Origin of the sequence: Corynebacterium sp. HMSC056F09 (assembly GCF_001815785.1) — a bacterium.
Lineage (GTDB): Bacteria > Actinomycetota > Actinomycetes > Mycobacteriales > Mycobacteriaceae > Corynebacterium > Corynebacterium hiratae.
Map to the genome: position 1 here is coordinate 111,222 of NZ_KV821945.1, position 40,469 is coordinate 151,690.

General features: G+C 60.1%; 38 protein-coding genes (1 of these 38 only partly in view). 15 read left to right on the forward strand and 23 right to left on the reverse strand.

Annotated features, from left to right (window positions below; translation table 11 throughout):
* On the reverse strand, positions 1-1,657 hold the 5' portion of the coding sequence (locus tag HMPREF3056_RS08660; RefSeq protein WP_083317801.1) for an acyltransferase family protein. 599 nt of this gene lie to the left of the window's left edge; only the first 1,657 of its 2,256 coding nucleotides appear in the window; the start codon lies at positions 1,655-1,657; its stop codon lies off the left edge, out of view.
* Positions 1,658-1,851: 194 nt separating this feature from the next.
* A complete protein-coding gene (locus tag HMPREF3056_RS08665) occupies positions 1,852-2,649 on the reverse strand; it encodes an HAD-IIB family hydrolase (RefSeq protein ID WP_246819158.1) in 798 nt (265 codons plus the stop codon).
* A gap of 97 nt (positions 2,650-2,746) precedes the next feature.
* On the opposite strand from HMPREF3056_RS08665, the gene HMPREF3056_RS08670 reads away from it, so the two are divergent.
* Complete coding sequence (locus HMPREF3056_RS08670) at positions 2,747-3,781, forward strand: enoyl-CoA hydratase/isomerase family protein (protein WP_070510383.1); 1,035 nt, start codon at positions 2,747-2,749, stop codon at positions 3,779-3,781.
* Positions 3,782-3,820: 39 nt separating this feature from the next.
* Here the strand turns inward: HMPREF3056_RS08670 and HMPREF3056_RS08675 are convergent, their stop codons facing one another.
* Genes HMPREF3056_RS08675 through HMPREF3056_RS08685 form a run of 3 tightly spaced genes read right to left on the reverse strand, consistent with a single transcriptional unit; the run spans position 3,821 to position 7,369 of the window.
* A complete protein-coding gene (locus HMPREF3056_RS08675; RefSeq protein ID WP_070681872.1) occupies positions 3,821-4,981 on the reverse strand; it encodes a DUF6882 domain-containing protein in 1,161 nt (386 codons plus the stop codon).
* A 12-nt stretch (positions 4,982-4,993) separates the two neighbouring features.
* Entirely contained in the window at positions 4,994-6,142 is a 1,149-nt protein-coding gene (locus tag HMPREF3056_RS08680; RefSeq protein WP_070546183.1) for a glycosyltransferase family 4 protein, read from the reverse strand.
* Positions 6,143-6,148: 6 nt separating this feature from the next.
* Positions 6,149-7,369, reverse strand: a complete 1,221-nt coding sequence (locus HMPREF3056_RS08685) for an NAD-dependent epimerase/dehydratase family protein (protein ID WP_070754567.1) — start codon at positions 7,367-7,369, stop codon at positions 6,149-6,151.
* A 195-nt stretch (positions 7,370-7,564) separates the two neighbouring features.
* Here HMPREF3056_RS08685 and HMPREF3056_RS08690 point away from each other — a divergent pair, with 195 nt between their 5' ends.
* Entirely contained in the window at positions 7,565-8,221 is a 657-nt protein-coding gene (locus HMPREF3056_RS08690) for a sulfite exporter TauE/SafE family protein (RefSeq protein WP_070754568.1), read from the forward strand.
* 109 nt (positions 8,222-8,330) lie between these two features.
* Here the strand turns inward: HMPREF3056_RS08690 and HMPREF3056_RS08695 are convergent, their stop codons facing one another.
* Positions 8,331-8,876, reverse strand: coding sequence for a gamma carbonic anhydrase family protein (locus HMPREF3056_RS08695; RefSeq protein ID WP_070754569.1), 546 nt, complete (start codon positions 8,874-8,876; stop codon positions 8,331-8,333).
* Between the two features lie 6 nt (positions 8,877-8,882).
* Positions 8,883-9,290 (reverse strand): hypothetical protein, encoded by a 408-nt coding sequence (locus HMPREF3056_RS08700; RefSeq protein WP_070754570.1) that lies wholly within the window; start codon positions 9,288-9,290, stop codon positions 8,883-8,885.
* A gap of 35 nt (positions 9,291-9,325) precedes the next feature.
* Here HMPREF3056_RS08700 and HMPREF3056_RS08705 point away from each other — a divergent pair, with 35 nt between their 5' ends.
* Complete coding sequence (locus HMPREF3056_RS08705; RefSeq protein ID WP_070754571.1) at positions 9,326-10,195, forward strand: patatin-like phospholipase family protein; 870 nt, start codon at positions 9,326-9,328, stop codon at positions 10,193-10,195.
* A 14-nt stretch (positions 10,196-10,209) separates the two neighbouring features.
* Here HMPREF3056_RS08705 and HMPREF3056_RS08710 read toward each other — a convergent pair whose 3' ends face one another.
* From HMPREF3056_RS08710 to pth (HMPREF3056_RS08720), 3 genes are read right to left on the reverse strand one after another with little or no spacing between them, the layout of a single operon-like run.
* Positions 10,210-11,841: a peptide chain release factor 3 gene (locus HMPREF3056_RS08710; RefSeq protein WP_070754572.1), complete on the reverse strand. Its 1,632-nt coding sequence runs from the start codon at positions 11,839-11,841 to the stop codon at positions 10,210-10,212.
* Between the two features lie 24 nt (positions 11,842-11,865).
* Positions 11,866-12,723, reverse strand: a complete 858-nt coding sequence (locus tag HMPREF3056_RS08715; RefSeq protein ID WP_070754573.1) for an SDR family NAD(P)-dependent oxidoreductase — start codon at positions 12,721-12,723, stop codon at positions 11,866-11,868.
* A gap of 41 nt (positions 12,724-12,764) precedes the next feature.
* Positions 12,765-13,445, reverse strand: a complete 681-nt coding sequence (gene pth / locus HMPREF3056_RS08720; RefSeq protein ID WP_049154256.1) for an aminoacyl-tRNA hydrolase — start codon at positions 13,443-13,445, stop codon at positions 12,765-12,767.
* 38 nt (positions 13,446-13,483) lie between these two features.
* On the opposite strand from pth (HMPREF3056_RS08720), the gene HMPREF3056_RS08725 reads away from it, so the two are divergent.
* Positions 13,484-14,467, forward strand: coding sequence for a nitronate monooxygenase (locus tag HMPREF3056_RS08725; protein WP_070754574.1), 984 nt, complete (start codon positions 13,484-13,486; stop codon positions 14,465-14,467).
* A 64-nt stretch (positions 14,468-14,531) separates the two neighbouring features.
* Complete coding sequence (locus HMPREF3056_RS08730; protein ID WP_049154261.1) at positions 14,532-15,986, forward strand: glyceraldehyde-3-phosphate dehydrogenase; 1,455 nt, start codon at positions 14,532-14,534, stop codon at positions 15,984-15,986.
* Positions 15,987-16,163: 177 nt separating this feature from the next.
* On the opposite strand, the gene HMPREF3056_RS08735 is transcribed toward HMPREF3056_RS08730, so the two are convergent.
* The 12 genes from HMPREF3056_RS08735 to HMPREF3056_RS08790 all read right to left on the reverse strand — a co-directional run bounded on the left by HMPREF3056_RS08735 (position 16,164) and on the right by HMPREF3056_RS08790 (position 28,159).
* Entirely contained in the window at positions 16,164-17,501 is a 1,338-nt protein-coding gene (locus HMPREF3056_RS08735; RefSeq protein ID WP_246822495.1) for an ABC-2 family transporter permease, read from the reverse strand.
* 187 nt (positions 17,502-17,688) lie between these two features.
* A complete protein-coding gene (locus tag HMPREF3056_RS08740; protein WP_049154265.1) occupies positions 17,689-18,432 on the reverse strand; it encodes an ATP-binding cassette domain-containing protein in 744 nt (247 codons plus the stop codon).
* A gap of 86 nt (positions 18,433-18,518) precedes the next feature.
* Positions 18,519-19,190, reverse strand: a complete 672-nt coding sequence (locus HMPREF3056_RS08745) for a response regulator (RefSeq protein WP_070546173.1) — start codon at positions 19,188-19,190, stop codon at positions 18,519-18,521.
* Positions 19,171-20,376, reverse strand: coding sequence for a sensor histidine kinase (locus tag HMPREF3056_RS08750; RefSeq protein WP_070681839.1), 1,206 nt, complete (start codon positions 20,374-20,376; stop codon positions 19,171-19,173). Before HMPREF3056_RS08750 ends, HMPREF3056_RS08745 begins: the two co-directional genes overlap by 20 nt.
* Before the next feature lie 30 nt (positions 20,377-20,406).
* Positions 20,407-21,297, reverse strand: coding sequence for a polyphosphate kinase 2 (gene ppk2 / locus HMPREF3056_RS08755; RefSeq protein WP_070754575.1), 891 nt, complete (start codon positions 21,295-21,297; stop codon positions 20,407-20,409).
* 88 nt (positions 21,298-21,385) lie between these two features.
* Entirely contained in the window at positions 21,386-21,841 is a 456-nt protein-coding gene (locus HMPREF3056_RS08760; RefSeq protein WP_232745225.1) for a PepSY domain-containing protein, read from the reverse strand.
* Between the two features lie 96 nt (positions 21,842-21,937).
* Positions 21,938-22,816 (reverse strand): fumarylacetoacetate hydrolase family protein, encoded by an 879-nt coding sequence (locus HMPREF3056_RS08765; protein ID WP_049154273.1) that lies wholly within the window; start codon positions 22,814-22,816, stop codon positions 21,938-21,940.
* A 5-nt stretch (positions 22,817-22,821) separates the two neighbouring features.
* Entirely contained in the window at positions 22,822-23,361 is a 540-nt protein-coding gene (pth, locus tag HMPREF3056_RS08770; RefSeq protein ID WP_070510332.1) for an aminoacyl-tRNA hydrolase, read from the reverse strand.
* A gap of 144 nt (positions 23,362-23,505) precedes the next feature.
* The gene (locus tag HMPREF3056_RS08775) at positions 23,506-24,162 is read right to left on the reverse strand and encodes a 50S ribosomal protein L25/general stress protein Ctc (RefSeq protein ID WP_049154276.1); all 657 of its coding nucleotides are present in this window, start codon (positions 24,160-24,162) and stop codon (positions 23,506-23,508) included.
* Positions 24,163-24,371: 209 nt separating this feature from the next.
* Entirely contained in the window at positions 24,372-25,346 is a 975-nt protein-coding gene (locus HMPREF3056_RS08780; RefSeq protein ID WP_070754576.1) for a ribose-phosphate diphosphokinase, read from the reverse strand.
* Between the two features lie 24 nt (positions 25,347-25,370).
* Positions 25,371-26,834: a bifunctional UDP-N-acetylglucosamine diphosphorylase/glucosamine-1-phosphate N-acetyltransferase GlmU gene (gene glmU / locus HMPREF3056_RS08785; RefSeq protein ID WP_049154281.1), complete on the reverse strand. Its 1,464-nt coding sequence runs from the start codon at positions 26,832-26,834 to the stop codon at positions 25,371-25,373.
* A 65-nt stretch (positions 26,835-26,899) separates the two neighbouring features.
* Positions 26,900-28,159: an MFS transporter gene (locus HMPREF3056_RS08790; RefSeq protein ID WP_070681825.1), complete on the reverse strand. Its 1,260-nt coding sequence runs from the start codon at positions 28,157-28,159 to the stop codon at positions 26,900-26,902.
* Between the two features lie 70 nt (positions 28,160-28,229).
* On the opposite strand from HMPREF3056_RS08790, the gene HMPREF3056_RS08795 reads away from it, so the two are divergent.
* The gene (locus HMPREF3056_RS08795; RefSeq protein WP_070754585.1) at positions 28,230-29,864 is read left to right on the forward strand and encodes a multicopper oxidase family protein; all 1,635 of its coding nucleotides are present in this window, start codon (positions 28,230-28,232) and stop codon (positions 29,862-29,864) included.
* Here HMPREF3056_RS08795 and HMPREF3056_RS13765 read toward each other — a convergent pair.
* On the reverse strand, positions 29,861-30,976 hold the full coding sequence (locus tag HMPREF3056_RS13765) for a GIY-YIG nuclease family protein (protein WP_246822496.1): 1,116 nt from the start codon (positions 30,974-30,976) through the stop codon (positions 29,861-29,863). The two genes, HMPREF3056_RS08795 and HMPREF3056_RS13765, sit on opposite strands and share 4 nt — an antisense overlap.
* A gap of 303 nt (positions 30,977-31,279) precedes the next feature.
* Between HMPREF3056_RS13765 and cas3 the strand changes: the two genes are divergently transcribed.
* From cas3 to cas2e, 9 genes are all read left to right on the forward strand, one after another.
* A complete protein-coding gene (gene cas3 / locus HMPREF3056_RS08810) occupies positions 31,280-33,226 on the forward strand; it encodes a CRISPR-associated helicase Cas3' (RefSeq protein ID WP_246822497.1) in 1,947 nt (648 codons plus the stop codon).
* The gene (locus HMPREF3056_RS13770) at positions 33,127-33,945 is read left to right on the forward strand and encodes a hypothetical protein (RefSeq protein ID WP_371441528.1); all 819 of its coding nucleotides are present in this window, start codon (positions 33,127-33,129) and stop codon (positions 33,943-33,945) included. The genes cas3 and HMPREF3056_RS13770 overlap by 100 nt, the downstream gene beginning before the upstream one ends.
* Positions 33,946-34,045: 100 nt before the next feature.
* The gene (casA, locus tag HMPREF3056_RS08815; RefSeq protein ID WP_070754577.1) at positions 34,046-35,791 is read left to right on the forward strand and encodes a type I-E CRISPR-associated protein Cse1/CasA; all 1,746 of its coding nucleotides are present in this window, start codon (positions 34,046-34,048) and stop codon (positions 35,789-35,791) included.
* Positions 35,784-36,452, forward strand: coding sequence for a type I-E CRISPR-associated protein Cse2/CasB (gene casB / locus HMPREF3056_RS13075; protein WP_083317802.1), 669 nt, complete (start codon positions 35,784-35,786; stop codon positions 36,450-36,452). The genes casA and casB overlap by 8 nt, the downstream gene beginning before the upstream one ends.
* 32 nt (positions 36,453-36,484) lie before the next feature.
* Positions 36,485-37,639 (forward strand): type I-E CRISPR-associated protein Cas7/Cse4/CasC, encoded by a 1,155-nt coding sequence (gene cas7e, locus HMPREF3056_RS08820; protein ID WP_070754578.1) that lies wholly within the window; start codon positions 36,485-36,487, stop codon positions 37,637-37,639.
* Positions 37,640-37,655: 16 nt separating this feature from the next.
* Positions 37,656-38,372 (forward strand): type I-E CRISPR-associated protein Cas5/CasD, encoded by a 717-nt coding sequence (gene cas5e, locus HMPREF3056_RS08825; protein ID WP_070754579.1) that lies wholly within the window; start codon positions 37,656-37,658, stop codon positions 38,370-38,372.
* Positions 38,369-39,061: a type I-E CRISPR-associated protein Cas6/Cse3/CasE gene (gene cas6e, locus HMPREF3056_RS08830; protein ID WP_070754580.1), complete on the forward strand. Its 693-nt coding sequence runs from the start codon at positions 38,369-38,371 to the stop codon at positions 39,059-39,061. The genes cas5e and cas6e overlap by 4 nt, the downstream gene beginning before the upstream one ends.
* Positions 39,061-39,999 carry a type I-E CRISPR-associated endonuclease Cas1e gene (gene cas1e / locus HMPREF3056_RS08835; RefSeq protein WP_070754581.1) on the forward strand — a complete coding sequence of 313 codons (939 nt, stop codon included), beginning with the start codon at positions 39,061-39,063 and terminating at the stop codon, positions 39,997-39,999. The genes cas6e and cas1e overlap by 1 nt, the downstream gene beginning before the upstream one ends.
* Positions 39,996-40,352, forward strand: a complete 357-nt coding sequence (cas2e, locus tag HMPREF3056_RS13080; protein WP_083317803.1) for a type I-E CRISPR-associated endoribonuclease Cas2e — start codon at positions 39,996-39,998, stop codon at positions 40,350-40,352. The genes cas1e and cas2e overlap by 4 nt, the downstream gene beginning before the upstream one ends.
* The last annotated feature ends 117 nt before the right edge of the window (positions 40,353-40,469 follow it).

The following is a 40,469-nucleotide window of genomic DNA, read 5'->3' on the forward strand; positions in this document are numbered from 1 at the left end:
GCTCCAATTCTCGCTCGAGCTCGGTCTGGTCCTGTGACGTGACCAGCCCATAGGCCACGCCCAGCGCCGAGAGGATCACCATGGCGGGCACGGCAGGCCACATGGCCTTGCCGAAACCGTCTTTCATCTCGGCCACCGTGGGGCGCGAAGCCCAATAGGTGCGCCACGTGGCGACATATCCGGCGCGGCGGAAGGGGTTTTCCACGAACTGATACGTCACCTCAGCCAACAGGCAGGACACGGGAAGCGCGAGTAGTCCCAGCAGCCACGCCGGGGCATCAGACAGCTCGCGGAGGATCATCACCACCGGCCAATGCCACAGGTACAGCGAGAAGGAACGCTGGCCCAGCCACCGCATCACCCGGGTGCGGAAGAGCCATGTGAGCGGTCCGGTCTCACGCACCACGCCCCAGATCATTGCCGCGCCGAGGAGGCTGGTGAGGACCAGGCCGCCGCGGTAGGTGAACTCAAGGTCCGCGCCCATCCACACCAGCTGCGCCAGGTATCCGATTAAGGCAAAGGACCCGATGGTGCCGGCGATAACGCCTGTGCTTGTCGACGCCCACGAATCCGCCTTTGCCTCCTTCGACGTCGAGGTGAGTAGAAGGGATAAAAGCGCACCGATGAGGAGGCCGAAGGCATGGGTATCGGTGCCGTAATAAACACGTGTGGGGTCTTCGCCCGGAGTGAACAGCAGCGCCATCGCGGCAGCGGAGGCGGCGGCGAGGACAAGAGAAAGCGCGATGGGCAGGCGCTTGGGCTGGCGCCGCGACAGAGCAAAAGCTCCAAACATCAGTAGGGGCCACAGGAGGTAGAATTGCTCCTCAACCGCTAGGGACCAGTAGTGGGCAAAGACTTGCACCTCATTGGGTGCAAAGTAGGTCTGGCTGGTGGCGATCTGGGTCCAGTTGTTGACGAAGAAGAAGGTCCCCAAGAATTGTTCCCGGATCCCCACGGCGAGGTCCCCGCCAATCATGGCGACGAGGGCCGTGCACAGGCATAAGACGACGAGCGCAGCCGGAAGGATACGCCGGAAGCGCCGGACCCAGAAGTCGGTGAGGCTGATGCGCCCGCTCACGGCGAATTCGCGCACGAGCAGCGAGGTAATGAGGAAGCCGGAGAGGACAAAGAACATATCCACGCCGAGGTATCCGCCGGGGAGCAGATCCCCGAAGAAGTGGTAGAGCACGACCGCCAAGACCGCGAGACCGCGCAGCCCATCCAAGCCCGGTACCGGGCGCAGGCGCGCGCGACGCTGGCGCGTGACGGTGGCAGATTCCTTTGGCACCGCTGGAGTGTCAGCGCCCTTCGTGTTGTCCTGTCGCGCGGCTTGGCGCTGTTCCCGGGAGGGGCGTGGTGTTTTGAGCTGCTTGCTCGTCGGTGTGCCGACGGGCTGCGAGCGCCGCGCCAAGGCGCGCGATATCTCATTCTCAGGCCGTGGTTCGGGGGAACTCTCGGCGGGTGTGGGCTGAGCTGGGGGCTGCGAAGCGGCCTTGGCGATCCGCTCGACAGGCTGAGCCGGACGGGGCTGTTCGTCGCACTGCGGCCGGGTAGATTGAATACGCTGTGGCCGCGTAGCGCGCGGGAGCGGGCGGCGGCGCGGCGAGGGGGTTTCCTCGGCGGCCTCGCGGGCTTTGTGCAGCTTGGCCTTGCGCACAGCGGATGCCTTGGGGAGGGACCCCGGGTCCAGCTCAAGGGAGGTGTCCGTGGCCCGACGAGGGACACGGGGCCCAGGGGATCGCAGGAACTTCTTCACTGAACACTCCACACGTAAGGGATCGGGGGTCTAGGGAACCGGGGTAATCCTACTCGGGTGGTGGCAGAGAATCGGGAAGGTTTCCTGGGAGCGTGTTAGGTGCGCAGAAGCTGGCGCAGCACCGTGCTCACACCATTGTCGGTATTGGCAGGCGCGATAATATCCGCTATTTCCTTCAGCTTCGGATGCGCGTTGTCCATGGCGATAGCCGTCCCAGCGGCACGCAGCATTTCGAGGTCATTGAGGTAGTCACCGAAGGCCACGGTGGCGGTGATTGGAACGTTGGCAAGTTCAGCGAGCTTGAGCAAGGCTGCGCCTTTATCCACGCCGCGGGCCATGACATCGAGCCAGACCTTGCCCGATACCGCCACGTTGTCCTCCGGTACGGCGCGACGAATCGGCTCGTAGAGGTGAGCCTCGGAACCGGATTCGCAGAAGATGGCGATCTTGATGATGTCGCTATTGGGGACGTCGTCCAAGTCGTCGACCCACGTGACCGCCTTGTAATACTTGGAAATCTCCGCGCGTGCTGCCTGCGTGACATCCCGCGCCACGTAGGCGGTCTCCGGAGAACATAGAACGACGGTGTGCGCCTCGCTGATGGCGGCTGCGGCCTCGCGCGCTGCGCGCACGGTTTCTTCCTGCAGCGGGAAGGTGGCGATGATCTCGCTGCTGCGCAAAATCACCGAGCCGTTCTCGGCAATGAATGTGCCACCCTTTGGGAACATGTCTTGTAGGGTGGCCAGCTGGCGTCCCGAGGCCGGAACCAGCTCGCAGCCGCGGGCAGTGGCGAGCTCCTCAAGCTCTGAAAAGTCTGCGGGCAGCTGACCGTGGGCATCGAGGAGGGTGCCGTCCATGTCAAGAGCAACAAGCTGTGGGAGCAAGAAATTCACACCAATCTGAAGGTTGGGTTTAGAAGCAGGGGTCGATGTTAAAACCAGCCTCAAAAACAGGTGGCTGAAACATGTGTGATATGGAACACTGGTGCGCATGACTACGACTGATCCAGTACTCGTTTCCGTCCGCAACCATACCGGAGTCCTCGAACTCAATCGGCCGAAGGCCCTGAACTCGTTGACCCCGGACATGATCGATATCATCCGCCGCTCCCTCGAAACGTGGGCGCAGGACGATGAGATTGAGCAGGTCCTGATTTACTCCAATAGCCCTAAGGCATTTTGCGCGGGCGGCGATGTGCGCCACGCGCGGGAGGGAATCGCGGAAGGCAAGCTGGAGGAGGTCGATGCCTTCTTCGCCAGCGAGTACCTCACTAACGGTGATATCGCAGAGTTCCCGAAGCCCTATATCGCCGTCATCGACGGTGTTGTCATGGGCGGTGGATTGGGCATTTCTCTGCACGGCTCGCACCGCGTGGTGACGGAAAAGGCCTTCGCCTCGATGCCGGAGATGAACATCGGCTATGTCACCGACGTCGGTGTGGCCTATGCGGCCCAGCGCATGGTGGGCACCCGCGGTATCGCCTCACCGGGCTTGGCCAAGTTCTGGGGTCTTAGTGGATACCGCATGTATGCCGCAGACATGTTGTGGACTGGCGTGGCAACCCACGTTGTCAAGGATGCACACGAGCTGATTGAGGCCGCCATTGAGCGCGGTATTGATGCCGCGCTGGAGGACCTCGCCCTGCCCGCACCCGAAGAGCCCGCCCCGCTGGAGCAGGTGGCCAAGGACCTGGAGGAGACGTTTGCCCTGCCAACGTGGGAGGAAATCTCCGCGGAGCTGGACAAGCGCCCGCTCATTGCCGGTGAGGTCCGCCGCCTTATGGCAGGGGCGTGCCCAGCTGCCATTATCGCGGCTAACGAGCTTTATGAGGCAGAGGCCGGTGTCGACGACATTCGCGAGGCCCTCCTTTTGGAACTCAAGCTGGGCATGCACATGTACCGCCGTCCCGACTTTTCTGAGGGCGTGCGCGCGGTACTAGTGGACAAGACCCAGGACGCAGCGTTTAACCCGGCCACCACAGAGGAGGTTGACGTCGAGGAGTTCCGCGCCGTGCTGAACTCCTAACGCTCCCAGCCGCTCACGCACTCAGCGCTGTCCGAGCACTTATAGGGGGCGCGCCCGGTGGTAGGCAGCGCGCGCCCGCTGCTCGTCCACGCCTGCCGGCACCGCAACGTTGAGGGTGGCTTGCGTGGCCGCCGGAGTCGGTGCGGGGAGGTGGAACGCGGGGGCATCGGACAGCGCGAGGCCTTGGCGGCCGTCGGGAAGCTGCACTGGCAGCAAGGTCCACAGGCCCAGAACTGGCATGGCCAGCTGTGGCAAGCGTGCAGAGCGTGCCTCAGTGATGGACACGCGGGCCCGAATCAACTCGGGGATAGCCTGGTCATATCCGAAGCGGCGCAGGTTCGCCGCTGCTTGGGCGGACATGGAGCTGGACAGCTCATCTGCCCAGGCCCAGGTGAAGGCGTTCGTGGAGGCGTCGATCGTCGCGATGAGGTGCGCGGGCACCGTGAGCGAGCCGTAATCGGAGTTCACCACGGTCCGCGACGTAACAGGATCAAGGTCCGCCCACAGGTTGGGGAAGCGGGCCTCCAAGAAGAAGTTGTGCTCGGTGGCGAGGAAGTGGGCGTCGGCCAACACCTCGCGCGCGCTGAGCCCAACGCGGCCCGGGGCCTGGGGGAGACCTACGATCCGGGAGCCGTGGAAAAGCGCGAGATTTTCCGCGTGGCTCTGCAGAATGCCCAGGTAGGAGGACAACTCGGCGGTGGCTAGGCGCTCGTCGACCCCACCGGCGACGTCCCCTGAGTGCTCAATTCCGGCCAGGATGCTCACCCGAGGATCCGGGTTAATCTCCGCGAAATCGACGGCGACCAATGCTTCGCCATCGCCCTGTGGGACGCGGACAACAGGCCGGTCGCCCACCAGCCGTCGTGCCAAGCCGCGCAGCAGGGCAGAGTCAGGTTGTGGCCCGTGGAATTCCGGCTGCGGTGCGTGCTCTGCCATGCCGGTGGCCCAGCGAAGCTCCCCGTTGTGGATGGTGGCAAGACGCAGTCCATCGAAATCATAGACCCCGGAATCAGTGCTAAAACGCACGACGGCGCGCTGATCCAGGTCTGGCTGCCCTTCCTCCGAGGCTGCTGATACGGAATCGGTGGGAATGAAATTCACCTCGACGTCGCGAACGACGCCTAGGCGTGAGGCAAACGTGGCGTCGATGCCGGCTTGGATAAAGGCGCCAGCGGAGTACAGGTTCTGGGCTGAATCCATGGGTCTCCTTGACTAGTTTGTATTCCTGCGGAAGGGGTGCTCGATGGCCTCCTCGTAGGCCTGAAGGAGGGCTTGGGTGGATTCTACCCAGGAATGTTTTTCAGCTTCGCGGCGGGCGGCCTGTCCCATCTGCGCCCGGCGGGAGGAATCACGCAGGAGGCCGAGAGCGGCGCTGGCCCACGCGGTGTCGTCAGCGTCGGGCTCGATGAGATGTCCTGTGACGCCTTCTTCGATAACGAAGGGGATGCCGCCGGCATTCGTGCCGATGACCGGAACCCCAGAGGCGAAGGACTCGAGAGCCACGAGTCCCAAGGTCTCTGTGGCGGAGGGGAAGAGGAAGACATCCCCCACGGCGAAGGCGGCGGCGAGCTCCTCGCCGGAGAGGTAGCCCGTGAATACGGTGTGCGCAGGATCGAAGTTGGACTTGAGCTCCTCCAAGGCGGGGCCATCGCCGACGATGGCCAGGCGGGCGTCGCTAAGCTGTGCCCTCACCAGTTCCATCACGTGATCGAGGCGTTCCAAGTCCTTCTCCTTGGAGACGCGGCCGATATAGGTCACCAACGGGGAATCCGGGTTACCGTCGGTCAGGCGCTCGCGCATCTGTTCCGTGGCGCGACTGGGGTGATAGGTCTGCGTATCAACAGCCTTGGGCCACAGCTGCACGTTGCGGATCCCCATCATCCGAGCCTTATCCACCATGGGGCCGGAGGTGCACAGGTTCACCGCAGCCTGGTTGTGCAGATACTTCAGCGCGGCTTCGGTCAGCGGCCTAGTCCACCCAATCCCCAGCGCTTCAACGTACTCGGGGACATTGGTGTGGAAGCTGGCTACCAGCGGTACGGCATCGCGCTGCGCGGCAAAGACGCCGAGGGCCGCGGTCCAAATGGGATTGACCGCGTGGATGACATCGGGATCGAAATCCCGGATTTCCTTGAAGAATTTCCACGAGGGCAAACCGAATTTAATCTCCGGGTAGACCCACAGCGACAAACTGGGGATGCGGGTGACCTCGAAGCCGGCATAGGTGTCAGGGGCCTTGCCTGTGGCAAAAATCCGCACCTCATGGCCCATCGCGGCCAGCTGGTCCAGCGTGCGCGTCAGGCGGGTGACCACGCCGTCGATCTTGGGCAGGAAGACCTCGGTAACGATAGCGATGCGCACGAAGGTTTAAGCCTCCGCAGCGTCCGCGCCGTTGGCCAAGGCTTCGGGAACACCAGCGTGCTGCTGGCGCGTCCACAGCGACTGGGCTGGAATCTTGGAGCGGTCAACACGGTCGGCGTACTTACGCGCGACTTCCTCCACCTCGTGGAGCAACCCCTCCGACAAAGTGGTCGGCTCCAGGCCGAGCTCGAGGAACGTGTCGTTGGTGACGTGGAGTTCATTCTCTGCGGATTCCTTGCGCGGGTTCGGCACATAAGCCACTTCCGCACCAGAGATCTTCGCCAGTAGTTCTGCCAGGTCACGCACGCGGTGGGTTTCGGTCATCTGGTTGATGATCTTGACGCGCTCCCCGCGTGCCGGCGGATTCTGCAGGGCTAGCTCGATGCAGCGCACCATGTCACGAATGTGAATAAAGGCGCGGGTCTGTCCGCCGGTGCCGTGGACGGTCAGCGGATAACCAATGCCGGCCTGAATGAGGAAGCGGTTGAGCACCGTTCCGTAGTCACCGTCATAATCAAAGCGGTTAATGAGGCGCTCGTCCTTCTGGGTCTGCTCAGTGTGCGTGCCCCAGATGATGCCCTGGTGTAGGTCGGTGATGCGCAGCTCATCATTCTTGGCGTAGTAGGCAAACAGGTGCTGGTCCAGGACCTTCGTCATGTGGTAGACCGAGCCCGGGTTGGAGGGGTAGAGGATTTGCTGCTTGACGACGCCATTCTCGCCCGCATCCACCTGCACATCCAGGTAGCCCTCCGGAATCTTCATACCGGCGGTGCCGTAGCCGTAGACACCCATGGTGCCCAAGTGGGCGACGTGGATATCTTGCTCAGATTCCACGATGGCGGCGAGCAAGTTGTGGGTGGCGTTGATGTTGTTATCCACCGTGTAGCGTTTGGTGCGCGAATTCTTCATGGAATAGGGGGCGGCGCGCTGCTCAGCGAAGTGCACCACCGCATCCGGGCGTTCGGTATTCAGGAACTCCAGCAAGCCGTCGTAGTCCTGGGCCACGTCGAGGTTACGGAAGCCGATGGTCTTGCCGGAAACCTCGGTCCACGCGGCCAGGCGATCCTCAATGGAGGCGATGGGTGTTAAGGATTCCGCGCCCAACTCCTCATCGATGGCGCGCCGGGAGAGGTTATCCACGATGATGACCTCGTGGCCTTGGTCGGAGAGATAAAGGGAAGCGGGCCAACCGCAGAAGCCGTCTCCGCCGAGAATCGCTACCTTCATTTTTTGTCTCTCCACTTCTTGGGTCGGGGTCAAAACGTGCTGTACCAGCAGGGGTCTAGTCTATGTTGACACGCGTAAGTTGGGGGTTCGTTACGTGGCACACTTTTTTCGAACATACCGTTTGCTCGCCTGCGTCGGGGGCGCGCGGGGTAAACAGTAGATGAATGTTCTCTAAGAGCCTGTAGACTAGCCCGCATGCTTGAAGCCGTGCTGAATGCCTTCGCCGATTCCGTCAACGCGCTTCTCATCGGAATCCTGGTGGCCATCGGCATCATGCTTCCGCGGGGGAGCTACCGCAAGATCGCGGCCCTCGTCATCGTCGGTGACTGGTTCGGTGTGCTCACCGCCGCTGCTGTGGTGATGTTCGTCTTCGTCGGCATCCAGGACAAGGTGGCCGCCGCGCTGGAATCACCGCTGCTTGGTTGGGGTCTAGTGGTCATCGGCCTGGGGCTGGGCCTTCTGGCCTGGCGCTCCAAGGGCGAACCCAATGACATGGTGCAGAAACTCCTCGGCCCACTGCGCACGCCCTCGGCCAAGACTGTCGCGGTGGGCTATGCCATGGGCGTTATCCAGTCCTTGACCTCCGTACCCTTTTTCTATGGGCTGATGCACCTTGCTGCCGGGGATTTCAGCAACACCGTTAAATACGGTGGCCTCTTCTTCTACGCCACCTTTGCGCTGTCCTTGCCCACGGTGTGCGGACTTTTCATCGCGCTTGTGCGGGCGAAGCCAGACTCCTGGGCTGGTCGCGCCTTCGCGTGGGCGCGGGAAAACTCTGCAGCAGTGGCACTATGGAGCGGCTACGGCGTGGCCGCCTTCCTGGTGGTGATGGGTCTCGTTGCTCTTGTCTAGCACGCCGGCTGGTGGGCAAGAGTTCAAAAGTGAACTGCCCTAGTTGCCAAAGTTCTGGTCAGTTTTTGCGGCGAGCTCGGGAGTTTTGTCAACAACGGCAGTTGCGGTGCTAGTCGTAGAGGACTTCGTCGAGGGGGAGGGCGTCGCCAAGCGGCGCCTGATTCTTAGCAATGTCGACGTAGCGCGCGGCGTGCGGGATGAAGGCGGCCGATTCCTCAGGGCTCAACTCACGCCGCACCTTGGCGGGCACCCCGGCGGCCAAGGCACCGGCGGGAATGTTTTGGCCCTCGAGCACCACCGCGCCGGCGGCGATGAGAGAGCCTGTGCCCACGGTGGAGCCGGAAAGCAAAGAAGACTTCATTCCAACCAGCGTGCCCGCGCCCACGTGCGTGCCGTGGAGCATGGCCATGTGACCTACAGTGACGTCATCCTCCATCACACACGGCGCAGTGGCTTCGACGTGGATGACGCAGTTGTCTTGGATATTGACGCGGGCGCCTAGGCGGATGGCGCCAACATCCCCGCGCAGCACGCTGCCATAGAACACGGAAGAATCCGGCCCGATGGTGACGTCACCGATGATGGTGGCATTCGGCGCAATCCAGGCGCTGCGGTGGATGCGAGGCGTGTGCCCTTGGAAGGGGAGGATGAGCATGGCGGACTAGCTTTCTTCAGGGGTGGGTTCGACGGACACAGCGAGTGACTCGGAAATTTCATAATCGCCGGGCTCCGCGTTGAGTTGGGACAGCGTCTCTCTTTCTGCAAGCGACAACGGGATGGCCCATCCCTTCTTGGGGTCGTGGACGGGACGCTGTTCTTTAGTCGTGGGGGAGAGATGCACAGTGGTCTGAGGGCCACGTAATTGCGCAGATTCGCCGGAGCGTGCCACTTCACTGAGCACTTGTGCACCGGCAGGGGAGGTAACCAGGATGATGAGACCGCTCGCGGTGTGCACGGAAAGATGATCTAAAGAAACCTCGACGGCGTGGGGATCCGGGGAGGCCAAACGGACAGTGCTGGAGCCGCCAAGCTTGTCGACGACATTCTTAACCGCAGAAAACAATCCCATGGCGCGATCCTAGCGCGGGGGTACCATCGGGCACTGTGATTGACGCGAAAGATACAGCACTCGTCATTGAAGGCGGCGGCATGCGCAATTCCTATACCGCCGCGTGCATCGTCAAACTTCTGCAGGAGGAGGTGGAATTTGGCTGGGTTGGAGGTGTTTCCGCGGGCTCCTCGCACACCGTGAACTTCCTCTCCCACGACGTGAGCCGCTCGGAAGAATCCTTCGTGGACTTTGCCAGGAACCCCAGCTTTGGTGGCTTGGGCTCGCTACTGCGCGGTAGCGGCTACTTCAATGCGGAGTTCATCTATGAGAAGGCCGCCGATCAGGACATGCCCTTTGACTGGGAAACATTTCAGGCCAATCCGGCGCAGATGTGTATTTCCGCCGCCCGCGCTGATACCGGGGAGAGCGTGTACTGGGGTCGCGAAGACATCAAGACCCTGGACGACCTGATGGTGCGCGTTCGCGCGTCTTCGACGTTGCCGCTGATCATGCCGATGCGTGTTATCGATGGCGCGCCGTACGTTGATGGTGCGATGGGGGAATCCGGTGGCATCCTCATCGAGCAGGCGGAGAAGGCCGGGTTTGAGAAGTTCCTGTTCCTGGGGTCGAAACCGCGTGGCTACGTGCGGCCTGAGGTAGGGCGGCCCGCGGCGCTGCGACGAATCTTCCGAAAGTACCCTGCCGTGGCGGAGTCAATGATTGCCCGGCCGCCCCGGTACAACGCCTCCAAGGACCGGCTTCTGGAGCTGGAAAAGGAGGGGCGTGCACAGCTTTTCTTCCCAGAGGATATGCAGGTGGCTTCGACCGAGCGCTCGGTGACTAAGCTGCGCGCGAACTATGAAGCTGGGCGCGCGCAGACCTATGCGGAATGGCCGGCGTGGAAGGAATTTCTCAGCAGTTAAGGGAAACGCTGTGCCTAATCCGCCACGAGTGTTTCGATGGTCAGCTCCGGGTGCTCCTTCTCAATGAAGGCCAGCTTCCACTTATCGCCGAAGAGCGCGATGAGCTCGCCGTCGGTGCGGGTAAAGATTTCTACGCCGCGCTGGCGGCCCAACTCGGGCGCGGATTCGGCGTCGGTGCGGCGCGCCACGGAGTAGGGGATGGGCTCGGTGATGGTCTCCACGTTGTACTCGACTTCCATGCGAGCCTGCATGACCTCGAACTGCATGGGGCCCACCGCGGCCATGACGGGGGCGGCATCGCCACGTGTATCGTTGCGCAGAATCTGGACCACGCCCTCCGCAGCCAGCTGGTCCAAGCCCTTGCGGAATGCCTTGTAATCACCCAAAGACTTCGCGCGCAGGATGCGGAAGGACTCCGGTGCGAACTGCGGCATGGGCTTGAACTGCACCTTCTTGCCGGTGTAAATCGTGTCACCGGGAGCCAAGGAACCGGCGTTGACCAAGCCGACGATGTCACCCGGGTACGCCGTGTCCACGGTGTCACGTGTGCGGCCAAAGACCGTCAGGGCGTACTTGGTGGAGAAGCTGCGGCCGGATTGGGCGTGGTTGACCTGCATGCCGCGCTCAAATTCACCGGAGACCACGCGCATGAAAGCGAGGTTATCGCGGTGCTTGCGGTCCATGCCCGCCTGCACCTTGAAGATGACACCTGAGAACTCATCGGTGACCTCACGGACCTCATCGATAGCGGAGGTGGCGGCCTCGATGGCCTGCGGATCCGAATCGCGGGAGCGCGGAGCCGGGGCGATGGCGCACAGGGTATCCAGAATCTGGTGCACGCCGAAGTTCAGCATCGCGGAGGCGAAGATGAGCGGGGAGGTCACGCATTGCTCGAAGAGCTCTTGGTCGTGCAGGGCGCCGTCCGCAGCCAGCAGCTCTGCCTCCTCCACGGCTGTTTCCCAGGCGTCCTCTTCCTTCGCGGCGGCCTCGTCGGGGGAGTAGTGCTCCTCCGGGGCGATGGTGGAACCACCGGCGGTGCGCAGGAAGTGCACGTACTCATCGGCCTCGCCGTCATCGTTGATGTGGGCCAAGCCGCGGAAGTCGCCGGCGATACCCACCGGCCAGTACAGTGGGGTGGGCTGCAGCTGGATTTCGTTGACGATTTCGTCGACAAGCTCCAGCGGCTCACGGCCCACGCGGTCCCACTTGTTGATCACCGTGATGATCGGCAGGCCGCGGGCCTTGCACACGCGGAAGAGCTTGAGGGTCTGCGGCTCGAGGCCCTTGGCGGCGTCGATAAGCATGACAGCAGCATCCACCGCCGTGAGCACGCGGTAGGTATCCTCCGAGAAGTCCGCGTGGCCCGGGGTATCCACCAGATTGATCATGTAGGGCTCGCCCTCATGGCCCTCGGGTGCGTACTCGAACTGCAGCGCGGAGGAGGCCACGGAAATACCGCGCTCCTTCTCCATCTCCATCCAGTCGGAGACCGTGGATTTGCGGTTGCCCTTGCCGTGCACCGCGCCGGCCTCGTTGATGACGTGCGCGTGCAGCGCCAGCGCCTCCGTTAGCGTGGACTTACCAGCATCCGGGTGGGCGATGACGGCGAATGTGCGGCGGCGGGAAGCTTCGGAGGCAATACTCATGCGGGCTAGTTTAGCCGCTGGCTGCTACCACTCCACATTGAGCTGGCGGCCCAGATCATCGAAGATGCGCCGGGCCACGGAGAGCTTCTTCGCAATCGGCCGCTGCAGGCCTGGCTTGCGCTTCTGGTTGTAGTACTCGCCGGAGTTGAAATGGATGCCTGGTGTGCCGCTGAGGAAGTAGGCCAAGTTCTCCCCGCCCTTGTCCGCCTTGCCCAAGACGTATTGAGCCGCAGCGATCGAATACAGCTTGCTCGTCCTGCTCGTTGAGTTATGCCCGAAGCCAGTATTCAAAATCCCCGGGTGGAAGGCCACGGAAGTAAGCCCGTGGGAGTCGAGGTAACGGGTCAACAGAATATCGCCCAACTTGGCGTTGCCATAGGCGCGCTCGGCACTGAACTTTTCAAAAGTATTCGGGTCACCCGGATCGAAAGAGGAATACAGCATGTTGGCCAACGAGGCGGTCTGCACCACGGTGGCATTGCTGGCCCGCAGCGTATCGCGCAGCAAGGAGGTCAGAAGAAAAGGCGCCACAACGTTGATCTGCCACGTGCGCTCGAAACCATCGGCGGTGGCGAAGGGGCCGTCGAACATGCCGCCGGCGTTATTGCCCAAGGCGTCGATCCGCGGGTATTGGCTCAGCTCCTCGGCGAGGCGGCGCACCTGGCCCAAAGACTCATAATCGGCCACATGAAAGTCGGCGCCGATCTCCTCAGCCACAGCCTGCGTCTTCTCCGGGTTGCGGCCCACGAGCACGAGCGAATCCTGCGGGCGGCGCTGGTGAAGGATACGGGCAGCGGCCGCGCCCACGCCGTCAGAGGCTCCGGTGATGACGATAGTTTTCGGGTCGTTATTCAATGGCAGGCTCTGGCTCGTGCGGCTCATACTTGGACAGTGTAGGACGTTGAGCGTGGTCGCGCCGGGGGTTATTTCGTCCGGGAATGGATTTCCTGCTGGGCCTTGTTGAGACCCTCAGCCACGATGAGACGTGCGGCCTCGGCGGCGGTGGCGATGGTGGAATCGAGCTCAGCGCTGGCGTCGACAGGCGCGAGCACCCAATCCGGGATGGAACCACCCTTGGGTGGGCGCCCGATACCGATGCGCACGCGCAGGTAATCGCGCGTGCCCAAGCGCTCGCTCAGTGACTTAAGGCCGTTGTGGCCGTTTTCGTTGCCGCCCTTCTTAATACGCACCTTGCCGGCGGGCAGGTCGAGCTCATCGTGGATGACGATGATGTTCTCTGCCGCAACGCCCAGCAGCGTGGCCAACGGGGCGATGGGATCGCCAGAGAGGTTCATGTAGGTGTGTGAGCGCAGCGCTACGACCTTCGTGCCCCCAAGCTCGAGCTGTGCCGCGCTGAGTTGGTGTCCGGTGACAGGCTCGAGCATGTCACCAGATTCGGCGAGGAGATCATCCACGGCCATGTACCCCACATTGTGGCGGGTCGCGGCGTATTTCGCGCCGGGATTACCCAAACCCACGATGAGCCACTCGGCGCTTAAATCCGAGGGGTTAAGTCCGGAGGCGGCGGCCTTCTGTGTTTTCTTATTCGGTGCTTCGCCGGCGCGGCCAAAGAGGCGGGTGAAAAAGTCACGGATGGCAGACACAACTACTTCCTTGATGGTTTTCTTTAGGCTGGGTAACCATGAGTCAACTTCTTGAGACTATCACTTGCCCTGTCCTACCTGCTCCGATGGCGGGCGGGCCCACCACGCCTGAACTAGTGGCCGCCGCCGACGCCGCCGGTTCCTTCAGCGCGCTGGGGCTGGGAACCTGCTCCGTCGACGCCGCGCGGGAGGCCATCGCTGCGTGTGCCGGTACGCGCTTCGGGGTCAATATCTTTCACCCGCAGCGCGCACTGACCGAAACGGAACTCGCCGCTGCGCAGTCCCTCGCCGCCGAAGAGGGCGCCGTGCTTGGCGACGTCTCCCTCAACTTCGGCTGGCAGGACAAGCTCGACGCCGCGCTGGAGGGTGGGGCAGCGGTGCTGTGGTCGATGTTCGGCGTCTTTAGCGAGGACGAGGTCGCGCGCATCCATGACGCTGGGGCAGAGGCGTGGACCACGGTCACCAGCCCCGAGGAGGCGCAGGCCGCGGCCGCCCGCGGCATCGATGTGTTGTGCGTGCAGGGCCCTGAAGCTGGCGGGCACCGTGGTGTGTGGGACCCGAGTGCGGAACCCGATCAGCGCCCTCTCGAGGAACTCGTCGCGGCGGTCCACCAGGTCACGGACCTTCCGCTCATTGCCGCGGGTGGTCTGCGCACGGCGGAAGATGTTGCCACGGCCCTGGCCTGGCCGGGGGTAAAAGCAGTCAGCTGTGGTTCCGCCTTCCTGCTGTCCGAGGAGGCGGGAACGAGTGAACACAACCGTGGCCTTCTGCGTCGCGGTGGCCAGACGGTGTCCACCCGCGCGTTCTCTGGGCGCTACGCCCGCGGGCTGGAGACCGCCTACACGCGGGCACACCCGGACCTGCCTTTGGTCTACCCCTACCTCAACGCGCTACTGAAACCTCGTCGCGCCCAGCTTGACGCGGACGTGGACTATTGCCTCGTAGGTGTCGATGTAATGAAACTTGGCGGGGGTAGTGTGGCGGAGATCCTCGCTCAACTACACCCAAACGGGCATGAATAACGGTTAATATTTACGGATGGACAGAGTTTTACACCCTTTTTGACGAGTAAAGGATACAAAGCACGTGACTTCGAACGCGCACATTGGGCACGAGGATTGGAACGAGCGCCTGGAGCTGGCCCAAGAGATGATCCCGCTCATCCACCAGCTGCACCGCAACAATAACGTTGTCACCTCTATCTACGGCCGCCTGCTCATCGGCGTGACCGACATCGACATCATCAAGGCGCACCGCTACGCCCGCCGCATTGCTGAGCGCGAGCTTTCCACCGCAGAGACCCTGCCGATTGTGAAGGAACTGTGCTCGATGAACCTGGGCACCGCCTCCATTGACCTGGGACGTCTGGCCACCGGCTTCGAGGAGTCCGGCTCCGATAACCTGCGCAACTACCTCGAGGAGACCCTCGTGGATCTCGTCGGCGCTGGTGTGGACAAGGAATCCACCGACGTTGTCCTCTACGGCTTCGGCCGCATCGGCCGCCTGCTGGCCCGCATCCTCATTGCTCGCGAGGCTGCCTACGGCGGCGTGCGCCTGCGCGCCATCGTCGTACGCAAGAAGGGCGACATGGATATCTTCAAGCGTGCCTCCCTCCTGCGCCGCGACTCCGTCCACGGTGCCTTCAACGGCACCATCGCTGTTGATGAGGAGAACGAGGTCATCTGGGCCAACGGCACCAAGATTCAGATGATCTACGCCAATGACCCGGCGGACATTGACTACACCAAGTACGGCATCGACAACGCCATCGTCGTCGACAACACCGGTGTGTGGCGTGACCGCGAGGGCCTGTCCCAGCACCTGCAGTCCAAGGGTGTGGCTCGCGTGCTGCTCACCGCTCCGGGCAAGGGCGATCTGAAGAACATCGTCTACGGCATCAACCACGGCGATATCGAGGACTCCGACCAGATCCTTTCCGCCGCATCCTGCACCACCAACGGCATCACCCCGGTGCTCAAGGTCATCAACGACCGCTACGGCGTGGTTCACGGCCACGTGGAGACCGCGCACTCCTTCACCAATGACCAGAACCTCATTGATAACTTCCACAAGGGTGACCGCCGCGGCCGCGCAGCTGGCCTGAACATGGTGCTCACGGAGACCGGTGCAGCCAAGGCCGTGTCCAAGGCCCTGCCGGAATTTGAGGGCAAGCTCACCGGCAACGCCATCCGCGTTCCCACCCCGGACGTTTCCATGGCCGTGCTCAACCTCGAGCTAGAGAAGGAAGCTGACCGCGACGAGGTCAATGACTTCCTGCGCAACGTGTCCCTGCACTCCGACCTGCGCCAGCAGATCTCCTACATCGCTTCCCCGGAGGTTGTGTCCTCTGACTTCGTGGGCTCTACCCACGCTGGTGTGGTCGATGGCCTCGCCACCATCTCCTCCGGCAAGCACCTCGTGCTCTACGTGTGGTACGACAACGAGTTCGGCTACTCCAACCAGGTCATCCGCATCGTTGAGGAAATCGCCGGTGCTCGCCCGGTGGTATACCCGAAGCGCGTCGATGTTTCTGAACTCTAAGAGCTAGAACAAGAACACCGCCCGCGCTGCATGGCGCGGGCGGTGTTGCTGTTTTGAGGGCCTGCTCTGGTTTGCGACCTAGCTTTGCCAGGATGTTTCAAACACGCAACTGCCCGATTTGCCAAAAGTAGGGGCTGAGATTGAAAAATCCGGGCGACTTTCGTCAGATTGGTCGGTTTAGCGGGAAGATAGCGCTCGAGTATGGAGTAAATGCCGTGCGCGCAATGTTGCAGCCACACCGAGCACTGCGGCCAACATCACAGCGACGGCATAGCGCAAAGGTGAGTACGCAACCAAAGGCCAGGCGGGGAAGGCAAGGATCCATAGGCCGGTTTCTGCCAAGACATCGCCGCCTAACGTGATGGAGACGATCGTCCCTACGATTGTGAGGGCGATAGCACTCACGATGCCGAGGCGAATCACCAGTATGAGTGATACGGCCGCGATGACAAAGCCCACCCCAACCGCCAGGGGGAAAGCCAGAAGCTGGGCAGCGATATCGCCACCTGCGAGTGCACTGGTCAGGTATGCGGCAGCGCAAACCGCCACGATGACGGACAAAAACCACATGAGGATTCCGGATGTGCCGAACCGTGTTTCCATATACACCAGCGGCCACGAATCTGACATGCGCGGCCATACGAGGACAGGCAAAATACCTGCGCCGACCGGCAGCAGAAAGAAGTAAAAGAAACCTTCGACGTAGTTAGCGGGATAGAGCAGGGCGACAAAGCCTAGCGCCAGAATGCTGAGCATCAGGCAAGAGAACACCGCTGGGCTAAAAGCTGCACGGTGGAGTCCTAGCAGCGTAGACCACAGCGAGGACTGTGCCGCCGCACGTGGGTGGTTCGTAGGCTGCCATACTTGGGCTTTTTCCACGGTGGTATCAGCCACGTCGGCGTCAGCCTGGGCTTTTGTAGAACGCGTGAAACGGTGTCGCAGCGAGAACATTGGCTGGTATCGTCGCGGTGTGTAGACCGCGGCTAATGCTCCGAGCACGGCGAGGATGACGCACAATATGAAAGCCGGTAGTGGACTGCTGCTTAGAAGTGGGTCGTGTGGTTCAAGAGGCACCGAGTTCTGGTGAATACGCAATGCGCGTAAAAGCAGTCGTTGCGGCCATGCTGGGGGAAAGGCCCACCACTTGCCTGATTCAACAGTGCTCGGAAGGATGCTGAGCATTTGCCACAAGGCCGCAGCAACCAGTGTAAAGGCGAAGCCCAGTCGGCGGGCACAGGCAGCGGAAAGCCCGGCAATGCCAAGTGCACCAAGGAAAGAATAAAGCCCGGCGACGAGGATAAGCTCGTGGTTCTCGCGCCCCTGGATGGCGACAGCGAGCCAGGAACCACCAAAGTTCAGCATGTGGAAGAGCGCAATGCTGGCAATGACGCCGAGAAGCCGGACAGCGTTCTCCCGACGCGGGTTGAGGTTTCTCCACTGCGTCCCGCCGCTGCGGGTAACGGCCTCACGGTGTTCTGGGACCGCAGCGAATAGCGCAACAAGTGGGGCGTACATGCCGGTAACAAATAAGGATTGCCAAGCCAAGACGCCTGTGGCATCACTGTGCACCGATGCCATAGATGAAAAGATCACCGTCATGATGACCAGCGGTAGAGCAAGTAAAGGCAACCACTGTAAGGTGCTTCCACGGCTGCGCAGTAGTTCTGCTGAAAGGTAACTCGGGCGAGGATCAGTAGTGTGCTTAGGCACGTGACTCTCCTCCCCGGTTGGTAGGCGCTTGGGAGGGGTGGCCAGGTGAGGTAAGTCGGAAGAATTCCTCCTCCAACTGACCACGTGGAGCTAGCTCGTGCAGGGAACCGGAATAGCGAATCGTGCCCTCGGCCAAGACGGTGATGTCATGGGCAAGGTGCAGGACCTCTCCAAGTTGGTGGGAGCTGACGATAACGGTGTGCCCAGCCGCGGCTAGTTGTTGTAGTAGCTCTCGCAATTCCTTGATGCCTTGGGGATCGAGGCCATTCTGGGGCTCATCAAGAACAAGTACCTCTGGATCGCCGAGGAGAGCTTGCGCTAACGCCAGGCGGGCCTTCATACCAGTGGAAAAGGATTTCGCCTTCTTGGAGCCAACGCCGTTGAGCCCAGCGATGGAGAGAACCCGGTCAATCTCGGAATCAGGAAGGCCCAGAAGTCGAGCGTGAACGCGAAGATTCGCCGAGGCAGAAAGATGGCCATAAAAGGCTGGCCCGTTCACTGAGGCACCAATGCGGCGAAGCACATTGCGGTTCCAAGGTTGGCCCGCCACGTTGATGGAGCCTGAGTCAGGCGGCAGGAGACCTAAGAGGATGGAAAAGAGCGTCGATTTTCCTGCCCCGTTGCGCCCGAGGAGCGCATGCACGCGGCCCGGGGAGATGCGGAAGGAAACATCATCGAGGACTCGTTGCCGACCAAAAGACTTCGAGATGTGCTCAAAAGAGATATCGCAATTCATAAAATGCAGTATCGCCGGGGCTCATCATAAAGGAATCCGCCTGCATGATGGTCTTCAGCGAGCAGACCTCCTACCGTGGTAGGAGCTTAGGCAACCCCAGCACGCTGCGCTAAGAGAACGAGGGCCACTCGGTCACGTGCGGCGAGTTTAGACATGAGCGCGGAGACGTGAGTTTTCACCGTGGTTTCTGCGATGACCATGTCGGCGGCTATCTCCGCATTTGTAGCACCACGCGCGATGAGCGAAAGCACTTCCATCTCGCGGCGTGTTACAAGACTGAGTCCTTGGCGTTCCTGGGCGCTGAGGTTTTCGCGCGTCAGCGCCGAGCGATAAGCCTCCAGCACTGGGCCGGTTACCCCGGCGGCCAGCACCGATTCTCCTTGCGCCACGTTGCGAACGGCGGTCACAAGAACCTCTGGGTCGGCATCCTTCAGCAGGAAGCCGTGGGCGCCAGCGGAGATGGACCGCGCCACGAGTTCTTCATCATTGAATGTGGTGAGCATGATGATGCGGCACTCGGGCTTGCGCTCGAGTATGGCTTGAGCCGCTCCGATGCCGTCCATGCCGGGCATGCGAATGTCGAGGATAGCCACATCAATGTGGTGGCTTAGTGCTGCTGTCACGGCGTCCGCCCCAGTGGCAGCGGTTGCCGCGACCTCGATGTCTTCTTGCGCAGTGAGGATGGTAGACAACGCTGAGAGCAGCATTGCTTGATCATCGGCCAATAAGACGCGGATTCTAGATCTGCTGTGTGGCATCCTTGGTCTCCTTCATCGGTATCTGTGCGTGCAAGGAAAAGGAATGAGCATTGCCGGAATAGTCGAGGCGACCGCCAAGCGAACGAGCTCGTTCCGCCACTCCGACTAAGCCCACGCCGCTGCCCGCGACGTTGCTTGGCGTGGGATGAGGATTGGTGGAGGTGAGGGTGAGCGCGGCGGCGTCATCAAGTACAAGCTCAACCACGACATGCGTGCCGACGCCCTGATGGCGCAGAGCATTCGTCAAGCCCTCCGTGGTAATGCGCACCAATGCCATCTGCACCAACGACGGCACGGCGTATTCAGCTGGGAGGTTTGCGTCGACTTTCAGCCCAGCAGCGCGGAAGCCTTCGAGGATTCCTTCGATGTGCTCAAGTTGTTGAGCAGGCTCCAGAGCCGTGGGTCGGGGTGAGCGCAAGGCAGCGACGATTCCGCGAACCTCGCGCAGGGCGGTATCCGCATTATCGCGGATCGAAAGAAGTGCTTCTTCAGCCGCGCCGGAGTCCGCAGTCGCTGCAATGATGCCTGCATTAGCCTGAACCTTAATCAGGGTGAGGGAATGGGCAAGGACATCGTGAAGTTCCCGTGCAATGAGGAGGCGTTCTTCTTCTTGTGCTTGGTGGAAGCGCTCGCGCGCTAGTATCTCCCGTTGGCGATCACGGTCAAAATACCGGGCAGCGATGAAATACGTGCTTCCCAGCACCGCCCAGTGAGCCACCACCATGGCAAGGAAGGGTGTGTCGACCTCATAGCGCAGAAGGTAGGTCTCAGTGTCGATGCGCCACATGAAGGGGGAGATAAAGGTACCGATCACGGTGATGAACAGAACCACCCGCGGAATCAGCCTCTGGGTGATGTACCGCGAGGTGGTGTACACGGCCATGGGGGCGGTCAACGCCCATGGGGTGAGGCCGCTATTGGTGGGGAGCTGGTTCATCCATATGACAGCCCAGGCCAGGAGCAGAACTAGGAATCCTGTTGCGCTCACGACAGGCTTCGAGCGCCAGACTAAGAAAAGCGGTATGAACAGTAGCGACAAGAGAGCCTCGAAAACTTCCACCGTTCCGGGGGAGGAAAATGCCAAGGCACAATAAAAGGCCGCTACGAGCCCCGCGACTCCTGCGAGTAGCGCGTCCCCCAAATGCACCGAGGACAGAAAGGTACGCGCGGTGCGGGAAGAGCTCATAGTCGGCCATGGTAGTACATGTCGAAAGTACTACTTCTTCTTTTTGTCCTTCTTTTTCTTGCCCTGCTTCTTGCCGTCGCCGTTGACCTTGGCACGCTCCAAGTCAGCCGCGACATCCGGGACGTAGGCAAAATCGTTGCGCGGCGGGCGGACGTACTCGGCTTCGAGCTCGGGGCGGCTCGGGATCTCAGGTACATCCTGCTCCACGTGCTGATAGGGAACGGTCTTGAGGATGTGGTTTATCACGTTGATGCGTGAACGCTTCTTATCCTCAGACTCCACCGTGTACCACGGGGCGGACGGGGTATCCGTGTGGACGAACATCTCGTCTTTGGCACGCGAGTAGTCCTCCCAGCGGGTGATGGACTGCAGGTCCATGGGGGAGAGCTTCCAGCGGCGCAGTGGATCATTGCGGCGGGACTTAAAGCGTGCGAGCTGTTCCTCATCAGACACAGAGAACCAGTACTTGAGAAGGATAATGCCGTCTTCGATGAGCATGTGTTCCAGCATCGGCGCCTGGTGAAGGAAGCGCACGTACTCCTGCTGGGAGCAAAAGCCCATGACTCGCTCCACGCCGGCGCGGTTGTACCAGGAGCGGTCGAAGATGACGATCTCACCGGCGGTGGGCAGCTTCTCAATGTAGCGCTGGAAGTACCACTGGCCCGCCTCGCGGTCAGTCGGCTTGGGCAGAGCTTCGATGCGGCAGGTACGCGGATTAAGGTACTGCGTAATGCGCTTGATGGCGGAACCCTTGCCGGCGGCGTCGCGGCCTTCCATGATAATGACCACGCGGGCGCCGGTCTCAACGACCCACTGCTGCATCTCGACGAGCTCTGCTTGGAGGCGCTTGAGCTCGTCCTCATAGGCTTGCTTGTCTAGCTTCGGCGGCTTGGTGGCAGACTTCTTAGACTGTGAACTCATACCTTTAAATTTACCTCTTAGCTGGGGAAATGCCTAACCGCAGGGGTTAGAGATGTGCGTGGGATGGAGCTGGGGATCAGACTGGCGATCAGTCAACCTCGTGTTGCGTCACCGCGCCGCTGGCGGCGTCGACATCGAGCTCGTGTTCCTGGCCGTTGGCCTTGAATTCAATCTCCCAGTGCGGGCCCTTGCCATCGTCACCATCGTCGTAGTCGACTTCCTTTTCTGTGACGGCCTGGGCATCAACGCCGGCGTGGGCTAAGGCTTTCTCAAAAGCTTCATCGCCGCTGAGCATGCCGGAGCCCTCTGCGTTGCCGGTGGCCCCGGCACCAGCCGTGCCGGCAGGCTGCTGAGCGTCGTCGTCATCACGGTCATCGTCGCCAGCATCCGTGCCCGTCGCTGTGGCCGTTTCCGTCACGGTTTCCACCGGCGCGGGAGTCGGCGTCGGGGCGGGCTCGGCCTCCTTATCCGACGAGCACCCCACCAGCGCGGTGCTGGCGCAGAGTGCGATGCCGGCGGCGGTGAAACGGGAATGAAGAGTCATCGAGGCTCATCCTCCTCAGTCAATCAGGGGGAATGTGGTGCCCCACCGTATCGAAATCAGAGCGTGCTCGCTGAAGAGCCTGGATATGGCTGAATGTTAACGGCCGTGACAGGTGCAGCCTTCGCCGCAGCCACCGGCAGCAGGGGGCTCACCGAAGCGCGTGGTGTTCTCAATTGCCCCTAGCCCTTCGATGCTAATGCGGGTGCGGGAGCCGTCGCCCAGCAGCGCCTCCTCGCCACGCGCGAAGCCCACACCTTCCGGAGTGCCGGTGGCAATGACATCGCCCGGATTGAGAGGGTAGAGGGAGGAGCAGAAGGCGATGAGTTCGGCCACGGAGAAGATGAGGTCATCGGTGTTGTCGTCTTGGCGCACGTCGCCGTCGACGGTCGTCATAAGCCGCGCGGCCTTGCCCGGGGCCCATTCATCAGCCGTGGTCAACCACGGCCCGAAGCCGGCGGTGCGGTAGAAGGATTTGCCGGCGTGGAACTGCGTGGTGGCGCGCTGATAATCCCGCAGGGTGTAGTCGTTCATGATGGCATAGCCGGCCACGTAATCTAGTGCATCTTTCGTGCTCACCCGGTGCGCGCGGCGTCCCATGACCACGGCGAGCTCTCCTTCGTAGTCCAGCTTCTTCGTGGCATAGGCCGGGACATAAACGTCGTCGAAGGGCCCGGTCAGGGCCTCCGGAAACTTGATGAAGAGCGTGGGCTGTGTGGGAAGCTCGCGCCCCATCTCCCGGGCATGCTTGGCGTAGTTGACGCCAACGCAGATAATCTTGCCGGGGTGGGGGATGACGGGGGCTAGGTCGGCATCGTTGAAAACCACAGGCTCGCCGGACAGCTGCGCGGCCTTGCTCCAATCGGGGCTGGCGAGCAATTCTCCGACGTCCTCATAATCCAGCTCGGTGCCCACGTTGGGGCCGTCGATGCGGATAGCGCAAGTACCAAAACTGGTGCGGAGAGTAGCGAGCTTCATGGCGGCTAGTCTAACGCGCGAAGAATCTCATCGACGGCATCGGCACAGATGATGGGAATCTCGTGGGCCTCCTGCTTAGTCCACGGCTTGAGCACGAATGCGGCCGGATCCATACGGCCGGGCGGGCGGCCGATGCCTACTGAAAGCCGCTGATAATCCTTGGTGCCCAGGGACTTCGTGGTGGAGCGCAGGCCGTTATGGCCGTGGTCCCCGCCGCCGAGGCGTCGCTTGATGGTGGCGAAGTCGAGCTCCAATTCATCGTGGATCACGATGATGTGATCATGAGGAACATTGAAGTATTGGGCGAGTGCCTTGATGGGACCGCCGGACAAGTTCATGAAGCAGCGCGGCTTGGCGACGATCACTTTGGTATCGCCACGTCGCGCTTCGGCGACATCCGTGTTTGTCTTTTTGTGAACGGAAAAGGAAGCGAATAGCTCGTGGGCTAGTTCATCAGCCACGTCAAAGCCGATGTTGTGGCGAGTTCCGGCGTACTTCGGCCCGGGGTTTCCTAGGCCAACGACGAGAAAAGGAGAAGAAGTCACGCAGCCATTCTAAGCCGCTGGGGTGAAGACACAAGAGCGCACCGCCACCTGCACGCTCACCCCCTCGGTATGTAGGGGAGGGAGTGAGAAAGAATGCAGGCAGCGGTGCGCTAGAGAATGAGGAGTGATAAGGAGAGGGGAGTTTTACTCCTCGTCGGCCTTCTCCTCGGCGGCGCCCTCGTCTGCGGACTCGGCGCCAGCCTCAGCGCCGCCGTCCTCGGCAGCCTCAGCGGCAGCCTCGAGCTCCTCATCAACCTGCGGCTCGGAGATGGAGACGATGACGGTGTCTTCCTCGGCCACGAGGGTGGTGCCCTCCGGCAGGGTGATGTCGCCAGCGGTGACCACGGTGCCATCCTCGAGACCCTCGATGGACACGGCGATCTCCTCCGGAATGTTGAGCACGTCTGCCTCGACCAGGAGGACGTCGGCATCCTGGATGGACATGAGGCCCGGAGCCGGCTCGCCCTCGAGGACAACCGGAACCTCGACCTCAACCTTCTCGCCACGCTTAATGGAGAGCAGGTCGATGTGGTCGATGTTGAAGGTCAGGACGTTCTGGTCGACGTGCTTGACCATGACCAGGTGCTGCTCGCCCTCGAGCTCCAGCTCGAACACGGCGTTGACGCCGTGGTTACGGACCAGTGCGGTCATTTCCAGGCGGTCAACGGCGAAGTGCAGAACGTCGACGGCGTGGCCGTAGACAACGCCCGGGATCTTGCCTGCAGCGCGCAGACGGCGAGCGAAGCCCTTGCCAAACTCAGAACGGACTTCAGCCTTCAATACGGGGCGCTCAGAAGCCATAAGTAAATCTCCTTAAAGTATCGTTGTGCGGCAAGGGCTCATGAAGAACCGTGTAGATACGACAAAAGCCTGCCGATGGACGTCTTGGACGAGTCATCGCAGGCTTAATACAAGATTCACTGCTTAACTTGTGCTATCGCGTCGATAACGGATTTCTCCCTCGCCGAGACGCACAAGATTTTAGCAGCAGCGTCGTCGCAGAACCAAATCTAGTGAGTCTCAAACAGCGTGGTCACAGAACCGTTCTCGAAAATCTCGTGGATGGTGCGAGCCAGCAGCGGGGCGATGGACAGCACAGTGAGGTTGTCCCAGCCCTCGGTGGACTGCGGCAGGGTATCGGTGGTGATGACCTCGACAGCGCCGCACTCGGACAGGCGCTCGCGAGCCGGGTCGGAGAAGACACCGTGGGTACAGGCAATAACCACGGACTTGGCGCCGGCCTCCTCCAGTACGCGGACCGCGCCCGCGATGGTGCCACCGGTGTCAATCATGTCATCGAGCAGGATGCAGTCCTTGCCCTCGACGTCACCGACGACGCGGTTGGACACCGTCTTGTTGGCTTCGGTGTTAGAGCGGGTCTTGTGGACGAAGGAGAGTGGGGCATCGCCCAACTCGTGTGCCCACTTCTCTGCCACCTTCACGCGGCCGGCATCGGGGGAGACCACGGCCAAGTTGTCCATCGGGTACTTGGACTTGATGTAGTCGGTCAGGATCGGCATGGCGTGCATGTGGTCGACCGGGCCATCGAAGAAGCCCTGAATCTGGTCGGTGTGCAGATCCACGGACACGATGCGGTCGGCACCGGCAGCGGCGAGCAGGTCCGCCACTAGGCGGGCGGAGATAGGCTCGCGGCCGAGGTGCTTCTTGTCCTGGCGCGCGTACGGGGAGAAGGGCAGGATGGCGGTGATGCGCTTAGCAGAGCCGCGCTTGAGCGCATCAATCATGATGAGCTGCTCTACCAGCCACTTGTTGAGCGGCTGGGTGTGGGACTGCATCACGAAGCAGTCAGCACCACGGACGGACTCCTCGAAGCGAATGAAGATCTCACCGTTGGCGAAATCGCGGGCGGTGGTCGGAACCAGATCGGTCTTGAGCTCCTTGGCCACAGCCTCAGCCAACGCCGGGTGAGCGCGCCCGGTGAAGAGCATCATGTTCTTGCTGCTGCCGGTAACCTTGCCAGTCATCAGTAGATATCCCTTTACTTGTCGTTAGTTAGTGGTCTGATCGTCAGCCTGGGCGTCCTGTGCCTTGTCGGCGGCTTCCGCTGCCGGCGTGCCCGGACGCTTCTTTTGCACCCAACCTTCGATGTTGCGCTGCTTGCCGCCGGAGACCGCGAGCGCTCCCGGGGGAACGTCGTCCTTAATTACTGTACCCGCACCGGAGTAGGCGCCATCACCGACGGTGACGGGGGCGATGAACATGGTGTCCGATCCGGTGCGCACGTGGCTGCCGATGGTGGTGTGGTGCTTGTTGACGCCGTCGTAGTTGACGAAGACGGAAGAGGCACCGATATTCGAGTAATCACCCACGGTGGCATCGCCGATGTAGGTCAGGTGCGGCACCTTGGTGCCGCGGCCAATCTGCGCCTTCTTCGCCTCGACGAAGCCGCCCAGCTTGCCCTCTTCACCCACGATGACGCCCGGGCGGATGTAGGTAAACGGGCCCACCTGAGCGTTGGTGCCGATGACGGAGTCGAAGCCGTGTGTGCGCACCACGCTGGCGCCAGCGCCCACCTGCATATTGGTCAGGGTGGTGTCGGGGCCCACCTCAGCACCATCGGCGATGGTTGTCGCACCCCACAGCTGGGTATTGGGGTGAATGACAACGTCCTGGCCAATGGTCACGTTGACGCCGATCCAAGTGGTATCGGGATCGACGATGGTGGCGCCGCCGCGCATGGCTTCCTCGACCACACGGCGGTTGAGAATGCGACCGGCCGCGGCCAACTGCACGCGGTCATTCACACCGGAGAGCTCCTCCGGATCGACAGCAACGTGCGCGCCGACGCGGTGGCCTCCCTCGCGGGCGATCTCCAGCACATCGGTGATGTAAAGCTCGCCCTGGGCGTTGTCGGAGTTGAGCTTCGTCAAGGCGTCGCGAAGCACGGCTCCATCGAAAGCAAAAACGCCGGAGTTGACCTCGCGCACCGCGCGCTGCTCCTCGGAGGCATCCTTTTGCTCCACGATGGCGGTGACCGATCCATCCTCGGCGCGCAGCACGCGGCCGTAACCGGTGGGATCCTCCAGGGTCATGGACAGCACGGTCACGGCGTTGCCTTGGCCGGTGTGGGTCTCGTGCAGCTGGCGCAGTGTCTCCGGGCGCAGAAGCGGAACGTCACCGTTGGTCACGATGACGGTGCCGTCGAAGTCAGGCAACGCACTCAGGCCGCACTGGACGGCGTGACCGGTACCGTTCTGCTCTTCCTGGACGGCCTGGGAGACCTCGCAGTCCAGCTCCTCGGAGATGGCATCGACGGCAGGGGAGACCTGGTCGCGCTGGTGGCCCACGACGACCACGAGGTGCTCCGGGTTCAAGCCAGCGGCTGCGTGGAGGGCGTGGCCGAGAAGTGACCTCCCGCCAATCTCATGCAACGTCTTTTGGGTTGAGGATTTCATGCGGGTACCTGCGCCTGCGGCAAGGACGATGGCGGCGCAGTTCGTTACTTCAGCCACGAGTGTGTGCTTCTCCTGTGATTGGGGATGTCAGGACTTACTTTTTTCATCATAACGCCTGCGTTCTATTTTTCGCGTGAGACCTCCGGAAGTGCCCGGGCACGCCAGGCGCCGAGCAGACCGATGCAGGCCAAGAACAGAATGGCTGCCGAGGGACCAGCCAGCGCGATCACGGCGGAGATGCCGCCAATCACGAGGAGAATGACACCCATCATGGTGTTTGCAGCCCCGACGTAGCGGGTGCGCTTGTCTTCGCCAGCCATGTCCACCACATAGGTCTTGCGCGCCACGCGAATGGCAGTGTGCGCCAGGTTGACCAGGAAGAAACCGAGAGGCAATGCCCACATGCTTACCGCTGCCGGCGCCCACGCGGCACACGCGACGATGCCCAGCAGGATGATCGCTGCGGCACCCGCACCCCAGGACATGACCAAGCGGGAGGACTTATCCGAGAGCACGCCGGATACACGGCCACCCACGAGGCTGGCCAAGCCCGAGGCCAAGACGAAGCCGCCGAGCCCGCTCAAAGCCTGCGAACCGATGCTCTGCGAAAGCACCACGATAAAGGAGGTGGACAGGGCAGACACCAAAAGCAGGGCACGAACGTTGACGAAGCTGCGGAAGCGGGAATCCTGGGTGTATAGCTTCCAGGTGTCCGTCCACCAGCTGCGGTTCAGGCCTTTCTGACCGGCGTCATCCGGCACCGGCTCCTCGATGGTGCGGAAGACTGCTGCCGCCAAGAACCACGTGGCCGCACCGATGGCCAGCAACGCCGCCAAACCCCAGCGCGGGAGCTCGCCCAGCACGGCGAGGATGCCACCGGTAATCAAGGTGACCGCGCCGCCGAGCTGCGTGGCCCGGCCGGTCACTACTCCGCGGTGGCCCTTGGAGATGGTGCGGCCCTGCACGTCTTTGCCGGTCAGCGAACACAGCGCGCGCAGCACGGCGAGAGCTGCCAGGGCGAGGCAGACGATGAGGCCGAGGAGGGGGCCGTCGACAAGCACCGCAGCCGCCGCGATGATCGCCGCGCACAGACCCTGGCCCACCGAGCCCAGCACCCACAGGCGTTTGCGTGCTGGATGGGACACCACCCACGGGGTCAGCGCCGCCTGCGGGAGCATGGAGCCGGACTCGCGCAAGGGGACCAGTAGGCCCGTGAAGAAGCCCGGCACCCCGGCCACGCTAAACAGCCAGGGTAGGACCGTCTTTCCGGAGAGCAATTGATCGCCCACTCCCTGCAGGCCATTCGACCAGACGAAGCGGCGGGCATTGGCGGACTCTTCGGACGGTGAGGAGCCGTGGGGAGATGCTGAACGCGAAGCCATGACTGTGATCTTAAGCCCGGCTCGCTCCAATCCGGGGTCTAAGGTTCACCTGATCTCTATCCTGGGAGGCATGTCTATCTCCGCTCGCCCTACAGTATCCCGCCGTATTTTTGTCCAGGGTTCCGTGCTGACTGTTGCCGGTGCCGCCGTGATGGGGTTGAGCGCCTGCTCCACTTCGGGGTCGAAGAATCAACCGGAGCCGCTGGGCTACGACGGCGAGCCGCGTGCCCTGCCCATCCCGCCCGTGGAGGAAGGGGAGGTCGTCGACGGCACGCGCGTATTCAAACTCACCGCCCAGGACGGCTACTCGGAGATCCTCCCCGGCAACGACCGCACGCGGACGTGGGGCTTCAACGGCGCCTTCTTGGGCCCCACTCTGCGGGCTCGGCGGGGCGAGAAAGTCCGCGCGGAGATCGCCAACGACCTCATAGAGATGACCACGGTGCACTGGCACGGCATGAAGCTTCCGGCCTATTCGGATGGCGGCCCGCACTCGCCGATTGAGGTGGGCAAGACCTGGAAGCCCGAGTGGGAGATCATCCAGCCCGCGGCCACGCTGTGGTACCACCCGCACCCGCACATGGCCACGGCCACGCATGCCTACCGCGGGTTGGCGGGTATGTTCCTCATCGATGATGACGTGTCCGATGATCTGGACCTGCCACAGGACTACGGCGTGGACGACATCCCGGTAGTCATCATGGATGCCAAGTTCACCGATGACGGCCAGATTGATGAAAAGAGCGATAACACTCTGGGCCTTCTGGGCACCACGCCTCTGGTCAACGGCATCACCAATGCGCGCTTCGACGCCACCACGCGCCGGGTCCGCCTGCGCCTGCTCAACGGCGCCTCCATGCGCTTTTACACACTGGATCTCAGCAACGGTCCCTTCCATGTCATCGCCACGGACACGGGGCTTCTCGACGCCCCCGTGGAAGTCGACTCCCTCTTCCTCGGCCCCGGCGAGCGCGCCGAAATCATCGTGGACTTGGAGCCCGGCAAGGAGGTCCAGCTGCGCTCGGTGCCGCGTAAGGATAACTTTGGGGTGCCCAAAGACAAGGATGCGGCCGACTTTGGCTTCCAGGATTCCTTCGATCTGCTCACTATTTCCGGGCCGGCGGAGAACGCCTCGGAACCACCCGCCCTGCCGGCAACCCTTGACCCCGCCGCGGCGGAGACCCCGTCCACGGAGGGGCTTGAAGAGCGCGAGTTCGTGCTCAACACCTTCATGATCAACGGTGAGCAGATGGACATGGCACGTGTGGATACCGTCATCGAGCACGACGCCCCGGAAATCTGGACCGTGACCAATGAGAACTCTGACTGGCCCCACAACTTCCACATCCACAACGCCCGCTTCAAGGTTCTGGAGTGGGACGGCGACGAGAAGATGGATGTGTTCAACTCCGGCTGGAAAGACATTGTCAACCTTCCGCCGAAGGTCACCGCACGCCTGCTGGTGGAGTTTGGTCACTTCCCGGATAAGACCATCCCGTACATGTACCACTGCCACATGCTGCTGCATGAGGACGAGGGAATGATGGGGCAGTACGTCATGGTCAACAAGGGTGAAAAGCCCGACGTGCGCGTCAAACCCGCGGCCTTAGTCTTCGACCAAACCGCCACCGCCCACTCCGCACACGCGGGCCAGGTGGTGGACTCCTCCCGCAGCCCCTATGCGACGCCGGAGGTGAAGGCTTAACCGTTCACGATTTTCTCGTAGGCACGGCCCGCCAGCGCCGAGCTGTGCCAGCGGCGGAAGAGGTTGGACGGGCGGTTGCGCATCAAGGTGACCGCGAATTTGCGAGCATCAGAGATTACTTCTGGTGCTAGGGCGTTGAAGGTTTCCTCGAGCTGGCCGATGGGGTAGTAGAACGCTTCGGTCGAGGTCACTTCGTATTCATGGCGCATGACTAAATGACAGGGCGAGTTGCTGATCCAGATGGCGTCAGGTTCTGCGTCCCAATCGATGTCTTCACTGGGGAGCAGGTTGAAGAATCCTGTGCCCAGGGCAAAGCTGTCGCGGAATGCTGGTTCTAAATCCGGGATGTGATCGAGAATATTGTTTCGTGGAAACACGAGAAACTCGAGTATCCCTGTGTTGAGAGTGGCGTAGCGGCCCCCTGCGGTCGAAGGATAGTCCGACAACGTCCAGTACGTTTTCTCTGTTTCTGGCGAAATAGGGATGATGTGCTCGAGGGCGAAGGCGATGTCCTTGGTTACTGCTTGGGCGACCTCGGGAGTTGCGTTCTTTTCCAGCTTTGTTGGCCCCGATTGTTCGGCGGCTCGGACAAAACTTGCGCGGTCAGACGGTGAGGGTTCCCAATCCCCAAGAACCCAGTGCTTTTGTTCGGTGACGGTTACGACTAAATCCAGCGGGCTGGGGCCTTCGGAGGCCAGTACTCCGCTCCGATTTCTGAGTAAGACTCCGGCAGCGAGTTGGCTCTGGATTATTTGCTTTTCAAGGATATCCAGCTCCAAAGGGGGTGCGGGCGCAAATGATAGTGCTACAACATCGCCCCAGGATTCATGATGATTGGAGCCATGCGTGTGGTCTCTGAACCGCTTGACGACGTCGATGGATTGGCCCACGTACTTGGTGCCATCGTCGAACTCGATGACGTAGATTCCACATCGCTCATTGGCGGGGAAGATGGGGCCGATGGGCGTGTTGGAGTCAAGCTCCAAGCGCTTGAAGTCAAGGGGAGAGGCCATGATGACAACGTAGACGATGCGTGGGCCCAGCGTCTGGGGATTGGGTGTTCCAGATAAAAGAAAGCCCCGCTGACGCGGGGAAGAGATGGTGTTAAACATCGACAAGGGCTCATCCCAGCAGCGCAGGGAAGGTAAAAGCTCCGCTATGAAGCCTACATGTGCATTAACAATTCACAATCTTCCGAGAAGTTATAACTTGTCAATGTTAGAGCTCTGGTATGCTGATTGTTATCTGCTTCTCTTGAAGGGTGAAAGTATGAAAAAAGCACTGGGCAGTGGGCAACCGCGAGTTTGATTCCAGACCGGACACGTGATTTTTGCCGTAGGGCAGATGGCTGGGCGCGCGAGCGTAGTCCGCAAGCTCAAAGTTTGTGGGCGAAATCCGGTGATGGCACAGATTTCTTGACGCTGCCGCAGCATATGGTGGACTCGGCATGCGCCGCCTCTTTCTTGTATAACTCCTGGTTGGCTGCTTCTGTGAAGCGCTATCTTTCAGAAGAGCTGGGGGTCGATGAGTCTGGGGTTGAGGCGCTATATGTGTGGCTTGCGGGAGTCCACGATGTGGGAAAAGCAATACGCACGTTCCAGCGCCTACTCCTGGAAAGTGATAAAGTGCATCTCGTTCATGCTGTCTCAGATGCAGGTTTAAATATCGAGCTCAGTGTTGATGAGGCAAACTTCGACAAGCTTCCGCATGGCGTTGTATCGGGTGAAATCCTCTCGCAATGGTTATGCGCGCGAGGTGTTCGCCTCCCAAAAGCTAACGCATTGGCGGCAGTGGTTAACGCCCATCACGGCATTGCGAATAAGCCTTCTACACAGGTGCGCGCCCTTATTGAGGATTATCCCGAGCCGTGGAAGAACGTACATAAAGAGCTACTTGACGCGATGACGGAGCTTTGCGGTGCTGATTCAGTACTTGAGAACGTCAGTCGGGGTAGAAAGCTGCATCAGGGCGCTGCGGAAATCCTTACTGGGCTCGTGGTGATGGCGGACTGGGTGGCTTCCAATGAAAGTGCGTTCACTCTGTACGTGAGTGGAACGCAGCTGGAACGAGTTGACGCAGCTACTGCAGCCATCGACGTAACGATGCCTTGGGAGCCTGAAAAAGGGGATTGGCAGGATATCGACGCTCACTTTAGGCGGTCGTTTGACTGGCCAGAGGAGTACCGCGCTCGGCCGGTGCAGCGTGCTGTCGTAGAAGCAGTGCAACAGTTGAAGGGACCAATGCTTGTTGTTATTGAGGCCGAAACTGGAGTTGGAAAGACTGAGGCGGCCCTGGCCACCGCGGAGATCCTAGGTGCTGGCAGCGGAGCACAAGGGATCTTCTTCGCGGCGCCGACAATGGCAACAGCCAATGGGTTGTTGGAGCGCACAATCGAATGGGCCTCGAACAACAGCATTGACTCGGTGAGGAGCATGTACCTTGCTCACTCCAAAAACGCGCTCTCGGAGCCGTACAGACAGCTGAAATTCTCACAAATCGGCAAAGACTCTGGGGAAGGCGGCGGAGTTATTGCGTCCCAATGGATGTCTGGACGTCGATTGGGGCTGCTGTCCAATTTTGTTGTGGGCACCGTGGACCAAGTTCTGATGATGGCGTTACAGCAGCGCTTCCACATGCTGTGGCACGTGGGGCTGGCGGGAAAAGTCATCATCTTCGATGAGGTGCACTCCTTTGATGTTTACACCAGTGACTACCTCCAACGAACCATCGAGTGGCTCGGCTACTACGGTGCCAGCGTCATTCTCATGTCAGCGACGCTTCCGCCAGACAAGCGACGGTCACTGGTGCAGGCATACTCCTGTGCTTCCTGGCCGGATGAGGACCCTATTGGGTATCCACTGCTAACACTCGCAACACGGGATTCCGTGGAGTTTCACTCGGTGCCGCCAATGCCGACGAACTTAGAAGCGCGCATCGAGTACCTAGACGATGATGTGGAAAAGCTCGTTACATTTGCGGAGCAATACCTCGACAAAGGCGGCTGCGCGCTCATTATTTGCAATACGATTGCCCGCGCACAAGAGGCATACCGAGTGTTGGAAGATGCTTATGGCAGTGATGTCCAGCTACACCATGCTGGTTTCGTTGCGTGGGAGCGCGTAGCGAAGGAAGATGCACTGCGCGAGGAGCTCGGACCTGATTCTCACCGGGGAGATGGGCGTCCGTGGCGAAAAATAGTGGTCGCAACCCAAGTCGCCGAGCAAAGTCTCGGCGACTTGATGCTGATATTCTTGTCACGGATATCGCCCCGATGGATCTCATTATTCAGCGCATCGGACGTTTGCATCGCCATGCGCGTCCAGCCACTGATCGGCCGGACAAGCTGCAACAGCCACGGGTGATGATTCGAGGAATTCTCGAGCGCGAGACAGTTCCCGAGTTTGATTCGGGAGCTGAGTTTATCTACGGCCAAACCCTGCTTCTATCGACCTACGCGACGCTTCCAGAAGTCTTTCGACGCCCCGACGACATTGAAGGACTTGTCCGAGCAGCCTATGACAAGAACTTCACTCCACCGGTGGAGTGGGAAGGGGCGTGGGAGAAGGCTCGGGAGCAGTACCTGTTTGATGAGGATAGCGCGCACTCGAAATCGTCGACTTTTCGACTGCCTAGCCCTCGGCGACGAACCAGCTATGATGCGCTGTTTTCGCAACTCATCAGTGATGACGCAACATCGGGAGATGAACGCGGTGCTGCTCAAGTCCGAGACGCCGAACCGTCGGTGGAAGTCATTCCTATTAGGAGTACTGAGTACGGGTATCAACCGTGGGGACTAGAGGAAGAAGCACTCGATGGAGCCGAGTTGTCCTACGATGTCGCGTTCCATTTGGCTTCGAGCACGGTTCGTCTCCCAACACGTATGACGAGGTGGGAATCTGATTTCGAGGCGGTTATCAGCACTTTGGAAGAAGCTACGCCGGCACAATGGCGTTCTCATTTCCTGTTGAGGGGACAACTGGCGTTGCCGCTGGACGAATCTGACACCGCCCAACTTGGCCGCTTTACCGTGACCTATTCCTCCAAGCTGGGAATCGAAATTCTTAGCGACGGGAGAAAGTGAATGTCCGTCGACCTTTGTACTCTGAGGGCACCTCCTCTCAGAGGCCCCTCTACGACAATCAACAACCCACAACAAGACAAAGAAAGGAGGCGAAAGAAGAATGACTGAAACCTTAACGTTTAACCTTCTCGATGAGCCATGGATCAAGTGCATGGATGGTACCAACCAGCCTGTAAGTTTGAGCATCCGCGATATCTTTTCGGGTCGAGGTGACGCCTATAAAGTCGTCGGCGACTCGCCAACCCAAGACTACGCGGTGCTTCGTGTGCTGCTGGCCATTTTTTGGCGGGCGCACGCTCTAGAACTTGTAGAAAGCTACGCGGGCAATAATTGGGAAGATTTTGATTGGCCAGAATGGTTCGATGATTTGCGTGACCAGCTTGTAAACGAGAAGCGCGATGACGTGGTCCTTGACTACCTCGAAGGCTTTGAAGATCGGTTTGATCTTCTTTCACCGAGTGCTCCCTTCATGCAAGTCGCTGACCTGCATACGAAGTCAGGTGCAACCCGACCAGTATCGTTCATTGTTCCGGAAGCCGCCGACGATTTCTTCACCATGCGCACAGCTGAAGGGCGAGAATCGCTAGCCCTTGATGAGGCAGCCCGGTGGCTCATTCACACTCAGGCGTTTGATTTCTCAGGCATTAAGTCAGGAGCGGAAGGGGATCCGCGTGTCAAAGGAGGCAAGGGATACCCCATCGGAACCGGGTGGACCGGACGCACTGGCGGCACGATTGTCCTAGGCGAAGGTGGGATTCTTGAGACTCTGATTCTCAATACCCCGCCGTCAGCGGTCTTGGATTCCCAAGAGGGAGGAGCTGTGCACGCGGATACTCCTGTTTGGGAACGTGAACCCGACACCGCAGCGCAGCGACCAGGATCAAATGATGACATAGGTGCTGTACCGCACGGTGCGGTCGATCTCGCTACGTGGCAGGCGCGGCGTATCCGTCTCTTTTTCGAAGGCGACCGTGCAGTCCAAGTACTCGTATCCAACGGTGACCGTATTCCAGATGCAGGAAAGAATGTCATGGGCGATCCCATGACTCCCTACCGCTACAGCCCGAACCAGTCGAAGAAGGGGACACCTGCATATTATGCCCGCCCCTATGACCCGACTCGGACAATGTGGCGAGCACTCGATGCATTGATCGCGTTGGAGGATGACCCCGGATTCGATAATGGAAAAAACAAAGCCCCAAAGCGGCCGCGGAACCTATCCAACCTGGCAGAACTCGAAGCGGATGGGTACTTGGACAAGAACCTTCTCGACCTTGCTTTAGTGTCGATGGAGTATGGCCCACAGGAATCGTCTGTAGCCTCGACATTCACCGCTACGATTGGCTTGCCACTCGTCGTTCTGCGTGCTGATGATACGGGCCGGAAGGTGCGCAATGCAGTTCGCACCTCTGCTGAGAAAACCGGAAAAGCAGCTATCAGCCTCGGCTGGTTTGCCGGTCAACTGCTTGTCGCCGCTGGCGGTGACTATGAATTCGGAAGCAGTACTGCAGACCGGTTCTATGCTCGCCTTGAGCCGCTCTTCCTGGCGTGGATGGCAGGCTTGAACTCTGACAACGCTGGAACGGGGCAGATTGATTGGCAAAAACAGCTCCGCGAGCAGGTGCTTCGTGACGCTCGCGAACTTCTTCGTGGTGCTGGAACAAAGGCCATCGTTGGCAGGGAAGTCGACGCCGGAGACAGCGGCAAGGGACGAATAGTTTCAGCCGGCTCGCTTTACCGTCATCTGCATCGAAGGCTGGACAAGGACCTTCCATTGACGGTCTCTCGCATTACCCCGGGCACAGATGCCTCTGAAAAACCACACGAGGATGACTCCGATGACTAACACTCCAACTACCACTGACAATCCGAGCACGTTGACAGGGGCAACCTTGCGCCCAGCAGTAGCTCGGACTGCAAACGACCTGCAGTTCGCCATCTTGCGCTCACCAAACCACGCGCAGAGCGCGCAAGCTCGTGCAACGCTTGCGAACCTTCGCAAGTATGCTTCCGCTCCCCTTAACAACCAGCCTCTAGCTCTGGAGGAAGTTCTACTAAGCCTTCACCCGCCCCTCAGCGAGAAAGAACTCGGCAGAGGAAACGCTCCTTCAGCATCGGAGTCTGCAGCATTTCATGCTCTCGTCATGTTTGGTATACACATGCAAAGCGCGACGACTGACGCCCACGTTGAAGGCCAAAGCTTTGCCCGTGCATGCGGCCGTTTCTTTGCACAGAGCGAATCGCAGTCCACAAAACCCCGCTTCGATGCCATGCTCGTTGCACGCGATGAAGCCTCCCGATTGATCCATATCCGCTCGCTCATCACACTGCTCCGCGGCGCAAAAACTGGCTTTGACTATGGACAATTTGCACAAGACCTCAGAACTCTCAACGCTCGTACTTCTACCCAAGCTGATCAGAATCGTCGCCAGGGAGTTCTTTTGAGATGGGGTCGTGATTTTGCCACTGGTGCTTTTACTAAAAGCACGAAAACCTCTGAATCCTAAACAACACTCTTGAACTGAAAGGAAAGTTCACCATGTCACTTGTCATTGATATCCACGCACTGCAAACGCTGCCGCCATCCCTGATCAACCGCGACGATACAGGTGCACCTAAGTCCGCTATTTTTGGTGGAGTCCCGCGCCAGCGCGTGTCCTCCCAGTCCTGGAAGCGCGCAATCCGTAGCTACTTTGAAAAGAATGTTGATCCTGAGTCTGTGGGAGACCGCTCGAAGCGCTTGCCGGAGAAGATCGCCAAGCTGGTTGAGAAACACGAAGGCTGGGATGCCGAGCGCGCAATCAAGCAGGTTAGTGACCTCTTCAAGGTCGCAGGAATTTCGACCGAAGTTGATAACAAGCGGATCAAGGAACTAGAAAAGTCCGAAGTCGAGGATAAAGAAGAGCTCCTCAAGGAAGCCCGCTATCCGCGCACCAAATACCTCATTTTCTTGAGCCCGCAGCAGATTGACCGCGCGGTCCGGGCAATCGTCGCTGCAGACGGAGAGAAGATCAAAAAGGCTGAGGCGAAGGAAATTCTCGATACTCAGCACTCGGTTGATATGGCGATGTTTGGTCGCATGATTGCTGATGACGCTGCCTTTAACGTCGATGCCGCAGTGCAGGTCGCTCATGCGCTGGGCATTCACGATAGTGCTCCGGAGTTCGATTACTTCACTGCTGTCGACGATCTGGCAGAAGACGGTGAAGAGACAGGCGCTGGGATGATCGGCACGGTCCAAATGATGTCCTCCACCCTGTACCGGTTTGCCACCGTGAATGTAGCAGGCCTTAAGGAGAATCTTGACTCCGAAGAGAACGCGAAGCAGGCAGCGGTTCAGTTTGTCGACGCCTTCATCAAGTCCATGCCGACCGGCAAGATCAACACTTTTGCCAACCACACGCTGCCCGAGCTGGTCTATGTCACGGTGCGGGATACACGTCCGGTCAGCCTTGTGACGGCGTTCGAGGAGCCGGTCCAAGCCACCGATGACAAGAATTTGCGCATCGCTGGTGCCGAAGCTCTAGCAAAGGAAGAAAAGGAGTTTGAGGAGAACTACGGGCTAAAGCCATTGGCTGCATTCGTGGTTGGCGTAAGCGAAGCGCGAGCACCGTTCGCTGACATTGCTGAGACCGTTACTCTGCCCGAGCTTTCGGAACGTCTCACCGCAGCGTTGGATTCCTCCCAGTCCTAGTGAAGGGAGTCATCTCATGACATCGAGCTTATTACTACTACTCAAAGCCCCCTTGCAGTCTTGGGGCAACGAATCGCGCTATACAACGCGAACAACATCTCAGATTCCATCGAAGTCGGGAGTGCTCGGCATGCTTGCCGCTGCAGAAGGTCGCCGACGGACCGACGACATTGAGGATCTCGCACGTCTGACGTTCGCTGTGCGAGTTGACCAGTCCGGCAGTTTGCTTCGCGACTACCAGACCGCGCAGAATTGGCAGCGCAATCCTCAAGCATCTGCAAAGTTGATTACACGTTATTTCCTATCCGATGCTGCTTTTGTTGCTGCGATCGAAGCTGAAGACCGTGAATTGCTCGAAGGCTTGGTAGAAGCACTACACAAACCTGCGTTCCCTATTTTCTTGGGACGGCGGTCATGTCCGGCTCCGCCGAATGTAGTGCAGGGAATCGTAGATAAGCCTGCGGTTGAGGCGCTCCAAGCACACCCTACGTGGCATGCCACAAAGGAGTACATGAAGACCTGCGGGGAGAAGGTCGCCCTGCCGATCTATCGCGACGCGAAGCCAGGTGAAGTAGGTGAGTCGTTGCAGGACGTTCCCGTGTCTTTCGACCCGAGGCACCGTAAGTACTCGTGGCGCACAGTAGTTCAACGCGAAAGCGCCACGGTGGATAACCCCTTGGATGCCTCGCAGCTGCGACCAGACCCATTCATGGAAGCGGTGATGAACGCATGACCACGCTAACTAAAATCTTGATCAACCCACAGCTGCGTCAAGGGCGAAAGCTGCTGACGAACCCACATGCTATGCATGCGGCAGTTAGCGCAGCTTTTCCGCCGGACATCGATACCGATGAAGCTCGGTTGTTGTGGCGGATTGATCGCAATAGACACGAGAATGTCCTATACATTGTTGGCCCTGAGAAACCGACAGCTTCGGGAATCGTAGAGCAGGCTGGCTACGACACACGTCCCGCCCAGTCCCTTGATTACACCCGCCTGTTGAGTTCACTGCAGAAGGGGCAACGATGGAGGTTTGAACTGCTAGCAAACCCAACCTTTTCTCAGTCTAACGACGGAAAGCGCGGCAAAGTTAAGGCCCATGTTTCAGTGGAGCACCAGCTTGAGTGGCTTTACTCTCGGGCAGCAAAGGCGGGTTTTGCGCTGGCTCCTCGCGCCAACGATGCGGTGTCTGCGGAAGAACGTGCTCGTTGGTCGGTAGAGGACGAAACAGCCATCGTGGAAAGACGCTCCCTCGATTTCCGTAAAGGGGAGAACCGACGTCCTATCCGTATCGTAACGGCCCGCTATCGTGGCACCTTGGAGGTCACCGAGCCTCATCTACTCCGCTCCACACTTACTCACGGCATTGGCCGTGCTCGTGGCTATGGTTGTGGCCTGATGACGCTGGCGGCAGTTTCTTAATGGCTATGCCACGTGAGGTCCCTCTCGCACGCCAGGCATTGGCACGCGTCGGGGACCGCATCAGTTTTCTTTACGCTGAGCGTTGTGTGGTGAACCGTGATGGGAATTCGCTCACGATCCTGGATCAACGGGGGATCGCGCACCTTCCAGCTACCCAAATTGCCGCACTTCTTTTAGGGCCTGGGACAAAAATTACTTACGCGGCTATGGCTTTGCTTGGCGATGCCGGCGTGAGCACCATATGGGTAGGGGAGCGCGGTGTGCGGTACTACGCGCACGGCCGTCCGCCAGCGAAATCAAGCCGCATGGCAGAAATCCAAGCGGAGGTAGTCACCCATCAGCGCAAGCGTTTGAATTGTGCGCGACGCATGTACTCGATGCGGTTTCCTGGCGAAGATGTGTCAAGTCTGACCATGGCACAACTACGCGGCCGGGAAGGCGCGAGGATGAAGAAAGTTTACGAAGCGGAATCGAAACGGACCGGAGTTTATTGGAATCGTCGATCCTACGATCCGAATGACTTCGATTCTTCGGATCCAATCAACCAGGCGCTTACCGCTGCGAGCGCAGCGCTCTATGGTGTAGCACATGCTGTTATCGCTGCACTAGGTTTCGTTCCAGCGTTAGGAGTTATTCACACGGGAACCGATCGATCCTTTGTTTATGACATCGCAGATTTATACAAGGCAGAGATTTCGATCCCGGCTGCATTCGACACTGTCGCTGCGGCCAAAGGAAAACCATCGACGGAAGTCCGTCGGCGCGTTCGCGATTATGTTGTTTCGCACAGGCTCATGCCGCGCATGGTGAAAGACTTGAAGGCGTTGTTCGACGTGCCTGATGAAGAGCTCGTCAGCGATGTTGAACTCATGTTGTGGAGTGAACTTGAGGTTATTGCTTCGGGAATGAATTGGGCTGAAGAGGAGACACTTTCGTGATCGTTCTCGTAGTAACAGCATGCCCCGCTGGATTACGGGGTGATCTATCGAAATGGCTTATTGAACTCACACCGGGTGTATTTGTTGGCCGTCCTTCCGCAAGAATCCGTGATTTGTTGTGGGAGCGAACAGTCGAACTATGTAAAGACGGAAGAGCGTTATTGGTCTATTCGGCAGCCAATGAACAAGGCCTCGAGTTTAGAACGCATCGGCACCATTGGCAGCCAACAGATTTCGATGGAGTCACTCTTATGGTTCGTCCTTCTCCTGGACGCAAGCCCGTGCAGAGCAGAACTGGTTGGTCGCGAGCACGTCAGGTCCGTTCTGCCTATCGGAAGCAGAAAGGGAAATAGAAAGGACTGGGACGCAACACAACCTATTCTTTGTCTTTGCGAAGTCGTATGTAAACTGAGCCCAGGGCTCCTTAACTCGCTGTTCAACAAGGGTGCTCCCCGCGTGAGCGGGGATGA

Excerpts from the sequence above, each read along its gene's own strand:
- HMPREF3056_RS08685 (WP_070754567.1), bottom strand. The coding sequence starts at position 7,369 with ATGAAGGTAGCGATTCTCGGCGGAGACGGCTTCTGCGGTTGGCCCGCT.
- HMPREF3056_RS08670 (WP_070510383.1), top strand. The coding sequence starts at position 2,747 with ATGACTACGACTGATCCAGTACTCGTTTCCGTCCGCAACCATACCGGA.
- HMPREF3056_RS08710 (WP_070754572.1), bottom strand. The coding sequence starts at position 11,841 with ATGAGTATTGCCTCCGAAGCTTCCCGCCGCCGCACATTCGCCGTCATC.
- HMPREF3056_RS08765 (WP_049154273.1), bottom strand. The coding sequence starts at position 22,816 with ATGAAGCTCGCTACTCTCCGCACCAGTTTTGGTACTTGCGCTATCCGC.
- HMPREF3056_RS13765 (WP_246822496.1), bottom strand. The coding sequence starts at position 30,976 with ATGTTTAACACCATCTCTTCCCCGCGTCAGCGGGGCTTTCTTTTATCT.
- HMPREF3056_RS08675 (WP_070681872.1), bottom strand. The coding sequence starts at position 4,981 with ATGGATTCAGCCCAGAACCTGTACTCCGCTGGCGCCTTTATCCAAGCC.
- HMPREF3056_RS08715 (WP_070754573.1), bottom strand. The coding sequence starts at position 12,723 with ATGAGCCGCACGAGCCAGAGCCTGCCATTGAATAACGACCCGAAAACT.
- HMPREF3056_RS08750 (WP_070681839.1), bottom strand. The coding sequence starts at position 20,376 with ATGAGCTCTTCCCGCACCGCGCGTACCTTTCTGTCCTCGGTGCATTTG.
- HMPREF3056_RS08735 (WP_246822495.1), bottom strand. The coding sequence starts at position 17,501 with ATGTACGCCCCACTTGTTGCGCTATTCGCTGCGGTCCCAGAACACCGT.
- HMPREF3056_RS08740 (WP_049154265.1), bottom strand. The coding sequence starts at position 18,432 with ATGAATTGCGATATCTCTTTTGAGCACATCTCGAAGTCTTTTGGTCGG.
- HMPREF3056_RS08780 (WP_070754576.1), bottom strand. The coding sequence starts at position 25,346 with ATGACTGGCAAGGTTACCGGCAGCAGCAAGAACATGATGCTCTTCACC.
- ppk2 (WP_070754575.1), bottom strand. The coding sequence starts at position 21,297 with ATGAGTTCACAGTCTAAGAAGTCTGCCACCAAGCCGCCGAAGCTAGAC.
- HMPREF3056_RS08745 (WP_070546173.1), bottom strand. The coding sequence starts at position 19,190 with ATGCCACACAGCAGATCTAGAATCCGCGTCTTATTGGCCGATGATCAA.
- HMPREF3056_RS08775 (WP_049154276.1), bottom strand. The coding sequence starts at position 24,162 with ATGGCTTCTGAGCGCCCCGTATTGAAGGCTGAAGTCCGTTCTGAGTTT.
- casA (WP_070754577.1), top strand. The coding sequence starts at position 34,046 with ATGACTGAAACCTTAACGTTTAACCTTCTCGATGAGCCATGGATCAAG.
- cas5e (WP_070754579.1), top strand. The coding sequence starts at position 37,656 with ATGACATCGAGCTTATTACTACTACTCAAAGCCCCCTTGCAGTCTTGG.
- cas6e (WP_070754580.1), top strand. The coding sequence starts at position 38,369 with ATGACCACGCTAACTAAAATCTTGATCAACCCACAGCTGCGTCAAGGG.
- HMPREF3056_RS08725 (WP_070754574.1), top strand. The coding sequence starts at position 13,484 with ATGAGTCAACTTCTTGAGACTATCACTTGCCCTGTCCTACCTGCTCCG.
- HMPREF3056_RS08700 (WP_070754570.1), bottom strand. The coding sequence starts at position 9,290 with ATGGGATTGTTTTCTGCGGTTAAGAATGTCGTCGACAAGCTTGGCGGC.
- cas7e (WP_070754578.1), top strand. The coding sequence starts at position 36,485 with ATGTCACTTGTCATTGATATCCACGCACTGCAAACGCTGCCGCCATCC.
- HMPREF3056_RS08695 (WP_070754569.1), bottom strand. The coding sequence starts at position 8,876 with ATGCTCATCCTCCCCTTCCAAGGGCACACGCCTCGCATCCACCGCAGC.
- HMPREF3056_RS08690 (WP_070754568.1), top strand. The coding sequence starts at position 7,565 with ATGCTTGAAGCCGTGCTGAATGCCTTCGCCGATTCCGTCAACGCGCTT.
- HMPREF3056_RS08790 (WP_070681825.1), bottom strand. The coding sequence starts at position 28,159 with ATGGCTTCGCGTTCAGCATCTCCCCACGGCTCCTCACCGTCCGAAGAG.
- HMPREF3056_RS08795 (WP_070754585.1), top strand. The coding sequence starts at position 28,230 with ATGTCTATCTCCGCTCGCCCTACAGTATCCCGCCGTATTTTTGTCCAG.
- casB (WP_083317802.1), top strand. The coding sequence starts at position 35,784 with ATGACTAACACTCCAACTACCACTGACAATCCGAGCACGTTGACAGGG.
- cas1e (WP_070754581.1), top strand. The coding sequence starts at position 39,061 with ATGGCTATGCCACGTGAGGTCCCTCTCGCACGCCAGGCATTGGCACGC.
- HMPREF3056_RS08760 (WP_232745225.1), bottom strand. The coding sequence starts at position 21,841 with ATGACTCTTCATTCCCGTTTCACCGCCGCCGGCATCGCACTCTGCGCC.